We start from the raw sequence: 57,671 nt of genomic DNA on the forward strand, positions 1-57,671 counted from the left end.
GTTCACGCCGACTGCTGGCATCAATGATACAACCAATGTCATCACGCTCAACAACGGAGGTGTGGCCGATCTCGCAGGCAATGCAGGTACGGGTACCACCAGCTCCAACAATTACACAATTAATACGGTTGTGCCAACGGCCACCATTGTGGTCTCCGACAATATGCTGATAATCGGCGAAACTTCACTGGTAACGATCACCTTCTCGGAAGCGGTGACGGGCTTCACCAATGCAGATCTGACGATCGCGAACGGCACGCTGAGCGCTGTCAGTTCATCCGATGGAGGCATTACGTGGACGGCGACGTTCACGCCAAGTAATAACATAAATGATGCGACCAATGTCATCACACTCGACAACACGGGTGTGCAGAATGCCGTAGGCAATTCGGGAACGGGTAGCACCGACTCCAATAATTACGCGATCGATACGTCGCGACCAACGGCAACCCTTGTAGTAGCCGACACGTCGCTGACCATCGGCGAGACTTCACTGGTGACGATCACGTTCACGGAAGCGGTGACTGGCTTCACTAATGCAGATCTGTTGATTGATAATGGCACGCTGAGCGCTGTCAGTTCGTCCGATGGAGGCATCACGTGGACAGCGACACTTACGCCGATTGCTAGCGTCACTGCTGCGACCAATTTCATCAGGCTCGACAACACGGGTGTGTCCGATCTCGCAGGCAATGCAGGTACGGGTAGCACTGATTCTAACAATTATGCGATCGATATGGTTCGGCCAACAGCCGCTATTGTGTTCGCCGATACGTCGCTGCTTGCCGGTGAGACTTCACTGGTAACGATCACCTTCTCGGAAGCGGTGACGGGCTTCACGAATGCAGACCTGACGATCTCTAACGGTACACTGAGTGCTGTCAGTTCATCCGATGGAGGCATCACGTGGACGGCAACGTTCACGCCGACTGCTGGCATCAATGATCTGAGCAATGTCATCACACTCGACAACACGGGGGTGTCCGATCTCGCAGGCAATGCAGGTGCGGGTAGCACTAATTCTAACAATTATGCGATCGATACGGTTCGTCCAACGGCAACCCTTGTGATCGCTAATGCAGCACTAATCGCCGGCGAGACTTCATTGGTAACAATCAGCTTCTCGGAAGCGGTGAGTGGCTTCACAAATGCTGACCTAATGATCGCGAATGGCACGCTAAGTGCTGTCAGTTCATCCGATGGAGGTATCACGTGGACGGCGACGTTCACACCAACCGATAGCCTCATTGCTGGAAGTAATCTCATCACGCTCGACAACACGGGTGTGCAGAATGCCGCAGGTAATACGGGTGCGGGTACCACCGACTCCAATAATTACGCGATCGATACGTCGCGGCCAACGGCAACCATTGTAGTAGCCGATACGTCGCTGACCATCGGAGAGACCTCATTGGTGACGATCACCTTCACGGAAGCGGTGATTGGCTTCACTAATGATGACCTAACGATCGCGAACGGCACGCTGAGCGCCGTCAGTTCGTCCGATGGAGGCATCACGTGGACGGCGACGTTTACACCGCAAGCCAACGTAAGTGTAGCGGCCAATCTTATCACGCTCCAAAATAGCGGTGTGCACAATAGTACAGGCAATGCGGGACAGGGCACGACGGAATCCAATTCTTATTCTGTCTTCACTGTGCCAGTGTCTACGGATTTGAGCAGTTTGACACTATCGAACGGTACTTTAAGCCCTATCTTTGCTTCTGGAACCGTAGACTACACTTCTAGTGTACCTAACTCCGTTTCCGAGCTAACTGTAACGGCGAGTGTGTCCGATAATCGTGCCACCATGATGGTGAACGATATTCCAGTAATAAGCGGTCAATCGAGTTCCAATATTGTACTGACCGTAGGGTCGAATAAGATTACAGTGCTAGTCACCGGACAGAACGGTACAACGAAGACCTATACCCTCACGGTAACACGAGCAACAAGTCAAAGCTCGTCGACAGATGTTGGCGGTGGTTCAAGTACACCTATACCTATACCTGTACCTATACCTACGGATGGCAAGTTAACGCTCCCTACAGGTCAATCGAGCCAAGTTAGCTTAGGAGATGCAGTTACGATCTCTATTCCGAAAGATGCTACAAAGGAAGAATTGAAATTAACAATAAGTAAAGTATTGGATACACAAAACCTTGTAACGAATGTACAAGTTCTAGCAAGCCCGATCTATGAAATGCTCAAAAACTTCACGGAAAACTTCAGTAAGCCGATTACGCTGACTTTTGTTTTCGATCCAGCAAGCGTGAAGAAAGATCAAATACCAGTAGTATTCTATTATGACGAAGTGAAGAAGGTATGGGTGGAAGTTAAGGGTGGCAAGATCAACTTAAATCAGATTAGCGTAGAGGTTGATCACTTCACGAAGTATGCGGTATTTGCAGTAGATCAAATAGCTGTTGTGCCCGGACCAGAGCAACCAAAGGACACTACAACGGAAGTTAAATTTAGCGATATTTCTAAACACTGGGCTGAAATTAGCATCAATCAAGCTGTATACGGTGGCATCGTCAAAGGTTATGCCGACGGCACATTTAAGCCGAATGCAACCGTGACTCGCGCGGAATTCGCGGTCATGCTAATGAATGCGCTGAAGCCGCAAGGAAATGGAGCGGAGCTGACTTTCTCAGATAACGCGAAGATCGGAGCATGGGCGCAGAAAGCTGTCGCTCAAGCGTTACAAGCTGGCATTATTAAAGGCAATCAAGACGGAAGCTTCCGTCCGAATGCAGAAGTAACACGTGCGGAGATGGCAGTGATGATTGCCAATGCTCTTGGACAACCTATCGAAGCGAATGCCACAACTAGCTTCGCAGATGATAAGGACATTCCAGCATGGGCGAAGGGTAGCATTGCAATCGTGAAGCAAGCCGGCATTGTACAAGGGAACAGCGATAACAATTTCTCCCCTCAAGACAATGCGACAAGAGCAGAGGCTGTAACCGTTCTGCTGAAAATGTTGGCACATAAGAACTAGTAATCTAATACAATCGTCAAACAAGCTTAGAAGGGTCCATCTGGACTTTTCTAAGCTTGTTTTTTCTCAATGAAGCCATATAGTAGGGTATACTAGAAAATATAACCTTATAGAAACGATGGTCGTCATGCAAAGGTATGGTCACTTAATGACACTGTAACTATTGCGTTAACAGCATGTGAAGTCGGAGGAGTTGCAATGATCGTTAGTACGAAATTATATATCCCCCATGTTCGTAACTCGTTGGTATCCCGTCCAAGGCTGATTAGCATGCTAAATGAGGGACTTGATGCCAAGCTGACGCTTGTTTCCGCGCAGGCCGGTTATGGGAAAACAACTGCGTTAAGTGACTGGGTGAAGCAATGCCGTGCGCCTGTGGCCTGGGTTTCTCTAGATAAGCTGGATGATGATTGGATTCAGTTCTGGAGTTATGTCATAGCATCCATTCGGATGAGAGTTCCTGGATTTGGCAAGACGGTTGAGACTCTTCTTGAGAAAGGCCCTTCCGTACATTATGAGCCGATCATTACTTCGTTATTGAATGAACTGAATAGTTTAACCAGCGAGCTTGTCCTTATTCTCGACGATTTTCACTCCATCGAACTACCCACAATTTTTCATTCCTTGAGTTATCTGCTGGAGCATTTGCCGCTCCATATTCATCTCTATATCGCAAGTCGTACCGATTTGGCGATACCAACCGCAAGGCTTCTGGCAAAAGGTGAGCTACATATTATCAATATGCATGATTTACGGTTTCAATTAGAGGAAGGCGTAGCCTTTTTTCGTGACACGATGGGCTTATTGCTAACGAAGGAGCAAGTAACTGAGCTGTTTAATCGAATTGAAGGTTGGGTTAGCGGATTACAGCTGGCTGCGATTTCTCTAAAGCAAAGTGATAATTTAACGGAGTCCATTCATCGATTTAGCGGCCAACATCATCATATTTCTGATTACTTGCTAGAAGAAGTATTTTATCATCAATCGGAACAGATCAAAGCCTTTTTGTTGGAAACATCTATTCTAGGACGAATGAATCGTTCTTTATGCCAAGCTGTAACGGGTCAAATGAACTGTCAGGAGCAATTGGAAAGGCTAGAGCAGCTAAACCTGTTTATTATTCCACTCGACGATAACAGGAGCTGGTATCGGTATCATCACTTGCTTTCGGATTTTTTGCAGCAAATGTTGTTCAGATCGGATTCTGTTAAATGGAAGCAAGTGCATATCTCTGCGGCAAATTGGTTGGAGACTCACGGATTTGATGAAGAAGCGGTGGAGCATTATATAGAAGGCAAACGATATGAGGATGCCGTTCGGTTAATCGAGAAAAATCTACAATTTTTGATGCAATCGAAGACGGTTATATTAAATAGATGGGTATCTGTTATACCGGAAGATGCCTTTGCAAAGAAGCCGATGGTTGAAATGTTGTATATTTCCGTATTACTAGGAGTCGGAAAATGGGAAGCTGCTTTTGGCAGGGCGGAGCAGGCTAAGGTCCGTTTTCAGGCACTACAGGGAAAAATGAGCGACGAGGAATGGAACAAAACGATGGGCAATATCTACTTTTTTTGCTCGATCTCCTCGTATCTTCGTAAAGACTTAGTGCGAACGTCGGAACATTTTGAAGGGGTAGAACGGTATATGCCGGATGGTAGTTTCTTTCAAACAATGGGGCGCAATAGATATCAAGGTTATGATGCATTTGATGATCATTTGGCGTTTATCAACGATCTTCATGCGGCGGATGTTTTCCTAGCGAAATGGATTCATATATGGGGGAAGAAGTCGATATATCCTTTTATCGGGAGTATCTGTGCTTCTTATAGTAAATTACTGTACGAGTGGAATCGGTTGGAAGAGGCGGAGTTGTGTATCAATCAGGTACTTGGACGCAACGATATGCAGCCCTTCGCACGGACTTTGATACATATTGCTATAAGCGCTTCGAGAATTCAGCAAGCCAAAGGTAACTCGAAGCGTGCCTCAGAGTTGCTCGTACAGTTGAAATTGCAAATTTATTCCCCGGATTATGCATTATTTATGCTGAATATCGAAGCGGAGCAAGCATGTCTATCGCTACGACAAGGTTCAAACCAAGATGCGCTTGATTGGTTGGAAAGGTGTGGTCTGACGCATAAGGATGAGGTGTCGCTATTTCGTATGGCTGAGTATCTCTCTTTGGCTAGAGTTCTTGCAGGATGCGGACGAATGGAGGAAGCACTGCACCTACTGGAAAAGCTGTATCTATTATTGTGCAAGGAAGATCGTCTCCGGGATCGGATTAAGGTATTGATTATGCAAAGTGTGACGCTTCAACAAGCGGGTCAAACGGAGGCTGCTCTCGAACAGTTGGAGATCGCCTTACTGTTGGCGGAACCAGAAGGGTATATCCGCAGCTTTATTGACGAAGGTTCTATTATGGCGGAGATGTTGATTTCTTACTTGGGGGTAAGGCGAGTTAGTCGATTAGGTTATACTTCCTCCGTGTCATTAACTTATGTGAAGCAGCTGCTTCAAGCCTTAAATGTCACTTTAGAAGATGGGCTATCTCTTAAAGAAATATTAACCGAGCAGGAAACGAGAATTCTAGGGTTGATCGCCAGTGGAATGTCAAACAAGGAAATTGCCCAACATTTGATCATCACTACCGAAACCGTAAAGTCGCATATTAAAAATATATATCGAAAGCTAAGTGCTAGTAATCGCGTAAATGCACTACAGCGAGCTAATGAATTAAACTTTTTAGGTTGAAAGTATCCCCCATTTGGGGGATTTTTTTTATGCCTAATAGAACGTTAAAATGACAGCTATAGAGGTGACCATAATCAATGAAATATACGGGGCGCATCCTGTCCTTGCTGATTGTTGTCATATGCTCGATAGCGCGGAAAGCAAAATAATTGGAAAATCGGAAGGCTAGCGCATTATGGAAACTAGTAAGGAGGGTGAGGAATGGACCACTTGTTAGGTCAAATCGTTAAAAATGAGATTACCAACTCGAGGGGATTGACCTTAATCCCAGCGCGATCAGCTCTTAATCAAGATCATATTGAAATATTGAGGAATCATCTTGTAGATCCCATATCCATTGTGTTCATGTCGGAAGATGAAGAAATCCATAAGCAATCCATTAATCAAGTGGTGAATACGTCGAAGGAACTGTTTCAATCGATTGGAATGTCTGGGAAAATTCCATTAATGGAAATAAGAAAAGAAATCCTTCCTTTCGTTCAGCAAGCCTCTAAAAATGAGAATATCTTTCAATTATTTGATATTGTTAAAGCAACGGACGAGTACACTTATCAGCATAATGTTGGGGTTGGCATATTATCTACTCTAATTGGTAGATGGTTAAATTTTACAGATCTTGAAATTGCGACATTATCCCTTGCAGCTACTTTACATGACGTTGGCAAAGTTAAGGTCCCGATTGAACTATTAAATAAGCCTGGTAAATTATCTGATGAGGAGTTCGCATTAGTTAAAAAACACACGATTTATGGATACGAGATGTTAAAGGACACGATAGGTTTGAACCATAGAATCCCACTAGTAGCCCTTCAACATCATGAACGTAATGATGGTAAAGGCTACCCCTTAGGCTTAAAAGAGGAAAAGGTAGATTTGTTCAGTAAAATCGTAGCGGTCGCTGACATCTTCCATGCCATGTCTTCCTACCGGCCTTATCACGAGCCTCTTCCATTCCATGAAATCGTTAGTCAAATGAGGAGAGGGACTTTTGGAGCTCTTGATCCGACCGTTGTTTCCGTGTTTCTTAATAACATCGTGAAGAGAATGATAGGTGAAAATGTGATTTTATCGGATGGGACAATAGGCGAGGTCATCTCACTGAATCCTCATAACATAGAGACTCCATTCATTAAAGTCAACGATGAGTTTATAGACTTGAGTAAACGAACGGATATACAGATAAAAGAAATAAGAATTTGATTCATGCAGTTGTGGTGTTGTCAGCGCTGGTGCCATGGTCGGAGATGTAGGATCAGAAACTGATCCTATTGGGGCTGAAGACCTTTGCGAGTAGTGGTATTACCAGCGAACCGATAACACGGTAAAATTTACGTTAGTGAAATAGGATCAAATATTATATCAGCTGCAAAAAAACCGCGAAGGCTTAATGCTACGCGGTTTTTCGCTTTTTTTAGCTAAAATCTTTTATTATTCTTTCATTCGCCTTCGCTACAATTAATTTAATAGAAACTGAAAGAGAGAGTAAATAGGAGGCAAATTAATGAATAGAAGAGGTTTGAATAGGGCGACAGTTGTGCTCATTGTTATCAGTATGATTGCAGGGATGCTTCTGACCATGGGGATGCCCAAAGCGGTGTATGCGGAAGAAGATACCGTGAACTTCTCAGGAGGGGAAGGTACTCTCGAGAATCCCTATAAAGTGGCTACTGCGTTGGAATTAAGCCATGTCAATATTCCAGGGCCGGGAGCGTATTTCGAACAGGCAGCACATATTGAATTGACCGGGAATTGGATGCCGCTCGGGACATTCCGCGGTATCTATGACGGTAATGATTTCATTGTCTCAAATATGACGATTAATTCTTCGGAAAATAAAGTGGGATTATTTTCAGAGTTATCCAGCGGGGCTGTGTTGAAAAATATCAAACTGGACAATTTCAATATTAACACAACGGGCGTTGACTCCTTTGTAGGTAGTCTGGTTGGACACATAAATGTCAATGCAACAATCCGCGATAGTACAAGCAGCGGGGTGATCACTTTTACGGATTCAAACTATGTAGGTGGTCTGGCCGGCTATAATGAAGGGTCTGTGAGTGAGAGCTCCAGTAAAGCTACTATTACAAGCTTGGGCAGTGATAATTTTAGCGCAGGTGGCCTAGTCGGCTCCAATTCCGGAACGATCAGCGGCAGTAACACCAGTGGGTCTTTAACGGTTAATCATCAGCAGGCCTATGCTGGGGGTTTGGTCGGAACGAATTCAGGAAGCGTCAATGATAGCGGAAGCAGCAACACAGTAACGGCTGGGGATATTGCTTCGGTGGGCGGCTTGGTCGGTAACAATTTCTCAAACGGAACGATTAGTGGCAGCTATAGTACCGGTAGCGTTAGCGGGAATACAAATTCAGTTGTAGGTGGTCTGATTGGCAGAAATTCAGGCAGTATCAATGGCAGCTACAGTACTGGCAGTGCCATCGCCGGGTCAGGTGGAATGGCTGGAGGATTAATTGGTTACAAAGCTAACGGGTCTATCGACAACAGCTACAGTACTGGCAATGCAAGCGGCAACGGAGCTGTATTCGTAGGCGGACTGGTTGGATTTAACAGCGGCGGAGACGTCAGTAACAGCTACAGCACAGGTAGTGCAAGCGGGGGAACGGATGCTAATGGTGGCTTGATTGGTTTCAAGCAAGGGGTGGGGGATGTCAATAATAGTTATTATTATAGTACGGGGGGAATCACATCGAATGGAGGAACACCCAAAAATGCTGCGGAGCTGATGCAGCAGACGACCTTCTCATCGTGGAATTTCAATACGATCTGGAGAATTGCAGAGGGGTACACGTATCCTTCTCTCATCTGGCAGCCGTTATCGGCGAATGAGTCTACTGCTTTCGATTATAGAGACTTAACCTGGAATTTTATTAAGGGTGTGAACAGCACAGAAAATGATGTGACGGAAGATCTCAACCTTCCAGCAATTGGACCTGCGGGCTCAACGATTATGTGGAGCGTGTCGCAGTCGGGCTTGATTAATACCGGAACCGGCAAAGTAACGAGAGCGACCGATGACGATCATGAAGTTACTTTGACAGCTACGATTAGCAAGTCGGGAGGGTTGACGCGTACAAAGCAATTTATCTTGACTGTGATCGAGGCGCCTAACAATAAGCCTAGCCGAAGGCCAACCGTAAATGCTACGGCGACGGCAAAAGTAACCGTAAACACGGAGTATTCGATCGATCTTTCAACGATCTTCGAAGATGTGGATGGCGACCCGCTGAGCTACTTTGTATCGATAGAGGGCACGGCAGCGGAAATAGCGGCTACGGCCTATACGTATACACCAACAGCGGCAGGCACAGTAACACTGGTCTTTACGGTTAGCGATGGTGAAGAATTGTCCAACGATACCTATACGGTGGAGTTAACGGCTAATACGATGCCTGTTCGTAAAGCGGACGTAACTGCAACGGATGAAGTCGCATTGACAGTCAACGCGCCGTATACGCTAGATCTTTCCACAGTTTTTGAGGATGCGGATGGTGAAGGACTGACTTACAAGGTATCCGTAAATGGAGCGACGGCGGTAACGGCGATTACGGCCTATACGTACACGCCGACTACGGCAGGTACAGTAACGTTAGTCTTTACAGCGAACGATGGAACGATAGATTCCATTGACACATACACGGTGGAGCTAACGGTCAACACGGTACCTGTTCGTCAAGCGGACGTGGGTGCGACAGCAGAAGCGATTGTTACGGTGAACACGCCGTATACGCTTGATCTTGCTACTGTTTTTGAAGATGCAGACGGCGACGGAATGACTTATAAGGTAGTTGTAGATGGAGCGGCGGCTGTAGTGGCTGACGAGAATTATACGTACACGCCGGTTGTGGCAGGTACAGTAACGGTAGTCTTTACCGCGAACGACGGAACGATAGATTCCACAGACACATACACGGTGGAGCTTACGGTCAACACGGTGCCTGTTCGTCAAGCGGACGTGGGTGCGACAGCAGAAGCCATTGTGACGGTGAACACGCCGTATACGCTTGATCTTACCACGGTTTTTGAAGATGCAGACGGCGACGGATTGACTTACAAGGTAGCTGTAGATGGAGCGGTGGCTGTAGTGGCTAACGAGAATTATACGTACACGCCGACTACGGCAGGTACAGTAACGTTAGTCTTTATCGCGAACGACGGAACGATAGATTCCACAGACACATACACGGTGGAACTTACGGTCAACACTGTGCCTGTTCGTCAAGCGGACGTGGGTGCGACAGCAGAAGCGATTGTGACGGTGAACACGCCGTATACGCTTGATCTTACCACGGTTTTTGAAGATGCGGACGGCGACGGACTGACTTACAAGGTAGCTGTAGATGGAGCGGTGGCTGTAGTGGCTAACGAGAATTATACGTACACGCCGACTACGGCAGGTACAGTAACGTTAGTCTTTATCGCGAACGACGGAACGATAGATTCCACAGACACATACACGGTGGAACTTACGGTCAACACTGTGCCTGTTCGTCAAGCGGACGTGGGTGCGACAGCAGAAGCGATTGTGACGGTGAACACGCCGTATACGCTTGATCTTACCACGGTTTTTGAAGATGCGGACGGCGACGGACTGACTTACAAGGTATCCGTAAATGGAGCGACGGTGGTAGCGGCTAACGAGAATTATACGTACACGCCGACTACGGCAGGTACAGTAACGTTAGTCTTTACCGCGAACGACGGAACGATAGATTCCACAGACACATACACGGTGGAGCTTACGGTCAACACGGTGCCTAATCGTAAAGCAGACGTGACTGCAACTAAGGATGTAGCTTTGACGGTAAACACGTCGTATACGCTCGATCTTGCAACGGTTTTTGAAGATGCGGATGACGATGGATTGACTTACAAGGTATCCGTAGATGGTACTGCAGCGGAAGCTGCAAACAGTACCTACACGTACACGCCGACTTCTGTTGGGACAATGACACTGGTTTTTACAGCCCATGATGGATCAGCAGCTTCCGCCGACACGTATACAGTGAAATTGATAGTATCGCAGCCAAGTAACGGTAACGGCAATAGTAATAGTGGCGGCAATGGAGGCGGAAGTAGCACTCGGACAACAGATTACAATGTAACGATTACAGGCCCTGTAGGAACAACGCTTCCGGTTAAGGTAGATTCGACGAAAGGTCTTGCTTCGATATCTGTTGGAGCATTGACGGAAAAGATTTTTAACGCTGAAAACAAGACAATTATCACCTTTCCGGTTATTCCTGATGTAAAGGCTTATACGATTGAAATGCTGGCCACATCTTTGTCTAATAGGATAAGAACTGGTGAGCTGGTTTTCAAAACTTCGGCTGGTAGTATCACGATTCCAGACGACATGCTTAGAGGCGTAGCAGATATTGATGGAAAAGTCGCAAGCATTACAGTCGGCATAGGCAATAAAAATCAATTATCCGCAAAAGCAGCGGCAGATGTAGGTGACCGACCGCTAGTGGAGCTTACCTTGGCACTGAATGGAATAAAGACGTCTTGGAATAATCCGGCTTCCCCTGTTAGGATCAGTATTCCATACGTGCCGACAGCCGAGGAATTAAAGGATCCTGAGCATATTGTCATTTGGTATATCGACGGTAGCGGCAATGCTGTCTCTGTTCCGAGTGGTCGTTACGATAAGGAGAGCGGGACGGTGACCTTTGTCACGACTCACTTCAGTACTTACGCAGTGGCTTATGTGCATAAAGTTTTTGGAGATCTAGGTGGCTTGAATTGGGCGAAACATCCTATCGAGGTCATGGCTTCCAAGGGGATTATCAGCGGTACATTGGCTGAGATGTTCGCGCCGACAGCTCCGATCACGCGAGCTGATTATCTTGTTCTGCTGGTGAAGACATTAGGATTAACAGCGGAGTTTAACGGCAGCGGCAGCTTCGCTGATGTAGATTCGAATGCCTATTATTATGAAGCGCTGGGGATTGCAAAGCAGATAGGTATAGCTGAGGGGAATGGCAGCAATGAATTCCACCCAAAGGAGCAAATCTCAAGGCAGGATATGATGGTACTGACTGCCCGTGCCCTCACGAAGTTCAAGGGCTTGAAAGTTGCCAATAATCTAACAGGAATGGAGCAATATAGCGACAAGAAGGATGTTGCTGTGTATGCGGAGTCCAGCTTGAAAATATTGGCGCAGGCAGGTCTAATCACCGGATCCGGTGGCAAGCTTAATCCTCGAGCGCTAACTCTGCGAGCTGAAGCAGCGGTATTTCTGTACCGGATCTACAACCAATACTAATTTGAAGTTGCACTCATAACGGACAATATATTTTAGTGGACAAAACACCGCGAAGCATGACGCTTCGCGGTGTTTGCTTGTAAAGAAAAAAGCGTTGAAGTTGTTAGAGCAGTTATTGGCATTTTAATCCTACACAAGTCGCTCCGTATCTTGAGTCCGCTCTGCGAGGACACGCATCAAGCCCTGTAATACGTGCATTTGCTGGAAGCAGAAAGTGAATACTTGTTCCCTTGTGAGCTCTAGCAATATTGTTCGGCTGCTTGCCGTACAATCTGCTGAACGGGGTTGTCCATCGATCATCGCCATCTCACCGAATATTTGCCCTACGCCAAGTGATGCGAGATTCTCAGAGCCTTTATGGACTTGTATTGTACCCTGGATAATTCCGTATAGGGTGTGTCCATCCTCGCCTATCGAGCATATTTTCTCGCCAGTCTCATAAACCGACTCCTCGACCATATGAGCAAGCTTAATAAAGTCCTCTTGCGAGCAGTGGGCAAAAAGGCTTATTTTTTGTAGCACCAATATCCGTCGTATTATGACTTCATTCTTGCCCTGAGCTGCTAGTGCCTGAAGAGTACCCTCATTATCGTGAGGAATATGCTGTTCACCGTCAGTTATCTCTTGGGCAGCTCCCGATAATGAAGTGGTGGTGATTCTCTCATTCGTGGAGCGTAAGCGACGTGATAATAGCTTCATCATCTCCATAGCAATCTCTGTACGATCGAAGATGATTTCATAGAAGGCACTCGACGTTAACTCGCAGAGCACAACATCCTCCTCAGCGATTACAGTTGCGGATCGCAGCCTCTGTGTGATGACACTCATCTCGCCAAAATAATCATATGCCCCGAGCTCATTTATTTTGACGGAGTTGATATAGACGCCAGTTGTTCCTTGCTCGATCAGATATAGCGAATTCCCAATGTCCAGCTCACGTACGATCTCTGCTCCCTTATTGAACGATACAACTTGAAGATGCTGAGCGATACTGAATAAATCTCGACCTGATAGTCCGTTAAACAAGGATACATGCTTCAATAAGTGAATTTGTTTCATTAGTTGATGCATCTCGCCGCCTTGATCTTCAGTGACTTTCCCATGATCGATATTCAGATTAATCCAGAGATCACCTTGGTTATAGAACCATTTAAGCGCCTCATCTATGCGTGATTGGGCAGGTGTTTCATTTCCGCCGGTGGATGAGAGGGAGATGATTCTCGTTATCTCTGTACGTACTTTTCCAGTGAGAAGCTGGTCAATGATCTCAGCCGCATTAGCCTGCTGTCTGGAGTCCCCTTCTGACCAATTGGAATAAACAGCATTCATAGTTTTGGAATCATAGAGTAAGGCTAGTAATTGAAATATCCGCTTCACATGACGAATTCGCATGTGCTCGATCGCCTCAGAGAGTTCCGCTCTAATCAAATTGCCGAGAGCTTTCTGATGCTCCACCCATTCCCAATAGGCAGAAATTTCGTGAGCCAATAGATGCTCTCCATGCTTTCTATCCACTTGACAGGAGTCTGAGCCGTCATGGATTCGAGATGCCGATTCTAATGCTTTCACGCGAAGCTCATTCGAATAACCTAAATAATGGCGTAACAACGAATCCAATGCGGCTTGTGTTCCTATTTTCTCCAATACAAGCGGCAAATGTAGATGATCTTCCTTAGCGACCAAATAGGATTCAAGATGTGGAATAATAATAGCTTCATCATAAGCCTGCAACGCAGTGATGGCTTGCTGGCGAACTTCATGATCTTTAAGTAACGGAATAATAATAGGGATTAGCTCGGGTACACTTAATAAAGCTGCCGATTCCAGTGCTCGACTACGAACAAGGTGGGAGGGGTCATGAAGCATAGGAATAAGTGGTTTATAGAAGCTTGATATGCCAATGTGACCGAAAAGGCTCGCCATGGCTCTGCGTTCTTCTTCATCACTACTACCTAATAATTGCTTCAATGTGGATACGGCATGGAACATGCCCTCGATCCCGTAATACTTAATCAATCCTACGATAGCCGCTGCACGAATATTGACGTCTTGTTCCTGCAAATAGGCGACAATTCGGTCCAATTGCTCTTCATTGGCATAAGCGGACAAAGCCAAGATCGCTTGGGTACGAATATTCACATCGGTATCTATGAGATGGGGCTCAAGCCTAAGCTCTCCGCCAGGGGGAGTTGTCGTTTGGATGAACTTCAAAGCTTCGATTCGTACCTCTTGAACGGGGTGAAAGAGTAATCTCTTGATATGGAGATTCATATTAAACTCACGAATGCCTTGTAGAATAGAGAAGGCATATAAGGCTTCCTGCTTATCCTTGCTATGTAAAGCAGTAATCAATAGTTCAATGCTGGCGGGATCAATGAAATCAAGCTCATTCTGCATATCCATTCCCTTGGATTGTAGAGTGGATAACAGCATAGTTAGATATGTTTTCTTGATCTTAATTGCTGCAACAATACAACAACCGATCAAGGTGAGGATTAAATAGCTGAAATGCTCCACTGCGAGCCATTGGGATAACACGATTAGACTGATAGCGGCTACGCCTTTAGCGCCGTTCCGAACAATTCCATCAAGGAATCCTTTGGCTTTACCGCGCCACTCTGGTGGAATAGGGAACATGATGAGCTGACTAACGGAGGAATAGATGGTATCGCCCAGTACTTTATCGCTTGCTTTAACCGCAGTAGCAATAGCCAGCACGGGCATAATTAGAAGTGCAAAGCTTCCGGTGAAGAGAACGATCGGGAATACAAGGAGGGCGGTGATTACCCCGAAGCGGGTAATTAATTTTCCAGAGATGAATAATTGAACGAATAAAGCCAACAATCCCGCAAAGCCATAGAAGCTCCCCATAAAACTAGCGAGTTCTTCATTCTGTAAGGTCCCTCGAAGGATAACCTTAAATTGATAATCAATCAGCGTAAGAGAAATGACTAGAGTGCCTGCCATAATGGCCACATATTTGAGATGAGGGACACTCTGTAATAGCCCTTGTTGCTCTACATTCGCTCGTGCTCGCACCGTAGAAGTTTTCTTAGCAGGGGGCTTAATAGCGAACATCTCAAGAGGGTTTCGCACACTTCGTATAAGAATAAGGACGAATAGCAGGCACATCAATTGAGCCCCAGCATAGATGAATATGAGGTTGTCTGTGCCTAAGGACTGTACAAGCAGCTTCAAACCAAATCCACTAGCAATCCCGCCAACGATCCCCCCACTGCCAACCCAACCAATTGTACGTTTGGCTTTACGCTGATCCATAATCGAGGTTGCGAACTGCCAGAAGCAGACAATCATAAGGAAATTCAACACATCGTACCCAATATAGATAACGGGAAATATCCAGCTATAACCGATACCGACGATCATTCGCGAAGTGAAGGCTAATACCGAGGCGATGATAATAACTCCAACGACTAATTGATCGGTGCGGTAGCGTCCGCAGCATTTTTGATAGATAAATCCAGATAACAGAAGAGTGGCGGCTTGGGGTAAGTACATATAAGATAAAATAGAGGCATCATACCTACTGAGGAATAACGTATCAGCAGCAGTCCGACCGATCGTCGAAGCGGAGACGACAAAGAACAAATATCCGAATAAAAAGATGATTTTGGTATATTCAGCTCGGTCAGATTTGAACTGACGTGAGACCAGGGTAAGTGGATTTCCGAAGCGATTGCTCGACATGGAGCGTGATCCTCATTTCTACATTTCTATTAATTTCCATAATCTATAGATAGGAATTATATATGAAAAATAGAAACAGGGCTACCCATGAGGATAGCCCTGTTTCTATTTTATACAAATTTACTTCTTGAAGCCGTAATTCCAGTTCGTCTTATCCATCTCACGAATGAAATTTTCCAACACGTTAAGCACGGCTTCCTCAAGCTTCAGGCCCTTTTCCTTAGTTGCAACACTAGGATCCCCCGATGCTCCGGTATCGGTGAGCTCATCGAATCTCCACTTAATGTCGACGAACTCCGGAAGGTTAGGTACGACGCCCTTCGCGTGCTCCATCTCGATTAAGTCCTCGAAGAGGGCAAGACCAATGGAGGTTTCTCCTTCACCGGCATGTCCAAGACCATTCCATACCTCGAACATGTCATCGGGTACCAGTTTGCCAGCGGCAACCCACCAGTCGTTAAGACTAGCGATAGTAACCTCGGGATGCTGAACCTTGACGGATCTGGCGGCAAGCTCGATCGGAGCGATATTACCATCATGTCCATTCATGATAATGATCTTCTTGATCCCGTTACGTACGATCTCGCTTAATACTTCCTTGATCATATTCGTTGTTGTCTCAGGTGATAGGCTGACCGTGAATGGAAGCTTGTTATAATGCTGACTCAATCCGTAATTGATCGGTGGAAGGACCATTAAGCCTTCAACACGTTCTGCTAGTTTCTCACTGATAATATTAGCGGTTAAGGCATCGGTTCCGAATGGCATATGGTATCCATGGTTCTCGAATGCTCCGACGCCGATAATGACCTTGTCGATCTTGCTCTTGTTGTACTGGTTGCCAGTCATTTTTGATCCGATGAACGCCATAGCGATTCACTCCTTATTCATTACATCTTCATTACTGGGGAGTAACATTATCTGCAAACTCGAATTTGCCTTCATTGACTTTGATGATCGTAACGCTCTTAGAAGGTACGCGGCTTGTCTCATAGCTGATCTCGCCGGTTACAGCTTTGAAGCCTTTGGTATCGTTCAATGCATCGCGAATCGCCTTCGGATCTTCGCTTCCAGCACGTGTGATCGCATCAGCGATAAGTTTCATGGCATCATAACCAAGCGCTGCAAAACCATTCTCAGGCGCATGACCTGTCTTAGCCGTATAAGCAGCAACGAAGTCGCTTACGATTGGATCGGAATTTCCTAGAGCAACGTGAGTTGCAAAATAAACATTGTTGGATTGTGGGACGCCGCCCATCTCTACGATTGCCGGAGTGTCGAATCCATCAGCGGAAACAATCGGAATGTTGATTCCTTTGTCACGGATTTGCTTGATCACGATACCTGCTTTATCCGGTAGTGCGGACACCATCAGAATGTCTGGTGGAGTGGGAAGGCTTTGCAGACGGGTAATTTGAGCAGAGAAATCATTATCGGCAGCGCCGTCGTATTTATCTTCAAGTACAATCTCTCCACCTTTGCCTGTAAAGCGTTCTTTGAAAAATACAGAAACATTATTCGTGAAGTCCGAGGAAGTGTCCGTCAATACCCAAGCCGTTTTTGCGTTCAGCTTATCCATGGAATAATCAGAAATGGCATAGGATTGCGCATCATCACCGAAAGCGGCCATAAACATATAGTCGCCAACAAGCTCGGGAATGAGGGGGGAAGTCGCTCCGGAGGTTACGAAAGGGATACCGGCAGCTTGTGCAACAGGGCCTGCAGCAGTAGCGAATGTTGTGTCGCTAAATCCGGCTACAGCAACGACTTTGTGTACGTCGATTAGCTCTTGCATGCCATTGGTAGCCGATGTGGAATCGGTCTTGGCATCGATGGAAATGACTTTGATTGTCTTACCATTAATACCGCCATTAGCGTTTATTTCTTCTGCAGCCAGCTGGAAGCCTGCTAATGAAGGGCCGTCAAGGGAAGCTTGTCCACCCGTTACGTTGAAAAGTGCACCGATATTAATCTCGCCACCAGAAGGCTCGCCGGAGGCGGATGCACTTGCTGAAGGACTGCTTGCTGGGCTACTTGAAGCATTACCTGCATTATTGTTGTTATTGCCGCAAGCGGAAAGTACGAGAACTAGGGAAATCATTAGGAATAGTAGTTTTTTCATGTGTTTCTCTCCCTCTATTTATGTTTGTAGGTGTAACAATAGGTGAAACGACAAGCAGATCGGACCCGCAACACTGCAACACTCGGCTTCACATGGTGCTCACCCCCCGGAATAAAAATAAGAGCGCATTTATTTACCTAATAGACCTTTGGGTCTAAGGATAATGATGATGATCAGAGTCAGAGACATGATGATTTGACTTAGACCGTACATTTGGGGAAGTTGAACACCGAACACATCGATTCCACGCTCTAGCTTATTGAGTAGTAATTCAGGAATCAACGTAACCAGCACGGCTCCAAGCACAGCGCCAGGAATGCTACCCGTGCCACCGATCACGAGCATGAGTACAAGCCCGAAGGTCATCGCATAGGAGAACATATTCGGATTAATGCTCGTAATTAAGTGTCCATACAGGCTACCGCCGATCGCCGCGAAAAAAGCACCGGTGGCGAAGGATAGCACTTTGTGTTTGACGACTTTGACTCCCATGGCTTCTGCAGCTAGATCATCCTCACGGATGGCTTTCATCGCGCGTCCGTAAGCGGAGTGAAGTAGACGCCATACGACGTAAATAGTGATGGCGGCGATGATATAAACCCACCACATATTCATCACTCGCGGCATACCGGAGATTCCACTTTTACCACGGGTGAAGTCGGTAAGGTTGGAGGCTAATACGTTGATGATAACGGTGAACCCAAGCGTCGATACAGCGAGATAGTGGCCATGAAGCTTTAGCACGGAAACCCCGATAATTAAGGAACAGATGACGGCAAGAAGCCCACCAAACAATAATGCAACAGCGAAGGGAAGCTCAATCGATTGCAGCCAATCCGGCATATTAGGGAAGAGCAGCGGCTTGCGATGGGCAGGATAGGTAAGTATGGCGGTTGTGTAAGCACCTACGGCCATAAACCCGGCGTGACCCAGCGAGAAGATTCCCGTATATCCATTCGTAATGTTCAGGCTGACTACGAGAATGATATTAACTCCGACAAGATTAATAATCCGAAGGTAATAGGCATTAAACATAAAGTTGGCGACGATGAGGAATATAACGACGGCGGCTAGGAACAGCAGTCTGGCCGTCCTGCTGCTTAGAAAATTACGAATATGGCTAGTAGCTGTCATTGCCTTATACCCTCCGATCCTCAGACCGGCCGAATAATCCGGTTGGTTTAATGAGAAGTACAACAATCAGGGCTAGAAATACGAAGGCATCCTTATAAGCTGACAATTCGGGAGGAAGGAAGCCGACAAACAGAATTTCACTGAAGCCTAGAATTAGACCGCCGACTGCTGCGCCGGGGATACTGCCGATTCCTCCGATAACGGCGGCAACGAATGCTTTGAGGCCGGGTACGAAGCCCATATAGGGCTCGATTCTACCGTAACGTCCTGCCATCATGATGCCTGCGATTGCAGCTAGTGCAGATCCAACTATAAAGGCAGTTCTTACGACGGAGTTCGTATTCACACCCATCAGGATGGAAGCGTTCATGTTCTCGGCGCAAGCCCGCATCGCGATGCCGATCTTAGTTTTCTTGATGAAGAACGTTAAGCCTATGAGTAAAACTATCGTTGTGACTATAATGACGATGTTCATCATAGGAAAGGCTACGCTACCGACCTGAACCATGGAATTGAGATAGGATGGAAGCGTGAATGCTTTTGGCTGCGGGGAGAGGATCATCATCGCTAGGTTTTGGATCAGAATCGATACCGCGAACGAAGTGACAAGAGTGGTCTCTTCCGGCTTGCTCCTAAGCGGACGATATGCGAGTCTCTCAATCGATAAGCCGATCAGAGCGACGAATGCGAGTGAGAGCACAACAGCGATTGGAAAGGGAAGAAGCCAATGTGCAACTAAACCTGCTGCCGTATAGGAGGAGATCATCAGCAGATCTCCATGTGCGAAGTTGATTAGACGCAGAATGCCATATACGAGTGTATAACCGATCGCAATCAAGGCATAGACGCTTCCTAATCCAAAGCCGTTTATTAACTGCTGAATAATGTATTCGGCTGAGTAGACCATCTATTAACCTCCTAAGTAAGCCTTTTTGATATCTGGGTTGTGGATCAGATCGGAAGCTTTGCCTTCCAGCTTGACGGAGCCCGTCTCCAGTACATAGGCACGATCGGCTATCTGGAGCGATTCGTAAGCATTCTGTTCCACGAGCAGAATGGTCATGTTGTTTTTCCTAAGCAATTGGATAACTTCGAAGATCTTCTCGACCATAATTGGGGCTAGCCCCAATGAAGGCTCGTCCAACAGAAGCAGCTGGGGCTTGCTCATCAATGCACGTCCCATGGCCAGCATCTGTTGCTCGCCGCCACTTAGTGCACCTGCTGGTAGCTTCTCCCGTTGCTTAAGAACCGGAAACAAGCTGTAGATCCATTCGATATCGTCCTTCAGATTGTCAGAGGACTTGCGAGTGTAGGCGCCCATCAGCAGATTTTCCATGATGGTCAATTGTGAGAATACCTGTCTTCCTTCCGGTGAATGTGCCATTCCTAAGGAAACAATTTTGTAGGGCGGCGTTCGAGCTAAGTCTCGCTCCAGAAACTCAATCGTACCCGTTCGAGGCTTGAGCAGCCCGGATAGTGTCCGAAGTGTTGTGGTCTTACCGGCTCCATTGGCCCCGAGCAGGGCGACCAATTCACCTTGGTTGACCTCAAAGGAGACATCTCTAAGCACATGGATTTGGTCATAGTAGACGTTAATGTTTTGGACTTTAAGCATGTTCTGCAGCCCTCCCCAGATAAGCTCTAATGACCTCGGGATTGGAACGAATCTCCTCAGGGTTTCCTTCAGCAATGAGCTGTCCGTAATTCAGAACTTGAATATGCTCGCATAGCTTCATGACGAATGGAATGTCATGTTCAATCAGTAGGATGCTTAGATCATATTGGTCACGAATATTTTTGATCATGGTCATAAGCTCAATCGATTCGTTTGGATTCATCCCAGCGGCGGGCTCGTCCAACAGTAGCAGCTTCGGGCTCAGAGCGAGTGCACGTGCAATTTCTAGCTTCCTCTGATTTCCGTAGGACAGGCTACGTGCTTTATGATCCTTTAGTGCAATCAGTCCAACCGTTTCAAGCAGCTGTTCAGCCTTGTGAACGATCTCCTTCTCTTCCTGTTTGAAACTGGGGAGACAAAGTAGAGTGGAGAAGAGTCCGTATTTCTTATGGATCTGTGCGGCGATCATTATATTTTCTAGAACACTGAGCTCCTTAAATAGACGGATGTTCTGGAATGTACGGGCAAGTCCTAGTCCAGCAATCTGATCAGGCCGCTTACGTGTAATGTCCTCACCGAGAAACAAAACTTTCCCTTCGGTAGGCTGTACTAGTGAGGTCAGCATGTTGAAGACGGTTGTTTTGCCAGCCCCGTTCGGTCCGATGAGCCCATGAATGATGCCTGGCTCTATGCGCAAAGTGTAGGAATTGACGGCGGTTAGACCTCTATATTTCTTGGTTAGATTAACGGCTTCGAGAATCACGGGCCGCACCTCCTATTTGCTTAGATGAAATCCGTAGAAAAAATACGATTACGAGTGCTGCTAACATGATCGATCATTAGCTTCTTAGCACCTGCGGCATCCTTACGCTTAATGAGCTCTACGAGTTGAATATGATCGTTCATGGAGTAGGAGCTACCGATCTTAAGATCGAGGTATAGTACACGCTGCATGGTGTCTAGGATGTTGATGACCATCTTCTTGAGCCGTAGATTGTTACTGGCTTCAGCTATCGCGACATGGAACTCGAAGTTCAGCTTCATGATTTGCACCTCGTCCGTTGGCTGGCTCTGCTGGGCATCCGTATTGATTAGGGCTTCCAGCTTCCGAAGTGTCTGTTCATTTGCATGTGTTGCTGCCAGCTCCGCTGCCGCGCCCTCAAGCAAGACACGTAGTGTAAATAATTCACCTAAATCCTTCAGATTAACTTGGCTAACTAAACAGCCTTTATAAGGAAGAATCTCGATTAAGCCATCATGCTTCAGGAAATTGAAGGCTTCACGAACGGGTGTTTTGCTGACATGAAATCGATCCGCAATTTCTCCAACGTTTAGTGCTTCCCCGGGCCTTAATTGACCGTACACAATCATCTCTTTGATCTGACTGTAAACCTTATCTGTTAATGAAAATTTGCCCGTAGTAGGAGCTGTCATATAGAGCCTCCCTATTGGAAAAAGAATGAATTATAAGCGGATGATTTCGATTGGGGTAACGATGCCATTCTTCAAAAGGACGACAGGAAAGCTGTCGCAATTATGAACAGCGGCTGTCCGACCCTGCTTGTCGACGACGATCAGACCCCCATACTCTCCGGTAAGCTGAGTCATCCTTGCAATGGCGTGCTTCGCGACCTCAATGGGGGCTTGGCCGTTTGCAATGCCGTCCTGTACGAACTTAGCCGTCAATGTCAGAATGAAGGCTTCGCCTCTTCCCGTGCAGACGACTGAACAATCTATGGAAGCAAATATACCTCCACCAATGAAGGGAGTATCTCCAACTCTTCCGGGTAGCTTCAGGAAAGAGCCCCCGGTGGAAGAAGCAGCTGCAAGGTAGCCTTCGTTGTCCAGTAACACACAACCGACGGTGTCGGTCTCTTTCTTAAGTCCAGTAAAGGCGCTGAATTCAAGCTCCCTACCTTCTTGAAGGAGCTGCTTGGCGGTTTGCCAAGATTTGAGCTGCTCGTCTGTGATGCAGTTATCTTCCTCAAAACCCTGCTCTTTAGCGAAAGAGGTCGCACCCTCTCCGGCTAGAACGACATGCTTGCTGTTCTCCATCACTTTTCTGGCTACGGATACTGCCTGGCGAATCCCTTTCATAGCGGCTACTGCTGCGAACTTGCCAGTTAAGCCATCCATAATCGCGCCATCTACTTCGACATAACCGTTACGATTGAGCACGGATCCAAGTCCTGCATTGAACAATGGATTGTTTTCAAGTGTGATGATGGCTTCTTCTACTGCATCGAGTCGGCTACCGGCCTGCTCCAATCTTGCATACCCCTTGAGGGCTGCTTGTTCCAAACCTTGTATATAGTGAGGCTCTGTACTCGTTTCGACGCTTCCGTGAACAAGGATGACGCTCATGGTCCTTGACTCCTTTGATGACTGATATATTAGTGATATATTTCTATGACATTGGAGAAATACTAACATCATAAAAGACGTATTTCAATAATATTGCTAAATTTGTGTTAGTTTAAATTACATACATGGTTATATTTCTAAATATTTCTATTTATTGAACGAATAATGGGTGTTATCAGACTTATTGTGTAATATTTTGTGACATTGTTTATAATTTGTTGCGAAAATATAGCTTCGACATGTAAGTGGATAAATTGAATGATGTTGGTAATGAGGTTTTACAGACAAGCTAACTGGAAATGTACTGTTAATTCGTGCTTTCATCACTAAAAGCACGCAATTACATGGAAAAGTCCATTTATTTCGTTACGTTTCCTCTCGAAGGTGACCAAACTAGTCTGATTAACTGTATTTTTCCAGTTGCTGAGTCCATACGAGGCTTTTGGGGAAAAACAACTGGTCAAATCCATTTATTTCAAAAGAGAGCAGAGACCACCGCCATCCAAAAGGACGGAGAAGCCGTTGTACTTAGCCTCAAAAACAAAACGGGAGCGCTTTAGTAACTACTGGTTCAGTCAATCTCTTAAAGCGATTTAGAAATATATATTGTGCAATCCTGTGCTGAAAATTAATGGTAGAATAGAGAAACACTAAACTTCTTCCTAAATGTATAAGACGTACGCAGATTAGATGGAGGATTGGATAACATTTCACTCACTGAGGGAATTAATCTACGGGATTTAATGAATGAGACTCCGATGGAAGTTTCATCTTTCTTACATATAGCAGTCGGACTGACGGAATTAGTAAATGCCATACATAAACGGGACATCATCATCGGGAATTTGAATCCAACGGGTGTTAGATTCCATTCAGAATTGAATCTAGCTGAGCTTGAAGAGAAGCGGATTATGGATTACGCCTATCTGTCACCTGAACAAATAGGTAGGATCAATCTTGAGGCTGACGAGCGCAGCGATTTGTATGCACTGGGGTTCATTTTCTATGAAATGCTTACAGGAAGCTTGCCATTTCAAGCTTTGAATACAGAAGATTGGTTACATGCCACCCTTGCTGTAGCACCCACTCCTCTAAGGGAGCTACGTTCGGAGATCGCGGGTTCGCTCGAAGCCATGATCATGAAGCTGTTGTCGAAGACACCTGAAGAGCGGTATCAAAGTGCTTACGGTTTATTAACCGATCTACAAACATGCGCTTCATCTATGGAAAAAAGCGGTGAAATTATCCCATTCGACATTGCTCTTGTGGATGAGGCTAGTCGGTTTCGGCTTCCACATGTCCTCTTCGGTCGTGAGGTGGAAGAAGAGAAACTTCGCGGAGCATACGAACAGGCTCGTACGGGTTTGTTAGAGTTCGTCGTTGTTTCAGGTCGGGCTGGCAGTGGGAAAACAGCGCTTATCCGTGAGCTTCAGGTACCGGTTATCAGGGAAGGCGGACAGTTCATTGCCGGTAAATGTGATCTGATGAATCGGGAACTTCCATTCGCGCCAATCCTTCAGGCGCTGCGAAGATTGATTCGGCAAGTGTGGAGCGAATTCCCGGAAAGAGCTGCAGAATTGAAGGTACAGTTAACGGCGGCATTAGGCCCAGGAGCTGGCGTTATTGTACAGCTCCTGCCGGAAGCGGCCAAGCTTCTCGGACAGCTTCCTTCTCTGGAACAACTCCCTCCTGCTGAGGCAGCGATTCGTTTTCGCCGCTTGCTACCTATTTTTATTCAAGTATTTGCGCGAAAGGAACATCCTCTTGTTATTTTCCTAGACGATCTTCAATGGGCAGATTCTGCTACTATGGATGTCCTTCGTTCGGTCGTACAGGACCCAACCCTGCATCATATATTAATGATTGGCGCATTCCGGGACGAACCAGTACCTAGCTTGACGGATAACGGAGAGACCCAGGATGCGGCAGCATTATGGATCGACCATTCATTTTCCTCGAATAAGGCCGATTCAAATTCAACTCTACAGGTTCAGCATATTGCACTCCGTTCACTGTCCTACATCGATGTGAGACAATTTGTATCCCATATTCTGAACGAAAATTCGGCTCGTATTCGATTACTCGCGGAGTTCCTATACCATCGAACAGGTGGTAATTCCTTATACTTAAACCGTTTTCTGGATAGTCTCTACCGTGAGAAAAAGATTTATTACGATGAGGATCAAGCGGCATGGAACTGGGATGCTGCTGTCGTTACACAGATGCCTGAGGATCCGGATATTCTCTATTTAATTGGGACTCGCATCCGTATGCTACCCCCTGAAACGATTGAACTCCTTGCTATCGGTGCCGCCATCGGTCACCGTTTCCATCTCTCTATAATTGCTCTAGTAAGTGGCCGATCCAAGCAAAATATTCGCCAGCTTCTACACTCCGTCGAGGAAGAAGGCTTGTTATCTCGGGAGAAGGATGCAGATGAGGGAGGAACGGACGAGGGTTATTATACTTTTCTGCATGATCGGGTGCAGCAAGTCGCTTATCAGACGATCCTCGACACGGAACAAGCGAGTCTGCATCTGAAGATCGGACGCGTGATGCGTGATCATCTATTCGACCGGCTCGAACAATCTATTTTCGATAAAGTCTATCATTTGAACCTGGGTAGTAACGAGATAGTGGATAAGGCCGAGATTATGGAGCTGGCTGGCTTTAATCTTCAGGCAGGATTGAAATCCAAAGCAACAACAGCCTATGCAGCTGCTTTGCATTTCCTAGAAATCGGTTTGGAGCTTGCTCAGGACGATGGAGTGGGGACGAATTCACTCGCTTATCGCTTATTACTGGAGATGCCCGAATGCGAATATATGTGTGGACGCATGGACCGTGCAGAAGAGCTGCTTAATCAGTTGATGAATCGCACTATAGACTTAGTTGAGCGTTCGCATATTCACCTGATTAGAATCACGATGAATGCGTATCTCAAAAGAGATCATCTCGCCGTGAATATCGGTCTACAGGCACTAGAAGAATTCGGCTGGAAGTTGCCGAGGCAGCCTTCTAAATCACTCATTATTAAAGAAGTCGTCATGACGCAAATCGCATTGAACAGAATGGGCGATGACTTGTCACAGTTACCTATAAACCGTGATCCCCATTATAAAGCCCTGTCGGAACTGGTCAAGGCGATGTCGACTTCGGTGTTTACATTAAGCTTGGAGCTGTCGGCTGTGTTATTTTCTAGGTTTGTTCGTTATGGATTGAAGCATGGAAGCAACGAAGCGTTTGCTTATCTCCTTGCGGGTTACGGCTTGGTCATTCTCAGGAATAAAATATCTTTCGCCCAAACTGGACTTCATTATATAAATACGGCATTTCAACTATCAGCGGCTATGGAGAGTGCGGACCTGCTATGCCGATTGCACTATATAATGGGACTCGCAGTGTACATACAGAAACCAGATGAAGGCGTCGAGCATTTCGAGCAGTCTGTTCGCTGTGGGATGGAATCCGCCAATCTGACTTACGTTAGTATCGCGATGTTGACGGGTACGACGAGTCATGTCGGAGACTTATATACTTTGTCTGAACGGGTAACGAAATATGAAGAAATTTCACAGCAGCTTGTGGATGAAGTGACGCTCAATATCTTTCGTATTGCGAGATGGTATATGGCACAACTACAGGGGGGGAATGGCGAAAATAGTGAAGTCGTAATTCCGGTGCAGAACGAGCGTTTTGAGGAAACTCTGAATAACGAGGTCTACTATACGTGTTCCTGTAAGATCGAGATCGCTTATTTGTTCGGACGCTACGAAGAAGCCCTCGAATGGGTGGAGCAGGGCAAATTCAACACTTTCAGGCAAATTCGCATGCAAGTTCGCAAGCAGCATGTGTATCATTCGTTGACGCTTGCTGCCATTCATACGGAGGTGCTGTCGGAAGAGCGTAAAGACATTCGTGCTAAGCTTGGTCAGCAATTAAGAGAAATGAAGAAATGGTCTGGCTATTATGGGAGGAATTCTTCGGCTTACTTACTGATCAAGGCTGAGTTGCAGCGTATCGATGGAAATCTAGTGGTTGCTGCAAGGGGATACGAGGAAGCAATTTATGAAGCCCGCAAAGAAAGTAATCGGTTAATAGAAGCCATCGCTTGCGAGCGGGCATCCTTATTTTATAGAGAAGCGGGTAGTGTTACTGGAGCGGATGTGCTATTGGCAGATGCTTGTGAGGCTTATTCGGTATGGGGAGCGGCTGCTAAAGTAAGGAAAATAAAAGAGGCAAACCCCGAGCTTCGATTTGCTACTGTTGAACAACAAGAGGATAGGGCGGCTACGGTGGCGGATAGAGCAGGGGAGATTGAAGCTTCGAGAGAGATGATTCCCCTATTCGTTGACGAAAAAGCGCTTATTAAGAAGATCACGGGATGGTCGAGATCAGGGGATAACCAAGAAGTGACGCAGCCCTTCCTAGAAACAGCCCTTAGTTATTTAGGTGCGGAAAAGGGTTATGTATTGAATAGTTACGAGCCTGGTCTAACGATTGAAGCTCAGAGGGGTGGAAAGGAAGCTAGCCTAGGGGAGGGCTCTTATGCGGAAGCGATTGTTCGCTATGTCGTCAAGACAGGGGAATCGGTCGTGCTAGCAGATGCTTCTCGTAGCTCCTATGCCGCTGATCCTTATATTTGCTCCAGCCAGCCAAAGTCTGTTCTGTGTATGCCTGTGCTTTTTCCGGGACAATCGCAATCCTCTGTACTTTATATGGAAAATAATCTGATCCCTGGTGTATTTACTGCGGAGAGATTGGAAGTGCTAGATCTCATGATCACCCGTATGGTGTACATGAAATCGTTAGAGGATTCCCATGCACAAATCAGCGCTTCTGGCGAATCGGCGGACAGCCCATCAGAGAATTCTATTGAAGAATCACAGTCATCCGATAGCTTACTGACGAATCGTGAAACGGAAATTTTATTCGCCCTGGCAGATGGTTTATCCAATAAGGAAGTCGCCGTTCGTTTTGGATTAACGGAAGGAACAGTCAAAAACTACTTGTTTCACTTGTATAGCAAGCTAGGGATTAAACGGAGGTCTCAGGCGATTGCACGTGCGAGAGAACTGGGGCTATTAGACTAGTTGTAAGGGATAGGACTATAGTAAGCCAATAATTGGAGACGTAATTGTCTAATTGTTGGCTTATTTCGACTTTATTTTCGAAAAACTAACTTTAGTTAGGTTCTTTTTTCATAGAAAGATGTTATATTGTGCCACGTGGAATTTGGGTAATTAGGCTTAATAGAATAAAAAAGGAGAAATGATAATGCGAGGAACGAAGAGTTTGAGAAAGAGTTTATTAGTGTTTTTATGCTTTGCTTTAATTGTTAGCTGGGGATCAATGTTTAGTCCGTCTAAGGCTTCGGCTACCAGTACGGATTATACGCCTCAGGTGGTGGAGACGCTAATTAGTGGTCCGGGAGTGAAGGAAGTGGTTTATAAAGATGGAGAACGCATCAAAGATGAAGTTGATGATGAGGAATCCGAATTTTTTGATTTACCTTTTGCCTTTACTTTCTATGAGCAAGCCTACGATAAAGTCTCTGTTTCATCTAATGGTTACCTAACGTTTGGCAACAATAGTAGAATCGCTCCCTTTAATGATGATCTATATGTGACTAAGAAGAGCAAAATCCTATATACGACGATCGGAACAGCACCGAAACGAAAATTCGTGGTTCAATACACAAATATGGCATTTTACAGCACTCGATATTCACCTCTGGATCCTATGGGTACCTTTCAAGTTATTCTTAATGAAGAGGATAACTCTATTCAATTTCAATACCCTAATTTGATAGGGTTCATCGGTGATAGAACTTTTGGCACAAATGCATCAATCAAAATAATGAGCTCTAATCAATCTGTCGTGTATTCCATTTATAAGAAAAGCATAACGGAAAAACAAGCTATTCGGTTTACGCCCGGTGGTCCGGCGGGGTATGAACTGGTAAGTAATATAGGTAATGAATACGCACCCTATGATAAGAGGGTCGTTTACGAACCTATTTTATTAAGTGCCGATGCTTTCCCTGGTAGTTCTGTGGCGGTTAGCCCGGCGGATGGCTCCTATACAGCTTCTAATCATACCTTCCAATGGAGCTCCGCAATCGGTGCCAATTCTTATCGGCTGCTTATCGCTGAGGATGCTAATTTTCGGAAGATTGTTCAGGACAAGAGCGGAATTGGGCAAACATCCTTTGACATCAAAGGTCTGAACAGTGGGACAACGTATTATTGGAAAGTCGCTGCTGTGAACGATGCGGGTTACTTTACATTTTCGAATACTTATCGTTTCAATGTACCTTTTGAAACAGTATTTCCGCTAAACCAATCTGTTGAAACGCTGATTCAAGGTGAGGAAATCAACTTTGATGATGGTAATGCCAAGTTGTCGTTGCCGTTTGAAGTTAATATTTATAATAGCCATTATAGTGAGATCGAAATCAGAAATGATGGATATTTGGAGTTTAACAATGATGATTATGAAAGTGTAATTGAACTATCACTAGACTATGACTCTGATAGCAAAGTCCTATATGCGACTCTTGGAGAAGCGCCGAATCGGAAAATCGTGCTCCAATATACGAATATGTATTTGGATGACGAATCCTTTGGAACTTTCCAAGTCGTATATTATGAATCGGATAAGTCCATTCAAATTCAATATCCTTTTCTCTTACCCTCAAGTAACGGATATCCAGTTAGTGAGATTGAACTTTGGGGTGAGAGTAATAATGAGGATGAATATTGGCAATCTTCGTATTTGGGAGGAGTGGCCGAAAAACAAGCGATCCGCTTTAGTCCTAACGGACCGACAAGCTATGTTGTGACTAGAAATGCCGACTATGATCCTGTGTTATTGGTTCCTGCTGATCTCCCCGCTCCTTTGACGCTTGTAAGTCCGGCGGATGGATCCAATTCGTCTAACGAAGTCGAATTCAAATGGAATAACAGCACGGGTGAAGGAAACACGAGTGGAGAAACTTCCTACGGTTTGTTTCTGGCAACGGATTCTAGCTTTTCACCCGACTCGCGAGTGGATATGGGACTGGATGAACCCATTACGGATACATCCTATACCAAGAGCGGATTGGAAGAAGGGTTAGTGTATTATTGGAAAGTCATTGCTTTTAATAATAAAGGTTATACCTTCTCAAACACCTATCGTTTTAAAGTACTTTTTTCTAACCAATCGACAACTGTTGCTACCGATGATATAAATTCGATTACGTCTATGACAGCGACTGCGGGTGGCACCGTTGTTACTAGTGGAGGCAGTCCAGTCTTGGAACGGGGAATCGTATATTCCAAGAATGCAAATCCGTCATACAGTGATACTAAAGTGGCTGCTGAAGAAGGAACAGCCTTTACAGTGGGTCTGGTCGGACTTCAATCCAATACAACCTACCATGCTCGGGCTTATGCAATTAGTGAGGGACAAGTTTTCTACGGACAAGATGTCACCTTTACAACACTAGCCTCACCTGCGAGCTTGAGTGCACTAAGCATAAGTGGAATTACGTTAGACCAATCTGTAAGCGGAACTGTCTATTCCTATACGGCTCGCGTGCCGAACACGGTATCGAGTACTGCTGTTACGGCTACAGTGCAGGATGCTGTCTACCGCAGTGTGACAGCTAACGTCTACAATAACTCAAACACACTTGTATTTGGTCCGATCGACTTAGCAAGTGGAGTAATGAGCAGCGAAATTCCACTTAACGTAGGTACGAATAAAATTGAAATTGTCGTTTTGGCTCTGGATGACAGCGGAACGACTTACTCGGTAGATGTAACTCGTGCAGCAGCACCTACTCCTCCTAGCGTAGGCGGCGGTGGTGGAGCTCCGAGCGTAGTTAAATCAAAAGACGGCAAGCTCACGCTTCCAGTAGGTAAAGCCGGTGAAGTCAGCCTGGATAAAGATATAGAGATCACCATTCCGGCCTTTGCTTCGAAGAAGCAACTGGAACTGACGATCGAGAAAGTATTGAGCACACAAGGATTACTTGGTAATAAAGAGATTCTAGCGAGCTCGGTGTTTGAGATTCTGAAGAATTTCACGGAAAACTTCGATAAATCGGTTACGATCACAATATCGTTCGATCCGGCGAAATTGAAGAGTGGCCAGACGGTAGCGATCTTCTATTATGATGAAGTGAAGAAAACATGGGTGAAGGTCGAAGGCGGTAAGATTAGTAAAGACCGCATCAGTGCAGATGTTAATCACTTTACGAAGTTTGCAGCACTTGTTGTAAATGAGAAAACAGGCTTGCCAGTACTAGAGCAATCCACAGGCACGACAACTGATCCGGTGACTGAAGTTAAATTTAGCGATATCGCGAAACACTGGGCTGAAGCCAGTATCAAGCAAGCGGTATACAGTGGCATCATCAAGGGCTATACGGACGGGACATTTAAGCCGAACGCAACAGTAACTCGTGCAGAGTTCGCAGTTATGCTGATGAATGCATTGAAGCCGCAAGGTAACGGGGCAGATCTGAAATTCACAGATAATGCGAAAATCGGAACATGGGCACAGAAAGCTGTTGCTCAAGCGGTACAAGCAAATATTATTAAGGGCAATCAAGACGGAAGCTTCCGTCCGAATGCAGAAGTAACACGTGCGGAGATGGCGGTAATGATCGCTAACGCGTTGGGTCAACCTATCGAAGCGAATGCCACAACTAGCTTCGCAGATGATAAGGGCATTCCAGCATGGGCGAAGGGTAGCGTTGCGATCGTGAAGCAAGCCGGCATTGTACAAGGCAATAGCGATAACAAATATGCACCTCAAAGCAATGCGACAAGAGCAGAAGCTGTAACGGTTCTGCTGAAAATGCTGGCATATCAAAACAAATAGTCTAAAATTTATTTTCAGAAAAAGCCAACAATCGGGTGCCATCATACGCCTGATTGTTGGATTTTTTGACTTTATTATCGAAAAATAACTTTCATTTGGTTAATTTTTTTGTATAAATATGTTATATTATGCCATGTGAAATGGGTAGTTAGGCAGTCTTAATCGAATAGAAAAGGGGAAATGTTCATGCGAGGAACAAAGAGTTTGAGAAAGAGTTTATTTGTGTTTTTATGTTTTGCTTTAATCGTGAGCTGGGGGGTGACTCTTAATCCTACCTCATCCAATGCGGTTGTTCCCTCTGTTGTGTATCCGAATATGAAAAGTCCAGGATATGGCCCAGGAAATGATCCAGGATATGACCCCTATGCCTCTTCTGCACCTATCTTTCGTTGGAATGACTTGAACAATGCTGCCTCCTATGACTCCTATGTGTTGAGAATCGCCGAGGATGCTAATTTTGATAACATAGTGAGATATGAATTAGTTGATATTGGACAAAGTTCCTTTGAAATGACAGGGTTGAAGGAAGGTAAAGAGTATTATTGGCAGGTTGGGATGAGTAAAGGTATTGATAGATTCTACCCGGATGTGGAGGATGCTTATCGGTTCATAGTGCCTTATGATGCAAGCATTAAGCCTATGAATCAGCCTGTGGAGGAGCAAAAGGCCGGTGAAGAGGTTAACTTCAATAATCCTGATGACGGAGTGTCCAGCGCACTTCCGATCGGGTTCGATTTCAATTTCTATGGTAAAAAACAGGATAAACTTTATGCGAGTACGAATGGCCTATTAACGTTTGGTGCTGCAAACAATGCGTGGTACTTGGTTGGAAATGTACTGCCTATTACTGAAGAGGACGTGGATGGCGATCATATGAGCGAGCCTCTGGATCATTTTATTACAGCCTTCCATTCAGATCTTAATATGGGTTCGAGCAGTAAAGTTGTCTATAAGACAATCGGAGAAACACCGAATCGGAAATTCGTCATTCAATATACGAATATGGTGGAGTTTTTTGGTTCTGATGATATTCCGCTGGGAACTTTTCAGGTGATCTTATATGAGGGTACCAATGAAATTCAATTTCAATATCCTAATCTTGTAGGACTCCAGTTCGGCGATCATGCATTTGGCTCCGATGCGTTGATCGGAATACAAGGCTTCCCGGGTGAAGAGGCACCGAGTGATTATGTTGTGTACTCCCAAAAGAAGAAGAGCTTGACCGAGAAACAGGCGATCCGGTTCAGTCCGAATGGTCAAACCTATACGATGTTAAAGCATGCAGCGTATGAACCTGTATTATTAATACCCGATACATTCCCGGGTTCTCCAACATTAGAGAGTCCGGTAGACGGTGGCACTGTGTCCGTCTCACTTGACTTGAAATGGAGCGAGATTATTAGCGACGATAGAATTGCGGCGGCTTCCTATGAGGTAATAGTAGCTAGGGATACTGAGTTCAAGGACATTGTGTTCCAGGACGTATCCGATAGTGAGGAAAATATCGCGGAAACTTTGTATAGCGTGAGCGGGTTGGAGGAAGGCACGAGGTATTATTGGAAAGTCAAAGCTTATAATGCCGCTGGTAACTACACATTTTCTAATACCTATAGTTTCGCAACAAAATTCATCACTCAACCCCAACCCCCAACCGTCGTTACGGTCAATGCTAGTTCGATTACTTCCATGACGGCTTCGGTTGCAGGGGACGTGATTGCTGATGGCAGTGCTACAGTCGCGCAGCGGGGAATCGTCTATTCCTTGAATGCTAATCCGACAATTAATGATACCAAAGTAGCAGCTGCTATAGGAGGAACAGGAGCCTTTACGGTTGATCTTGCGGGACTTCAATCTAACACAACTTATCATAGTCGTGCGTATGCGATCATTGGTAAACGCATAACTTACGGACAAGATGTCACCTTATCAACGCTAGCCTCACATGCGAGCTTGAGTGATTTAAGATTAAGTGGAATTGCGTTCGATCAATCGGTGAGCGGAAGCGTCTATTCGTATACGGCGAGAGTGCTGAACGCGGTATCGAATACCAAAGTGATGGCTACAGTGCAAGATGCTGTCTACCGCAGTGTGACAGCGAACGTGTACAATAGCGGAAATACTCTAGTATTTGGTCCAATTAATTTAGCAAGTGGAGTAATGAGCAGCGATATTTCACTTAACGTAGGTTCTAATAAAATAGAAATTGTCGTCATAGCCTTGGATGGCAGCGGAACAACGTACACGGTAAATGTAACTCGTGCAGCGGCACCTTCGAGTGGCGGTGTGAGCGCTCCAAGCGTAGTTACATCAACAGACGGCAAGCTGACGCTTCCAGTTGGTAGAGCAGGTGAAGTCAGCCTGATTAATGAGATTGAGATCACCATTCCGGAGAATGCTTCTAAGAAGCAACTGGAACTGACGATCGAGAAAGTATTGAGCTCACAAGGATTACTTGGCAATAAAGAGATTCTAGCGAGCTCGGTATTCGAGATTCTGAAGAATTTCACGGAAAACTTCGATAAATCGGTCACGATCACATTATCATTCGATCCGTCGAAATTGAAGAGCGGTCAAACGGTAGCAATCTTCTATTATGATGAAGTGAAGAAAACATGGGTGGAAGTTAAAGGCGGCAAGATCAACGGAAACCGGATTAGCGTAAAGGTTAATCACTTTACGAAGTTTGCAGCACTTGTTGTAGATGAGAAAACAGGCTTGCCAGTACTAGAGCAATCCACGGGCACGACAACTGATCCGGTGAATGAAGTTAAATTTAGCGATATCGCGAAACACTGGGCTGAAGCTAGTATCAAGCAAGCGGTATACAGTGGCATCGTTAAAGGCTATACGGACGGAACATTTAAGCCGAATGCAACAGTAACTCGTGCAGAATTCGCGGTTATGCTAATGAATGCGTTGAAGCCGCAAGGTAACGGGGCAGATCTGAAATTCACAGATAATGCAAAAATCGGAACATGGGCACAGAAAGCTGTTGCTCAAGCGGTTCAAGCTGGGATTATTAAAGGCAATCAAGACGGAAGTTTTCGTCCGAATGCAGAAGTAACACGTGCGGAGATGGCGGTAATGATCGCTAACGCGTTGGGTCAACCTATCGAAGCGAATACCACAACTAGCTTCGCAGATGATAGTGACATTCCAGCATGGGCGAAGGGTAGCGTTGTGATCGTGAAGCAAGCCGGCATTGTACAAGGCAATAGCGATAACAAATATGCACCTCAAAGCAATGCGACAAGAGCAGAAGCAGTGACGGTTCTGTTGAAAATGCTCGCGCAAAAGAACAAGTAGTATAACGATCAACACACAAATTTAGTATAGGATCGATATTCGAGGAACTCTCGATTTCGACGTTATCCGAGCTGCAATCTAGCAATGATTCAGAAAAACCAACAATCGGTGCCGTAAAACGCCCGATTGTTGGTTTTTTTGAATTTATTCGCTAAAAACAAACTTTCATTAGGTTCTTTTTATCAGAAAGGAGAATGAAAGTATACCCGATTTCAACTATTTTTCTACTTTCGGATAATAGAATGAGCGAAAGCAAGATGCTACGCTTAATACAGTGTGAAATGAGTGTTGTAAAAAGGGGAAATGATAATGCGAGGACCAAAGGGTAATAAAAAGAGTTTATTAGTGTTGTTATGTTTTGCTTTAATCGTAAGCTGGGGATCTATATATAGTCCGTCTAACGCTTCGGCTGCTAGTTCGGCTTTACTGCCTATGGGACAGCCGGTGGAGCAGGTAGTCGGAGGGACGGAAGTTGTTTTTGATGGTGATGATGAAGGCTTATCCGACGCAATTTCAATTGGATTCGATTTTTATTTTTACGGCAAGAAATTTGATCATGTATATGCTGCAACCAATGGTTACCTTATGTTCGAGGATCCAGTTATCGATTATGAAAGCTATGAAAGTTTGCCATTGGAGAAACTTGATCACTACATCGCTCCCTACTTCGCGGATTATGAACTTCTCCCAATTAGTAAAGTCCTCTATAAGACGGTAGGAGAAGTAGGTCAAAGAAAATTCGTTATTCAATATACGAATATGGCTTTCTATGGTGCTCCAACCCCTGTTGGAACCTTTCAAGTCATCCTATATGAAGAGAACAGTGAAATTCAATTTCAGTATCCGCAGCTTGTCGGCTACGAATACTTTGAAAATGCATTTGGAACAAATGCATTAATCGGAATACAGGGTCCAACCGGAGTTGAACCAAGAAATGTAACCTATTCTCAAAGGACCAAGAGCGTAACGGAAAAACAAGCTATTCGGTTTACGCCTAGTGATCCGAATGAGTATGAACTGGTAAGTAATATAGATAATGAATTTGCAGCCTATGATGAGAGGGCTGTTTACGAAAGCATATTATTAAGTATTGATGCTTTCCCTACTAATCCGATGGCGGTTAATCCCGTGGATGGCTCCTATACAGCTTCAAAGCATACCTTCCAATGGAGCGCTGCGATCGGTGCCACTTCTTATCGTTTGCTTATCGCCGAGGATGCCAATTTTGAGAATATTGTTCAGGATGAGAGCGGAATTGGGCAAACATCCTTTGACATGGAAGGTTTGGAGATGGGGATGACCTATTATTGGAAAGTCACTGCTGTAAACGATGCGGGTTACTTAACTTACTCGAACACTTATCGGTTCAAGGTACTTCTCGATAGGGCATTGCCACTAAACCAACCTGTAGAAACACAGGTTCAAGGTACGGAAGTCAAATTCACCAATTCCACTAAAGTTGTCCAGCTACCGTTTGCATTTAACATTCATAATAACCAATATAGTAAAGTAGAAATCAGCGAAGATGGATATTTGAGGATTAACAATGATGATTATAAGAGTGAAATTGTACAATCGCTATATAAATCTGATGGTAAAGTCCTATATGCGACTCTTGGTGAAGCTCCGAATCGGAAATTCGTGATCCAATATACAAATGGGGTTTTGGATGACGAATCCTTTGGAACTTTTCAAGTCATATTCTATGAATCGGATGAATCTATTCAATTCCAATATCCTTTGCTCTTAGCTTTCGATGAGAGATATTCAACTAGTCATTTATCCCTTCAAAGTAGTGAGACTAATAATGATGATTGGCAATGGCAATCATCGTATTCGGGAAGAGTGGCCGAAAAACAAGCGATCCGCTTTAGTCCTAACGGGCCGACAAGCTATGTTGTGACTAAAAAAGCCGACTATGATCCTGTGTTATTGATTCCTGCTGGTTTTCCCGCTCCTTCGAAGCTTGTAAGTCCGGCGGATGGATCCAGTTCGTCTACAAATGTGAAATTCAAATGGGAAAACACGAAAGGAGTAATTTACAATATATTGTATCTAGCAACGGATTCTAGCTTTACATTCGACTCGCTGGTGGTGGATCCCGGTAAAACCATTAGTGGTACGTCCCATACCGTGAACGGATTGGAAGAAGGGTTGGTGTATTACTGGAAAGTCCTTGCTATGAATTCTAAAGGTTTTACAATCTCAAACACCTATCAGTTCACAGTGCCATTCACTAACCCACCGACAACCGTTGCTACCGATCATGTAAGCTCGATTACGTCTATGACTGCGACTGCAGGAGGCAATGTGACTGCGAATGGAGCCGCTACCGTTGCGGAGCGGGGAATCGTATATTCCTTAAATGCTAATCCGACGATTAATGATACTAAAGTAGCAGCTACAATAGGAGGAGCAGGAGCTTTTACGGTGGGGCTAGTTGGACTTCAATCCAATACAACCTACCATGCTCGGGCATATGCGATTATTGAGGGTACAATTAATTACGGAGAAGAGGTCACCTTTACAACGCTAGGCTCATCTGCGAGCTTGAGTGCGCTAAGCTTAAGAGGAATTACGCTAGATCAAGTGGTGAGTGGAAATGTATATTCCTATACGTCGAGCGTGCCGAACACGGTATCGAGCACTGCTGTTACAGCTACAGTGCAAGATGCTGTCTACCGCAGTATGACAGCGAACGTGTACAATAGCGGGAATATAATTGTGCTAGGTCCGATCGACTTAGCAAGTGGAGCAATGAGTAGCGAAATTCCACTTGATGTAGGTGCTAATAAAATTGAAATTGTCGTCTTGGCTCTGGATGGCAGCGAAACGACTTACACGGTAAATGTAACTCGTGCTGCTCCAAGCGGTAATCAATCGGTCACTGTCAATACTAACACAACCGTAAATGCGATAACCTCTATGACGGCTACGGTTGGAGGAAGCGTGATTACTGATGGCATTGCTACAGTCGCGGAACGAGGAATCGTATACTCTTTGAATGCCGATCCGACGTACAATGATGCGAAAGTCTTAGCCGCCAATGGTGGATCAGGAGCCTTTACGGTTGATCTGGTTGGACTTCAATCCAATAAAACCTACCATGCTCGGGCATATGCACTTAGTGTGGGTAACATTTTCTACGGACAAGATGTCACTTTTACAACGTTAGACCCTCATGGCTCATCTGCGAGCTTGAGTGCGCTAAGCTTAAGAGGGATTACGCTAGAACAAGTGGTGAGTGGTAATGTATATTCCTATACGGCGAGCGTGCCGAACACGGTATCGAGTACTGCTGTAACAGCTACAGTGCAAGATGCTGTCTACCGCAGTATGACAGCGAACGTGTACAATAGCGGGAATATAATTGTGCTGGGTCCGATCGACTTAGCAAGTGGAGTAATGAGTAGCGAAATTCCACTTCAAGTAGGTTCTAATAAAATTGAAATTGTCGTCTTGGCTCTGGATGGCAGCGAAACGACTTACACGGTAAATGTAACTCGTGCTGCTCCAAGCGGTAATCAATCGGTCACTGTCAATACCGACACAACCGTAAATGCGATAACCTCTGTGACGGCTACGGTTGGAGGAAGCGTGATTACTGATGGAATTGCTACAATCGCGGAACGAGGAATCGTATATTCCTTGAATGCTAATCCGACGATTTATGATACTACAGTAGCAGCCGCTATAGGAGGAGTGGGAGCCTTTACGGTTGATCTGGTTGGACTTCAATCCAATAAAACCTACTATGCTCGGGCATATGCGATTAGTGAGAGTAACATTTTCTACGGACAAGATGTCACTTTTACAACGTTAGACTCTCATGGCTCATCTGCGACCTTGAGTGGGCTAAGCTTGAGAGAAATTACGCTAGATCAGTTGATGAGCGGAAGTGTATATTCCTATACGGCGAGCGTGCCGAACACGGTATCGAGTACTGCTGTAACAGCTACAGTGCAAGATGCTGACTATCGCAGTGTGACAGCGAATGTGTACAATAGCTCAGATATACTTGTGCTGGGTCCGATCGACTTAGCAAGTGGAGTAATGAGTAGCGAAATTCCACTTCACGTAGGTTCTAATAAAATAAAAATTGTCGTCTTGGCTCTGGATGGCAGCGAAACCACCTACACGGTAACGATTACTCGTGCTACTGCACAGACTACGCCTCCTCCAGGCGGCGGCGGTGCTCCGAGCGTAGTTACATCAAAGGACGGCAAGCTCTCGCTTCCAATAGATAGAGCCGGCGAAGTCAGCCTGAATAATGAGATCGAGATCACCATTCCGGCGAATGCTACTAAGAAGCAACTGGAACTGACGATCGAGAAAGTATTGAGCACACAAGGGCTACTTGGCAGTAAAGAGATTCTAGCGAGCTCGGTATTCGAGGTGTTGAAAAACTTCACGGAAAAATTCGATAAAATGGTCACGATCACAATGTTGTTCGATCCGTCGAAATTGAAGAGTGGCCAGACGGTAGCGATCTTCTACTATGATGAAGTGAAGAAAGCATGGGTGAAGGTGGAAGGTGGTAAGATTAGTAAAAACCGCATCAGTGTAGAGGTTAATCACTTCACCAAGTTTGCCGTACTTGTCGTAGATGAGAAAACAGGCTTGCCAGTACTAGAGCAATCCACCGACACGAAAACTGATCCTGCGACTGAATTTAAACTTAGCGATATCACGAAACACTGGGCTGAAGCGAGCATCAAGCAAGCGGTAATTAGTGGCATCGTCAAGGGTTATACCGACGGAACATTCAAGCCGAATGCAACGGTTACCCGTGCAGAGTTTGCAGTTATGCTGATGAATGCGTTGAAGCCGCAAGGTAATGGAGCGGAGCTGAAATTTACAGATAACGCGAAGATTGGAACATGGGCACAGAAAGCTGTTGCTCAAGCGGTACAAGCTGGGATTATTAAGGGCAATCAAGACGGCAGCTTTCGTCCGAATGCAGAGGTTACACGTGCGGAGATGGCAGTGATGATTGCCAACGCTCTGGGACAACCTATCGAAACGAATGTCACAACTAGCTTCGCAGATGATAAGGACATCCCAGCTTGGGCGAAGGGTAGCGTTGCGATCGTGAAGCAAGCCGGCATTGTACAAGGCAATAGCGATAACAAATATGCCCCTCAAAACAATGCGACAAGAGCAGAGGCTGTAACTGTACTGCTGAAAATGTTGGCACATAAGAACAAATAGTATAACGATTAATACACAAATCTAGTATAGAATTGGTGTTAAACGCCGATTGTTGAATTTTTCGCCTTCACTGTCATTGGAGACACAGCCTATTCTGAAAAAGATAACATCCAGTCATGAGTAGGGCAGCGATTTGCGGATTTGGCATGACTGAAGAACAATTGGAACAGATTTTTCCGATTTCCTATCCATACTTGATCATAGGCACACTAGAACCTCCTTCTCCTGAAAGAAACTCGGGATGAGGAGGTTTAATTTTGTCAAATTCCATGCTTACGAGTTTTTTTTGAACGAATTTTGCACTCTTTCATCATTTTTATGGTTTTAGTAAACATAGTGAAGCACTGAGAATAACAGCGATACACAGTATTTAATAAATCCGATATTGTGAGGAAATAAAGGAGTGAGGCCAACATGAATCAATCCAATGGAGCACCTGCAATAGCAGTTGAAATCCCTTCGCTCCAAGTATCTCGTACAAGAAAACTGAAGATCAGGCTATGGAGAGAACGGTATTTATTTCTGCTTCTAATGCCGGGGCTGCTTTACTTTATCCTATTCCGATATATTCCAATGCTTGGGAATATCATTGCCTTTCAGGATTTTAGTCCGTTCCGCGGATTCCTGCAGAGCAATTGGATAGGGTTTCAGCATTTTAAGACCATATTTAGTGATCAGGAAGTCATACGGGTATTGTGGAATACGCTTTTGTTATCCTTCTTACAAATTGGATTTGCTTTTCCTGTCCCAATCATTCTGGCTATTATGCTGAATGAGATCAAGAACGAGCGGTATAAGCGTATCGTGCAGTCCATTATCTATTTACCGCATTTCTTATCTTGGGTTGTTGTAATCGGAATTGTGACTATCTTCCTCAAGACTGAGGGCATCGTTAATCGCCTACTAGATTCACTGCTGGGAATAGATCCGATTTCATTCCTCCAGCAACCGGGATGGTTCATGCCCTTGATTATATTAGAGGTTATCTGGAAAGAGGCTGGGTGGGGAACGATTATACTATTGGCCGCCTTGTCGGGCATTAATCCCAGCTTATATGAAGCAGCGGTCGTGGATGGAGCAAACCGATGGCGGCAGATCTGGCATATTACGTTGCCTGCTTTACGCAGCACAATCGTCATTTTGTTCATCCTCCGTCTCGGTACTGTGTTGGATTCAGGCTTCGAGCAGATCTTCCTGATGCTAAATCCCTTTACCATGGATGTCGGGAATGTGTTGGATACGTATGTCTATTTCAAGGGGATTCAACAGGCAGACTTTAGCTTCGGAACGGCAGTTGGCTTATTCAAGAGTCTGATTGGATTAATTCTAATCCTTGTTGCGAATCGGATGGCTAAGAAGTTTGGAGAAGAAGGCGTTTTTTAATTAAAAGGTAGGTGTCGTTCCATGTATAATCAGAAATCTATGTCAGGGCGATTGGCTGACATCATGAATATCATTTTGCTGGGCTTGTTAGCATTGCTGATGCTCTTTCCATTTTACTACATGTTTACAATCTCCTTTACTTCCTACGAGGAGTATAAGTTGAGCGAACTCATTTTTTGGCCGGATAGATGGGTTACAGATGCGTACACATACATTCTTAAATCCAAAGCGTTTATTCATTCGATCGGTGTAACCATTTATGTGACCGCAGTTGGAAGCCTTGTCAATATCATTTTGACTGCAACGATGGCCTATGCTATAACTCGTAATATATGGGGACAAAAGGTGTATTTGTTCCTTGTACTCTTCACCTTTATATTCAGTGCAGGAATGATCCCGACTTATTTGATCGTCAAAGCCACCGGCTTAATTAATAGTTATTGGGCCCTGATAATTCCAGGTGCAATCAATTCGTTTAACCTCATTGTCATCCGTCAATTCTTTCTCAGCATTCCGAGCGAATTGAACGAAGCCGCCTTAATTGATGGTGCGAATGACCTGCAGATATTCACACGAATCGTAGCTCCCTTGTCGAAGCCAGCGTTTGCTGCTTTTGGATTGTTCTACGCAGTAGGACATTGGAACACGTATTTTGATGCTATCCTGTATCTGAATGACCCTTCCAAATGGACTGTACAAGTTATCCTGAGGCAAATTGTAATTCTGAACGACACGACGAATTCTCTTGCTTCAGCCGCTCGTGATGCAGCGAGATCAGGCCATCTGCCTCCTGGTGAAACAATTGGAATGGCGGCTATTCTATTAGCCACCTTGCCCATCTTAATTCTATATCCCTTTCTGCAAAAGCATTTTGCGAAAGGGGTGATGCTGGGCTCCGTTAAAGGCTGATGGTTTCTAAACAGGCAGGGCTTGCTGGGCGTCGAAGGGAATAGGTAACAAATACGAGGAGGGTTAATACAAATGAAAAAAATACTAGAAATAGGGCTAATTGTGAGCTTGACTGCAAGTCTAGCCGCATGCTCATCGGGCACCAAAGTGCCAGAAACAAGTGCAACGACTACAGATTCACCCGCATCAAGCAGCGCTGCAGCAAAAATCACCATTTCCTCTATAGAAGGGACATGGCAGATTCCTCTGAGTGCAACAGGTGAAGGTCTGAAGAAGCTCAACGAGAAATTCAATGTGGATTACAAGCCGCAGTTTGTCCCATACGATGAATATGGAGCCAAATTGCCGGTTGTTATGGCTGCTGGGGATTTGACGGATATCATCGGAATGGAGAGTGCGGATGCCAATTTTTTCAAATGGGTTAAGCAAGGTGCGTTCCTTCCGTTGAATGAATATATCGATAAGTATCCTTCTTTGAAACTTGTACCGAAAAGTGTTTGGGATGCTGTTACAGTTGATGGAAAAATTTATGCGATTCCGCAATATTTCCCTGCGAAATATGGCAAGAAACCAGTGATTCGCCAAGACTGGCTGGATAATCTCAATCTTAAGATGCCGACGACCTATGATGAACTGAAGGAAGTGGCGATTGCATTCACGAAGGATGACCCGGACAAGAACGGTAAAAACGATACTTACGGGATTGCATTATCCAAGCAAATCGTATATGGCGCTCATATGGGTGCTCAATGGGATTCAGGATGGTATAACAAGAACGATCAAGGGCAATTAATCCCAGGTATCATTTCTGAAGGGTTCAAGGAGCAGACTCAATTGCTCGCGGACTTGTACAAAGAAGGAGCGATTCACAAGGATTGGGCAGTCTCTAAGATGACGGATATCAGTAAAGACTTCTATGCTGGGAAATACGGGATTTGGTATGAACAGCCTGTTGGAGTTGATCAAGTTTTGTTCGAGAGTATGAAGGAACAGATGCCTACAGCTAAGCTTGCCGTTATTCCAGCTTTCAAACAAGAGGATGGCGAGCAGGGGTACACATCGCTTCCCGGTTATTATACGTTGACGATGTTGAATGCCAAGCTCGAGAGCGATCCGGATAAAATTAATCGGATTCTGCAAATGCAAGATTACTTCCGCACTTTCATACCTGTTGACAATCGTAACCCGCAGAATCCGGATTTCGACTGGTCAAACGGCGGAGAAGGCGTGGGTTATCAGATGGTGGATGGAGTTATGGCTTATGACGCAGCATTATATGACAAACGGCCTAGCAGCTATTTTAGTGGTGTAACTGGCTGGGCGCCAAACGATGAAGCAAACGAGCCTGCAAAATTAGTGTCCAGTCCATTTGTTAAGAGCTTCGTGAATTCAGCTGCGGAATTGTTGAAAAACACCAAATTCTATATTAACCCTGTAGACCGCATTCATTCCGAGGTTCTCGCGGCAAAAGAATCGGAGTTGAACCTGATCGCTCAGGAATGGCAAACGAAGATGATCGTGGGCCAGGAGCCTGTTTCCAACTGGAGCAAAATGGTCGATGAATATATGAAAAAGGGCGGCAAAGAAATGATTAACGATGTAAATAAAATTTTAGATTCATCAGGTATTAAGGGAGAATGGAAATAAGTATTAATTGCATTTAGCAAAAGCCCGTACATGTCAAGAAGACTGTACGGGCTTTTGCAATTTCCTTTATTTGTACGCGCTTACATCGATATGATCACTTTTTCATTAATAGTATGATTTTCGTAAAAACGGTGAAGCAACTAGAATAACGACGATATTCAGTAACACATAAATTAGATATGGTGAGGGCATAGGAGGTGGATTTTTTTAATCTAGCCATATGTTGTATGCAAGGGGTTATATCTAACAGCTTTTATTACTTTTTGAAAAGGGGTTAGTTAAATGATCAAGCTTAAGTGGCGGTCGAACTTGCAGCTTCTCTTGTCCTTTCTCATGGTTTTATCCATTTCCAACGGTTTATTGGGCAGTCAGGAAGTTCAAGCAGTTGGGGCTTCATTAGCGACTGCTGATAACGCACCGACACCGGTAAACTTAGTGGTAAATCCAGGCTTTGAATCCGGAGATACAGGCTGGGAATTTTGGGATAATGCCACCTCCGTTGTCAGTAACAGTTCCAACAGTGGTACAAACAGTGTAATGGTAAGTGCGGGAGATACAGGATTTGCTCAGATTATTACCGATGGTGTTGAAGAGAATGAAGACTACTATTTTGAAGTCTATGGAAAGGTCGATGGCGGTCAAAATGGTCGCATTTTTGTTTCTTGCCTTGATGAAGATAATAAGGAACTGCAAGAAAATTCAATGCCAGATTTCACAACTGCATCGACAGACTATAAGCTGCGGTCTAAAAAATTCACTGCACCGAAGGGTACAGTGAAGATTAAAATCTGGACATGGACAAATAAATCAACTGGTCATTATTATTTGGATGATTTTGTGCTAAGAAAACATAGCGGCACAACACCAATTGTTAATCCATACCCGGCGCCTCCTGTGCTGCCGCCAGCCGAACATCCACGTCTGTTCGTTAGGGCAACTGATCTAGATGAGATCCGTAGCCGCATAGCGCATGCGGAAGTAAAGGATGCTTGGGAAAATATGCTGGATGCTGCTGGACAAAGCTTTACCGGAGAACTTCCAGCTCCAAGTTCCGCAGAAAAAAATAATATGGACAATGTTATTATGAAGACGATCCAAGCTAAGGCTTTGTTGTATTTACTCCAAGCAGACGAAAAAAGTGGCCAGCAGGCCGTCAGCATGATGACCAATTATTTGAACACAGTCGTCTTCCCACGTTACGATTATCGTCCGATTGGTGAAGCTATTACATTGGGTTCCATTATATATGACTGGTGTTACCCGCTGATGACCCCGTCACAGCGATCGCATTTCATTCAGCGCTTTGAGTCTATAGCCGAAGGTATGGAGATTGGTTATCCTGCGATTGAACAAGGTGCCGTAGTTGGACATGGCAGCGAAGCTCAACTGATGCGTGATCAGTTAAGTGTTGGTATTGCGGTTTATGACGAGAATCCAGCTATATATAACCTAGTAGCTGGGCGGTTCTTCGCTGAGTACGTGGAGCCGCGTAATTATGTATACGCTTCTAATGCTCAGCATCAGGGTGATTCCTACGGACCTTATCGTTATCAATGGGATGTGTTTGCATCATGGATATTCAAGCGGATGGGTGCTGGTGATGTATTTAATTCCGATCAACAGATGACCCCATATGAATGGATTTATGCACGTCGTCCCGATGGGCAGCTCATGCGTAACGGTGACACGTTTCAATCACAAAGGCCATTCGGCGAATATTGGTCTGAGCCTATGCCTAACATGCTGCCTGCCAGCTACTATAATGATCCTTATTTGAAGCATGAATTTCTGAGGCAAGATAGTTACAACAAATCAGCCAGGGATGATCTTTGGGTAATATTATTTGATAATCCTCAGTTGGGGACAATGAATGAACAAACGCTTCCGCTCACCAAATATTTTCCCGAGCCTTCTGGCCAGATGACTGCTCGTACGAGTTGGACAGGCGGTATACAGTCTTCTACCGTCGTTGCGACGATGAAGGTTGGCACCACCTTGTTCACGAACCATCAGCATATGGATGCTGGACAGTTCCAGCTGTATTACAAGGGCGGTTTGGCCATTGATTCGGGCATTTATGAAGGTACGAAGGGGGGATACTTTGGTTCCCACGATCTTAATTACAATAAACGCTCGATTGCGCATAATACGATGTTAGTCTATGACCCTAACGAAACTTTTCCAGCGGGTTCGAATGATGGCGGTCAGCGCTTCTTATATGAAGAACCTGCTACGATGCAAGAATTGCTTAATCCCTCGAATAATTATGAAGTTGCTGACGTCGTCAAACATCAGTTCGGTCCGGATGCGGTTACACCAGATTACAGTTACATAAAGGGAGACCTTACTAAAGCGTATACGTCCAAGATGGAGGATTTCAAACGTTCTTTTGTGTTTCTTAACCTGAAGAATGATGATCATCCCGCTGCGTTGGTTGTATTCGATAAGGTAACTTCTGCTGATGCCAACTTCAAGAAAACTTGGTTGCTGCACAGCGAGAACGAACCTGACATCTCTGGCGATACAGTCACCCTTGAACGCACAGAGAAAGGTTATAATGGCAAATTGGTCAATCGCACCTTACTGCCGGCTAGCAATAATGCTGAAATCACCAAGATTGGTGGAACAGGTAAAGAGTTTTTCGTCGATGACGTCAATTATCCGCAAGAACCCTGGTCCGAGGATAGCACAGAAGCGGGTGCCTGGCGTGTGGAAGTTTCTCCGAAGGACAAAGCCGAAACAGATGTATTCTTAAATGTCATGCAAGTAATGGATGCAGTGGATGGTCCTCAGCCGCTCGCTACGGAATCGATCGTTTCGAATGAGATGGTTGGTGTAAAGATCGAAGATCGGGTCGTTCTTTTTTCCAAAAGTGGTCTAGATATTACCAACACGGCGAGTTTTAAACTACCTGTATCGAACCAGGATGTCCGTGTATTGGTGACTGACCTAAGCACTGGCTATTGGACGGTAACTAAAGCTGGGGAAACGTCTTCAGTTGAATATGAAGTAACGCCTGATGAAGGTACGTTATATTTTGCTGCTAATACCGGAGGTACGTATACCTTACAGCATTCTCCAACAAGAACTTTATCCGTACCAGTAGCGCTCGTAACATTACCGGTACAAGCTGAGAAGGATGCCGTAGTTATGCAAGTTAATGGCGTTGATTTCGCTTTTAATTCAGAACTAGGCTTAAGTGACAGTCAGGTGATTATTCCTTATGAACGGCTGGCTGCTGAGCTTGGTCTGACAACCAGTCTGCAAGGATCGACTTTGACAATGAGTCGCCGAGGAACAACGGTTGTGATGACCATTTCTAGTGATGAGATCACCATCAATGGTCAACCCGCAACGCTACAAACACCGGTAACCCTTAGAAATGGAGTCGTTTATATTCCGCTTGAGGTCGCCTCTATAGCCAAATGGGCGGTGGTCAAGTGGGATGAATTTTCCCGAAAAGCGAAAGTGTTTTCGATTCTACCGGTGACCGAATATAAAGTGGTCGAGATCGATTCCAGTACGACCGCAGATGTTGCCTTACAAGCAGCTGATGGAGATCTGAATACCGTATGGACGGATAGTGTACCGGGTGCCTACTTGGTCTATGATCTCGGTGAAACTCGGAAGATCGATCATGTCGATCTCTCCTGGCTTAATGGGCAGGATCGTTACTATCAATACCAGCTGTTGACATCGCCAGATGGCAGCGATTGGACATCCAGATATACTGGGGAGAGTTTAGGCAGCGATGATACCTATGAAGCAACGTATTTTGCCCCTGTATCTGCTAGATTCGTTAAGCTAATTGGGAACGGATATCGCTCAGGTCTTGGAGGCAGCGGTGAAGTATCGATTAAAGAGATGCGCATTGCTACGCCGTATTACAAGATTGAAGCTGTACGGTCCTCTAGAGGCAAGGGAGAAGAGGCTATTGACGGCACTTTGGGAACGATGTGGATTGGCGAAGATAAGGGGTCATGGATCGAATTTGATCTGGGCGCATCCCACACGGTGGCCGGACTGGGCAGCTCCTGGTACGAAGGAGAAAAGCATTTTTTCGATGTGTGGGTCTCGGATGATCAAAAGCAATGGACGACTGTGTTCCAAGGCAGCAACAGCGGAACCACGAGAGGCTTGGAGGATAGCTTCTTTACACCGATCGGAGCAAGGTATGTTCGGGTAGTTGGGAAAGGTGATTGGAATTCAATATGGGAAGCAGTCTTGTATAGACCGGCGGTATCGAATAATGCGAACTTAAGTGGCTTAAGTGTCGATAGTGGAACCCTTAATGAGAATTTTGCGACGACAACTATGAGCTACTCACAAAGTGTTGCGAACCATGTTACGAGTTTGACGGTCACTCCAAAATTGGCGGATAACACGGCAAAGGTAAAAGTAAACGGTATAGCAGTTGCAAGCGGCCGGGCGAGCCAACCGATCTCACTTAGTGTTGGGGTGAATACCATAGCGGTGATTGTATCGGCGGCGGACAACACGAGGAATACCTATACCATTAAGGTAACCCGTATGGCAAGTATACCGACGGATACTACATCAGGCGTATTGTTAAGTAAAGATTCGAATCTATCCCAAATGAACCTTGTTGCCGAAGGGAAGACGCTTATTCTATCTCCTGCGTTTTCACCGGACATTGTTCAATATACAGGTGAGACCGATGCCGAATGGATAGAGCTTCAACTAGCCTCTAGAGATTCAAAAGCGGTTATAAAGCTGAAGGATGAAACGATTGTATCTGTAAAAAGAGTGCCATTACTAATCGGAGACAATAAGCTGATCGTTTCCGTTAAAGCTGAAGATGGTACCACTAAGACATATACGTTAACCATTAAACGCATTGCGGTTAAAGACCCTTCAATTCCGACCTTGGCATGCCCTATTACGGATATCGAGAATCACTGGGCTAAGCTTGATATATGTAAAGCAGCTGAGCTTGGAATTGTCGAAGGCGATTCTGTGAATAACTATGTTCCTGACGGCCAGGTAACACGAACAGAGTTTATTGTCATGCTGCTGAAGACCCTTCAATTATCTACAGCTAAAGAAGAATCAGCTATATCTTCATTCACCGACAGCAGCAGCATTCCAGAGTGGGGAAGATCAGCTATCTATACAGCAACGGCTTTGGGAATGATCGAAGGATACCCGGATGGGACATTCCGTCCACAAGAGAAAATAAACCGATTAGAAATGGCAGTCATGATCGCAAGAGGGATGGAATTGGAGAAGGGTACAACAAAACAGGCTATTTCTGACCACAAGCAGATTCCAAGCTGGGCAAAGTCCTATGTAGAGGCTCTCTATGAACAGGGGCTTCTAAAGGGAGCGGCAGGTAAACAATTTGTTCCTTTTGGACGATTAACAAGAGCTGAATCCGCTGTGATATTTTTAAGGATTTGGAATAAACTTCACTAACAAGGGCTCGAAGAATGAAGATACGCCATGTGCTGGCTAATGAAACTTCCGACACATGGCGTATAAGGGATACTGCGTTAGACGGGAATGCCTATTGCAGCTCATTTTTACGGAATTCGCTAGGGGTAAAGCCTGTGAGTTTTTTAAACATTCGATTGAAGGAATTAATGTTTTGGTAGCCTACGGACTGCGCAGCATCTTGAATACGAATGTCAGGCTTAAGCAGCAGAACCTTGGCTTTATTGATTCTAACTAAATTGACATAATCTACAAAGTTATCGCCCGTTTTTTCTTTGAAATAAGTTGATAAATAACTGCGAGAGATATTCAGCTTATTAGCCACGGCGTCCAAGGTAATTTCCTTGTCATAGTTCTCTTCGAGATATTCATAAACAAAGTGAATAATGTGGTCTCGCTTGTCCTTAAGCCCTTTTACGAGAAGTGCGGATTGCTGAATCATGGTGGATATTATATTGTCTAGCTGCTCATGGGTGTGGCAATTCTGCAATTCAGATAACGCATGACGCGCGGAAGTGTGGTCGATATTACGCTGTTGAAGAATCTTTTGTGTCCGATGCACGATGGATTCGGCGAATTGAAGGACACTCTGAGCACTTTCATTGCGCTTTTTCATTTTGCCTAGCACCCGTCTTACCAGTTGGAGCACGTCCGCGTCATTTCCGCTATATAGATTTGCATCAAGTTCTTCTTCTTGAGCTTGTGACAAGCGAATATTCTCGTCTTGCTGCAAGGTATCTACGATAATCTGAGTCTCATCATCGAATCTCCGCATTTTAAGCTGCTCGAGGCCGGTCTGATAAGCTTCATTCCAATCCTCCGTACCACCTGAAGATGTGATTGTAAGGAAGCAGTATTCTCTCTCCGCTTCCAGTAAATGATGTACTTTTTCAAGTGTGAGTCGAATATTCGGATCGGTCATCTCCGTGAATACAATCGAGAGGATTTGATCATTCTCCATCTGGAAGGTCAGGGAATCGGAGTAGGTCTCGGAAATAATCCGATTGACATATTCTCTGATGAATGAAGTAGCGCGCTCCTCATTTACCTCTAAACGATAGAGCATAGACTTGTAATTTACCCGGAACAATAGCAGAACAAATGGACGATCCGTTGGAATCCAAGTGGCACTATCCACATTTTGATGATGAATCTTTTTCAGTACGTTGGAATAAGCGTAATAACGAAGCAAAGATTCCTTCTCAGACATGTCCTGATGAATGTCCCGGCTCATTTTCAAGATGTCACTTATTTTGTTATGAATAATATTGAATTCCTTGATTCCGCTCATCCAAGGCAGAGGGGGGTTCCACTTCTGAATAGCATCGATAATCCGTTTGACGGGTGTATGGATTCGAACGCTAAGCAGGAGGGAGGCGATCACGCTAATGGCAATGGTAAGGATAAGAAGAAACACGAACGAGAAGTTCCAGCGAATCTGACTCGAGATCGTTGTATCTAGAATCCTTTGAACGTAAGTTAGTCCGCTTGCACCTCTTATATAGAAATAGTAGATGTTATCCTTAATGACATAACCTGAGTCGGCGGTAAACTTGGGTAAAGAGACTTTTTCTGATTTTGAAGAGGTATATAATTGCTGGTTGCGTTCATTCAAAATATAAAAGCTGTCATCAATCGTCTGGTGCAGTTTTGAGAAAATCATATCTGCATCGGCCATAGCTATTAAATAGAAGTTCGGAAGCTGATCATTCTTGACGACAATCGGAAGCAGCATCCGTTCGCCTGTTCGGTTTATAGAATCTACCTCAGCAAACGAGGATGCGGGAAGAACCATGAACTTGTAAGCCTGTGCATATTGATCGTTCCAGAATGAGGCGCTGTAATCCGGACTGTTATAATAGCGTTGGAACATGATGTCAACATCGGCCCCGCGGCTTTTTTCGAGAGCAAACCCGGGGTCTTTATACATTAGCAGTAAGTTATCCAAGTATAATAATCGATTGGATAATAAGTGATTGAGCTTCTGCATCGTAGATATTGCTTTCACATAATCAATGGTTTGTCCTTTCTCCTCCGGCAGCTCTAAAGAAAAGCTCAAAACCGAGCTATGGATCATTGCAATAAGGCTCTCGTAATTTTCAGTTGTTTTTTGCAAGCTAAGTGTATTGTATTTAATAATCTCATCTTTAATGCTCCCCCTGTAGAAGACAACGGAGAATAAAATAAACGCTACCAATAGAGCGATAATGATGAGAAAGCTGACCAATAATCTAATAAATAATGAGGATGTCTTATCCTTGAGCCAGAATCCGGACAATATTTTCTGAGGGGACTTATTTTTTTTTGTCATATATCCTCACCTGCCCTAGATATTCTTCCAACAAAACATCATCATTGCATACTGAACTTTATTAAACCATGAATAGCAGCATGTTGATATCATCATATTTTTAACTGTTTCACTTCTTTTTAGATTGAGTCGATTTCAGTCGCGCAAAAACCTCCTTCACCTGAAAACAATCAGGATGAGGAGGTTGGATTCTGTGATAATCATATATGATGTTTACGAAAGTCTCCGGGTGTTACCCCCGTATGCTTCTTGAACGTTCTATTGAAATGACTAATATGATTGTAGCCCACACGAGCAGCGATCTCGGTCACGTTAAGATCCGTTCCCCCAAGCAGTTCCATAGATGCCTGAATCCGAATCGAGGATAAGAGCTCGATATACGACTTACCTTTCACCAGCTTGAGCATATTGCTGAAATACGAGGGGGCCATCAATGCTCTTGCAGCCATATCCTCTAAGTGAAGATCCTCATTGTACTGATTCTCCATATAGGTGATAGCTTCATAGAAGGCTTCCCGGTGTAGCGTCACCTTCTGGCGCTCATGCTGACTTTGCGTTTGGGAATCGCGTGAATATTGCCTACCGGTAATGACGAGAAGCTTCAACAGCTCAGCTTTAATCGCCAGCTTGTAGCCCTCCTCCTGTTCCTTCCATTCGGTGAGAATGACGTTCAGTAAGCTTTCGACCACGGACTGTATAGGTGGAGGAAGAGCCATTTTTGGCATGAGATCAGCTTCAGAAATAAGGGGTCTTAAATAGGCGAAATCAACAAATGTCTTCATTTGTGCAAGATCACGAAAGCTTTCATTCACTGCATGGGGCATAAAATCAACCTGAATCATAATGAAATCCATCGATTTACGGGGTCCCAACTGATGCTCTTGAAAGGGCGGGATTGAGAAAAGATCACCCTTCGTTAAAACATATTGCTGCCCCGCCGCCCAATGTAGACAGCTACCTGACATCATGTAGCACAACTGCAGATGCTCGTGAGCATGTAGAGACCGATTCATCGTAAGCGGCGTACGAACCTCGATTTTAAAAGGAAACTCGTCGTCGGGTAACTCTTTATAAGTATAAATCGGAAAATTAGACATCATGTCCTCCACTATATTCATACATACATCATAGTCTAATGCTCATGCTACATGGAATCGCGGAAATGTGCAAAAAAAACGCGGAAATGGGAAAGCGGCTTCAGAAATGCGATGCAATAATAATAGATAAGAAAAATAAGTTACCTACATTGAACCGGGAGGTAAGTGGCATGAAGCGACTAGCATTTAGCACGCTACCCTGCGAAGGCTGGTCTTTGGACGAGATGATTGCTATTGCAAAGGAATGCGGCTTTAGCGGAATAGAGCTGAGGGAAGGGGATACTTGGGGCATATCCACTAGGCTGACTGCAGAAGAGCGAAAAGCGGCCATTTGGAAATTTAAGGAAGCGGGCGTTCCGATTACCAACATTGGCTCTAGTGTGTGTTTTACAGGTAAAGAGGGGGATGTTGAGCAATTTGATAACCTTCAAAAGGTTGTCTTGCTTGCTCACGATTTGAAGGCTATCGGAGTACGGATTTTTCTGGGTTACTTCAATTCGCGAAGAGACAATCGAGTACCGGCTATTCCCTACGCTGAAATCGTGACCCGGATTCAACAGTCTTGCGATTATGCGGTGGAATATGGGGTGCAAATATGGATTGAAACACATAATGAATTTGCAACCGGTCGATCGCTGCGCAAGTTGATCGATGACGTGGACAGACACAATTGCGCGGTTATTTATGATATTATCCATCCGTTGGAAGAGGATGAGACGCCTGCAGAGACGATCGCATTACTCGGGTCTCAGTGCGTTCATGTACATGTCAAAGATGGCGTCCCTTTTGATGATCCGCTGGAATTGAGTTGGAAGTACACCAAGATCGGGGAGGGACGGGTGCCAATTGCCTCAATTGTCGAGTGCCTAGAGCAAGCAGGTTATTCCGGAAGCTATTCTTTAGAGTGGGAAACCAAATGGCGGAAGGAGCTGCAAGTTCCTGGCATGGAGCCGAACGTTATTTTTCCTCTTTATGTTGAATTGATGCATAAACTCTTGCAAACTATGAATTGAGGAATCCATTGTGAAAACTCTAATTACAATCGCTAACGCTGAACTACGTGATTTATTTTGGCAGGAGGCTACTAGGAACAAGCTTGCCAGCTTTTCCGAAATTGATTTTATTCCCTTGAATGAGGCATTCACTAGCGATGAACTATGTGAACGAATCGACGCTTATGATGCCTGCATCACTACATGGGGTTCACCTAAATTTACCTCTGAGGTGCTCGCGCGCGCGGAGAGATTGAAGTTTATCGGTCATGGAGCTGGCAGTGTAGCTTCAATTGTCAATGAGGATGTGTTTGATACTTCGATTACCGTTACATCGGCAAATAAAGTGCTCGCGCTCTCGACTGCTGAGTGTGCGTTCTCACTGATATTCGCTGGAGCGTGGGATTTCGCAGGATATAGTAGTCGGATTAAACAGGGGCAATGGAGTAACAACAGTCGCGATACAGTTCTTGGTGTAACGCGTAGAGTCATCGGTCTGGTCGGCTTCGGTGAAATCTCCAAGCATGTCATTCGGATGCTACAACCGTTTAACGTCAAGATTTTGCTGCAGTCTAGCTACTGTTCGCCTGAGGAAGCGGATACATTAGGCGTGGAGGTGTGCGAGCTAAATGAGCTATTCGAGCGCAGTGACATCGTCTCGTTGCACAATACGTGGACGCCGCGTACGCAAGGGATGATCGGCGCAGAACAGCTAAGGCGACTGCGCGACGGAGCGCTTTTCGTGAATACGGCGCGCGGACCTATCGTGAAGGAGCAAGCGTTGGTGAATGAGCTCCGCAAGGGACGTATTTTTGCTGCACTTGACGTTTATGACCAAGAACCGCTGCCTGCGGATCATAAGCTACTGGCGATGCCGAATGTATTATGTTTACCGCACATTGGCGGGTTTCACGGGCTATTAAAGCGAGAGCTCTGCGATTTCATTGTAGATGAGCTGCATCGCTATGTGAAAGGTGAAGATGTGCTTGGCAGAGTTACATTGGATCAATATCGCAGATTGACGCCGTGGTAAAGCTACGACGTTAGGAGTCGCATTTGGTAAAACCAGAGCAAGCTCTTGTTGTCACGCAAATACTAGAAGCGATTTATGAGTCTTCGAAGACGGGTAAAGCGATTTATTTCGAGTAGTCTCATCACACTTATGGGAAGAAGTGTCGCACTTATGAAAGAATTGTTGAGTTTTATATTGGAAAAAACGCGAAAGAATGCTCTCGCATTCGGGGACAGGCTGCCGAGCGCGACGGTGAACGGTAAATATCGCTTTACGGATGACGGATCATGGGTTGGTAGCTTCTGGAATGGACTTCTCTGGACATGTTATGAAACGACCGGCGATAAGTTCTACTCGTCTGCGGCGCAGTCGTCCCAGTACCGTCTCATACGACGATTGCACGATAATCCCAATACGCTAGACCACGATATTGGATTTCTATACTCGTTAGCATTCGTTATGGACTACAATTCAACGGGCAATCCGCTCGCTCGTCGGATTGCGCTTGAGGCTGCCGATCTTCTTTGCAGCCGATACAACGAAAGGGGACGGTACATTCAGGCATGGAATGTCTGGGAACCGGGCGAAGCTTTCAGCGAAATGAACAAGGGGAGAGTTATTGTAGACTGCATGTACAATCTGCCGCTCCTCTTCTGGGCGACCGAAGAGACGGGTGACAGCCGTTATCGCGATATCGCCGCTAATCATGCCTCGACTTGTTCAAGCACGATCGTAAGATCTGATCATACCATCTACCACACCTATTTGTTCGATCACGTGACCGGGATGCCTTTGCGTGGGCAGACCCACCAAGGTTATCACGATGAATCCTGCTGGAGCCGGGGACAAGCTTGGGCGCTTGGAGGATATGCGTATGCCTACCGATATACAGGTGACCGGTCATTTCTGGAACTGTCGAAGAAGCTGGCGAAGGTGTTTCTTGCCAATCTCGAAGAGGACGGTATTCCGATGTGGGACTTTTCGCTGGCCGATAAAAAGGGCGAACCGCGCGACAGCTCGGCTGCCGCCATCGCCGCATCGGGACTGCTGGAAATTGCTTCACATGAAGAAGGGACAGTACGCGAGTATTACAGGTCTGCAGCAGAGCGTCTGCTGATGTGCCTGTACGATCGATATTCCACCGTTCGGTTGCCGAATGAGGAAGGATTGCTGCTCCATGCCTGCGGCAATCGACCTACGGGAGAGGATGAGGATTGCTCGTTAATATACGGAGACTATTATTTTGCGGAGGCGGTAACCAGGCTATATTCAGTAACAGAATCTGGTGAGAGGGAGATTGTGTAAATGAATCTGGTTGATATTGATCATATGGAAGAAGAAGATTGGGAATTTTGGACGCCTCGTACAGAGGTTTCCCCAAGTTTCAATAGAGTAGAGTTAGATACGGGGAAGGGACTTCAAATAAAAGGCGCAGGGCATGAAGGGAGCTATGGTAGTTGGCATAGTAAGCTTATTAAAGTCGAAGAAAAACGTAAATACGAATTAAGCACAGAATATGAAATTAGGGACGTAGCTAATGAACAAGTAAGCATTTATGCGGTTGCAACATGGTTTGATGAGAAGGGAATCTTGCTTCAGCGAGACTATATCGATCAGCTTCATTTTCTTCATGATGGATGGCGTAGGCTTTGTAGAGAAATTGATTCACCTAGGCAGGCAGCGCTGTTGAGGCTTGAGCTTTCCTTCCGCTGGAGTGCTACTGGAACTGTGACCTGGCGAAATACATCGATAGAGGTATGCGGTAAGCCGGGTGAAAGAAATGTTCGCGTTGCAACCACTTATATAAAACCGACTAATGATTTGGATACTAACTTAGAATTAATGTTGGAGGTGTTGGACAAATCAGGAAGTCATCATCCAGATATCATCTGTTTGACTGAAACTTTCTATGAAGGCTCTGTTGAGTTGCCTCTTACAGATAAATGTCAGTCTATACCTGGTCTGCTAACGAATGAAATTGGGAAAAAAGCAGTAGCATATAATTGTTATGTTCTCTTTACTATGTATGAACGAGAGAAGGAGCACATTTATAATACAGCAGTCTTGATTGGACGAGATGGTGGCATTGTAGGAAAATATCGTAAAATGCATCTACCCTTATATGAAGCGGAGTCCGGAGTAATGCCAGGATCTGGCCATGGGATATTTGATACGGATTTTGGGCGTATTGGAGTCTTAATTTGTTATGATCAAGAGTTCCCTGAATCTTCTAGGATTCTCGCGTTATTAGGAGCAGAAGTCATATTTATTCCGACTATCGGCGAGGAAATGCTCCAAACTAGAGCACGAGCGAGGGATAATGGATTGCATGTTGTTGTTTCAGGCTGTGATGGTCCCGTATCCAGTCGAATCATTGATCCGATGGGCGACATAGTTGGTCATGTCATTGACGAAGAAACAGGCGTGTACTCCGCGGATATCAGATTGGATGAGCAAAGGTATACCTTTTGGCTTTCTGTTGGAGCAG

General features: G+C 45.2%; 27 protein-coding genes (1 of these 27 running past the window's edge). 16 read left to right on the top strand and 11 right to left on the bottom strand.

Going from position 1 to position 57,671, the window contains the following annotated elements; all coding sequences use genetic code 11:
- From M1K58_RS21820 to M1K58_RS21835, 4 genes are all read left to right on the top strand, one after another.
- Nucleotides 1-3,004: Ig-like domain-containing protein (locus tag M1K58_RS21820; RefSeq protein WP_256761005.1), on the top strand; the 3,004-nt coding region annotated here is incomplete at its 5' end.
- A gap of 198 nt (nucleotides 3,005-3,202) precedes the next feature.
- Entirely contained in the window at nucleotides 3,203-5,761 is a 2,559-nt protein-coding gene (locus M1K58_RS21825) for a winged helix-turn-helix domain-containing protein (RefSeq protein WP_256761006.1), read from the top strand.
- 201 nt (nucleotides 5,762-5,962) lie between these two features.
- The gene (locus M1K58_RS21830; protein ID WP_256761007.1) at nucleotides 5,963-6,961 is read left to right on the top strand and encodes an HD-GYP domain-containing protein; all 999 of its coding nucleotides are present in this window, start codon (nucleotides 5,963-5,965) and stop codon (nucleotides 6,959-6,961) included.
- 301 nt (nucleotides 6,962-7,262) lie between these two features.
- Nucleotides 7,263-12,044, top strand: a complete 4,782-nt coding sequence (locus M1K58_RS21835; protein WP_256761008.1) for an Ig-like domain-containing protein — start codon at nucleotides 7,263-7,265, stop codon at nucleotides 12,042-12,044.
- 129 nt (nucleotides 12,045-12,173) lie between these two features.
- On the opposite strand, the gene M1K58_RS21840 is transcribed toward M1K58_RS21835, so the two are convergent.
- The 9 genes from M1K58_RS21840 to M1K58_RS21880 all read right to left on the bottom strand — a co-directional run bounded on the left by M1K58_RS21840 (nucleotide 12,174) and on the right by M1K58_RS21880 (nucleotide 22,987).
- Entirely contained in the window at nucleotides 12,174-15,752 is a 3,579-nt protein-coding gene (locus M1K58_RS21840) for an Npt1/Npt2 family nucleotide transporter (RefSeq protein ID WP_256761009.1), read from the bottom strand.
- Between the two features lie 120 nt (nucleotides 15,753-15,872).
- Nucleotides 15,873-16,622 carry a creatininase family protein gene (locus M1K58_RS21845; protein WP_256761010.1) on the bottom strand — a complete coding sequence of 250 codons (750 nt, stop codon included), beginning with the start codon at nucleotides 16,620-16,622 and terminating at the stop codon, nucleotides 15,873-15,875.
- Nucleotides 16,623-16,653: 31 nt separating this feature from the next.
- Nucleotides 16,654-17,874, bottom strand: a complete 1,221-nt coding sequence (locus M1K58_RS21850; protein ID WP_256761011.1) for an ABC transporter substrate-binding protein — start codon at nucleotides 17,872-17,874, stop codon at nucleotides 16,654-16,656.
- 129 nt (nucleotides 17,875-18,003) lie between these two features.
- Complete coding sequence (locus M1K58_RS21855; protein WP_256761012.1) at nucleotides 18,004-19,008, bottom strand: branched-chain amino acid ABC transporter permease; 1,005 nt, start codon at nucleotides 19,006-19,008, stop codon at nucleotides 18,004-18,006.
- Nucleotides 19,009-19,012: 4 nt separating this feature from the next.
- Nucleotides 19,013-19,915 (bottom strand): branched-chain amino acid ABC transporter permease, encoded by a 903-nt coding sequence (locus M1K58_RS21860; RefSeq protein WP_256761013.1) that lies wholly within the window; start codon nucleotides 19,913-19,915, stop codon nucleotides 19,013-19,015.
- Nucleotides 19,916-19,918: 3 nt separating this feature from the next.
- Nucleotides 19,919-20,623, bottom strand: a complete 705-nt coding sequence (locus M1K58_RS21865; RefSeq protein ID WP_256761014.1) for an ABC transporter ATP-binding protein — start codon at nucleotides 20,621-20,623, stop codon at nucleotides 19,919-19,921.
- The gene (locus M1K58_RS21870) at nucleotides 20,616-21,386 is read right to left on the bottom strand and encodes an ABC transporter ATP-binding protein (protein ID WP_256761015.1); all 771 of its coding nucleotides are present in this window, start codon (nucleotides 21,384-21,386) and stop codon (nucleotides 20,616-20,618) included. The genes M1K58_RS21865 and M1K58_RS21870 overlap by 8 nt, the downstream gene beginning before the upstream one ends.
- Nucleotides 21,387-21,406: 20 nt before the next feature.
- Nucleotides 21,407-22,057, bottom strand: coding sequence for a GntR family transcriptional regulator (locus M1K58_RS21875; protein ID WP_256761016.1), 651 nt, complete (start codon nucleotides 22,055-22,057; stop codon nucleotides 21,407-21,409).
- Between the two features lie 30 nt (nucleotides 22,058-22,087).
- Nucleotides 22,088-22,987 (bottom strand): isoaspartyl peptidase/L-asparaginase family protein, encoded by a 900-nt coding sequence (locus tag M1K58_RS21880; RefSeq protein ID WP_256761017.1) that lies wholly within the window; start codon nucleotides 22,985-22,987, stop codon nucleotides 22,088-22,090.
- A gap of 698 nt (nucleotides 22,988-23,685) precedes the next feature.
- Between M1K58_RS21880 and M1K58_RS21885 the strand changes: the two genes are divergently transcribed.
- The 8 genes from M1K58_RS21885 to hepB all read left to right on the top strand — a co-directional run bounded on the left by M1K58_RS21885 (nucleotide 23,686) and on the right by hepB (nucleotide 49,753).
- A complete protein-coding gene (locus M1K58_RS21885; protein ID WP_256761018.1) occupies nucleotides 23,686-28,080 on the top strand; it encodes a helix-turn-helix transcriptional regulator in 4,395 nt (1,464 codons plus the stop codon).
- A 184-nt stretch (nucleotides 28,081-28,264) separates the two neighbouring features.
- Complete coding sequence (locus M1K58_RS21890) at nucleotides 28,265-31,861, top strand: S-layer homology domain-containing protein (protein ID WP_256761019.1); 3,597 nt, start codon at nucleotides 28,265-28,267, stop codon at nucleotides 31,859-31,861.
- A 186-nt stretch (nucleotides 31,862-32,047) separates the two neighbouring features.
- Entirely contained in the window at nucleotides 32,048-35,167 is a 3,120-nt protein-coding gene (locus M1K58_RS21895; RefSeq protein WP_256761020.1) for an S-layer homology domain-containing protein, read from the top strand.
- A 309-nt stretch (nucleotides 35,168-35,476) separates the two neighbouring features.
- On the top strand, nucleotides 35,477-40,378 hold the full coding sequence (locus M1K58_RS21900) for an S-layer homology domain-containing protein (RefSeq protein ID WP_256761021.1): 4,902 nt from the start codon (nucleotides 35,477-35,479) through the stop codon (nucleotides 40,376-40,378).
- A gap of 414 nt (nucleotides 40,379-40,792) precedes the next feature.
- Nucleotides 40,793-41,761 carry an ABC transporter permease gene (locus M1K58_RS21905; protein ID WP_256761022.1) on the top strand — a complete coding sequence of 323 codons (969 nt, stop codon included), beginning with the start codon at nucleotides 40,793-40,795 and terminating at the stop codon, nucleotides 41,759-41,761.
- A 21-nt stretch (nucleotides 41,762-41,782) separates the two neighbouring features.
- Complete coding sequence (locus M1K58_RS21910; protein ID WP_256761023.1) at nucleotides 41,783-42,670, top strand: carbohydrate ABC transporter permease; 888 nt, start codon at nucleotides 41,783-41,785, stop codon at nucleotides 42,668-42,670.
- 72 nt (nucleotides 42,671-42,742) lie between these two features.
- Nucleotides 42,743-44,317, top strand: coding sequence for an extracellular solute-binding protein (locus tag M1K58_RS21915; protein WP_256761024.1), 1,575 nt, complete (start codon nucleotides 42,743-42,745; stop codon nucleotides 44,315-44,317).
- A 282-nt stretch (nucleotides 44,318-44,599) separates the two neighbouring features.
- Nucleotides 44,600-49,753 carry a heparin/heparin-sulfate lyase HepB gene (hepB, locus tag M1K58_RS21920; RefSeq protein WP_256761025.1) on the top strand — a complete coding sequence of 1,718 codons (5,154 nt, stop codon included), beginning with the start codon at nucleotides 44,600-44,602 and terminating at the stop codon, nucleotides 49,751-49,753.
- 91 nt (nucleotides 49,754-49,844) lie between these two features.
- Here the strand turns inward: hepB and M1K58_RS21925 are convergent, their stop codons facing one another.
- Nucleotides 49,845-52,082: a helix-turn-helix domain-containing protein gene (locus tag M1K58_RS21925; RefSeq protein WP_256761026.1), complete on the bottom strand. Its 2,238-nt coding sequence runs from the start codon at nucleotides 52,080-52,082 to the stop codon at nucleotides 49,845-49,847.
- Nucleotides 52,083-52,282: 200 nt separating this feature from the next.
- Nucleotides 52,283-53,182: a helix-turn-helix transcriptional regulator gene (locus M1K58_RS21930; RefSeq protein WP_256761027.1), complete on the bottom strand. Its 900-nt coding sequence runs from the start codon at nucleotides 53,180-53,182 to the stop codon at nucleotides 52,283-52,285.
- Between the two features lie 167 nt (nucleotides 53,183-53,349).
- Between M1K58_RS21930 and M1K58_RS21935 the strand changes: the two genes are divergently transcribed.
- The 4 genes from M1K58_RS21935 to M1K58_RS21950 form a co-directional block, all read left to right on the top strand.
- On the top strand, nucleotides 53,350-54,192 hold the full coding sequence (locus M1K58_RS21935) for a sugar phosphate isomerase/epimerase family protein (RefSeq protein ID WP_256761028.1): 843 nt from the start codon (nucleotides 53,350-53,352) through the stop codon (nucleotides 54,190-54,192).
- A 10-nt stretch (nucleotides 54,193-54,202) separates the two neighbouring features.
- The gene (locus M1K58_RS21940; RefSeq protein WP_256761029.1) at nucleotides 54,203-55,204 is read left to right on the top strand and encodes a hydroxyacid dehydrogenase; all 1,002 of its coding nucleotides are present in this window, start codon (nucleotides 54,203-54,205) and stop codon (nucleotides 55,202-55,204) included.
- A gap of 150 nt (nucleotides 55,205-55,354) precedes the next feature.
- The gene (locus M1K58_RS21945) at nucleotides 55,355-56,488 is read left to right on the top strand and encodes a glycoside hydrolase family 88 protein (protein WP_256761030.1); all 1,134 of its coding nucleotides are present in this window, start codon (nucleotides 55,355-55,357) and stop codon (nucleotides 56,486-56,488) included.
- On the top strand, nucleotides 56,489-57,671 hold the 5' portion of the coding sequence (locus tag M1K58_RS21950; RefSeq protein ID WP_256761031.1) for a carbon-nitrogen hydrolase family protein. Its footprint extends 80 nt past the window's final position; only the first 1,183 of its 1,263 coding nucleotides appear in the window; its start codon is at nucleotides 56,489-56,491; the stop codon falls past the right edge of the window.

Origin of the sequence: Cohnella sp. WQ 127256, assembly GCF_024519285.1 — a bacterium.
In the GTDB taxonomy this organism is placed as follows: Bacteria; Bacillota; Bacilli; order Paenibacillales; family Paenibacillaceae; genus Cohnella.

Bases quoted from the DNA above. Each gene is read 5' to 3' on its own strand.
- M1K58_RS21825 (WP_256761006.1), top strand. From the start codon at position 3,203: ATGATCGTTAGTACGAAATTATATATCCCCCATGTTCGTAACTCGTTG.
- M1K58_RS21830 (WP_256761007.1), top strand. From the start codon at position 5,963: ATGGACCACTTGTTAGGTCAAATCGTTAAAAATGAGATTACCAACTCG.
- M1K58_RS21835 (WP_256761008.1), top strand. From the start codon at position 7,263: ATGAATAGAAGAGGTTTGAATAGGGCGACAGTTGTGCTCATTGTTATC.
- M1K58_RS21840 (WP_256761009.1), bottom strand. From the start codon at position 15,752: ATGTCGAGCAATCGCTTCGGAAATCCACTTACCCTGGTCTCACGTCAG.
- M1K58_RS21845 (WP_256761010.1), bottom strand. From the start codon at position 16,622: ATGGCGTTCATCGGATCAAAAATGACTGGCAACCAGTACAACAAGAGC.
- M1K58_RS21850 (WP_256761011.1), bottom strand. From the start codon at position 17,874: ATGAAAAAACTACTATTCCTAATGATTTCCCTAGTTCTCGTACTTTCC.
- M1K58_RS21855 (WP_256761012.1), bottom strand. From the start codon at position 19,008: ATGACAGCTACTAGCCATATTCGTAATTTTCTAAGCAGCAGGACGGCC.
- M1K58_RS21860 (WP_256761013.1), bottom strand. From the start codon at position 19,915: ATGGTCTACTCAGCCGAATACATTATTCAGCAGTTAATAAACGGCTTT.
- M1K58_RS21865 (WP_256761014.1), bottom strand. From the start codon at position 20,623: ATGCTTAAAGTCCAAAACATTAACGTCTACTATGACCAAATCCATGTG.
- M1K58_RS21875 (WP_256761016.1), bottom strand. From the start codon at position 22,057: ATGACAGCTCCTACTACGGGCAAATTTTCATTAACAGATAAGGTTTAC.
- M1K58_RS21880 (WP_256761017.1), bottom strand. From the start codon at position 22,987: ATGAGCGTCATCCTTGTTCACGGAAGCGTCGAAACGAGTACAGAGCCT.
- M1K58_RS21890 (WP_256761019.1), top strand. From the start codon at position 28,265: ATGCGAGGAACGAAGAGTTTGAGAAAGAGTTTATTAGTGTTTTTATGC.
- M1K58_RS21895 (WP_256761020.1), top strand. From the start codon at position 32,048: ATGCGAGGAACAAAGAGTTTGAGAAAGAGTTTATTTGTGTTTTTATGT.
- M1K58_RS21900 (WP_256761021.1), top strand. From the start codon at position 35,477: ATGCGAGGACCAAAGGGTAATAAAAAGAGTTTATTAGTGTTGTTATGT.
- M1K58_RS21905 (WP_256761022.1), top strand. From the start codon at position 40,793: ATGAATCAATCCAATGGAGCACCTGCAATAGCAGTTGAAATCCCTTCG.
- M1K58_RS21910 (WP_256761023.1), top strand. From the start codon at position 41,783: ATGTATAATCAGAAATCTATGTCAGGGCGATTGGCTGACATCATGAAT.
- M1K58_RS21915 (WP_256761024.1), top strand. From the start codon at position 42,743: ATGAAAAAAATACTAGAAATAGGGCTAATTGTGAGCTTGACTGCAAGT.
- hepB (WP_256761025.1), top strand. From the start codon at position 44,600: ATGATCAAGCTTAAGTGGCGGTCGAACTTGCAGCTTCTCTTGTCCTTT.
- M1K58_RS21925 (WP_256761026.1), bottom strand. From the start codon at position 52,082: ATGACAAAAAAAAATAAGTCCCCTCAGAAAATATTGTCCGGATTCTGG.
- M1K58_RS21930 (WP_256761027.1), bottom strand. From the start codon at position 53,182: ATGATGTCTAATTTTCCGATTTATACTTATAAAGAGTTACCCGACGAC.
- M1K58_RS21935 (WP_256761028.1), top strand. From the start codon at position 53,350: ATGAAGCGACTAGCATTTAGCACGCTACCCTGCGAAGGCTGGTCTTTG.
- M1K58_RS21945 (WP_256761030.1), top strand. From the start codon at position 55,355: ATGAAAGAATTGTTGAGTTTTATATTGGAAAAAACGCGAAAGAATGCT.